At 75.2% G+C, this 54,502-nt stretch carries 57 protein-coding genes, 1 pseudogene and 1 riboswitch (2 of these 59 running past the window's edge); of the genes and pseudogenes, 28 read left to right on the forward strand and 30 right to left on the reverse strand.

Annotated features, from left to right (window positions below; all coding sequences use genetic code 11):
• Both E1O70_RS02465 and E1O70_RS02470 read left to right on the forward strand, forming a co-directional pair.
• Positions 1-1,340 carry the 3' portion of an FGGY family carbohydrate kinase gene (locus E1O70_RS02465; RefSeq protein WP_167496894.1) on the forward strand. 184 nt of this gene lie to the left of the window's left edge, so only the last 1,340 of its 1,524 coding nucleotides appear in the window; its start codon lies beyond the left edge, outside the window; the stop codon is at positions 1,338-1,340.
• Between the two features lie 33 nt (positions 1,341-1,373).
• Positions 1,374-2,114 (forward strand): MOSC domain-containing protein, encoded by a 741-nt coding sequence (locus E1O70_RS02470; protein ID WP_082774479.1) that lies wholly within the window; start codon positions 1,374-1,376, stop codon positions 2,112-2,114.
• A 3-nt stretch (positions 2,115-2,117) separates the two neighbouring features.
• Here E1O70_RS02470 and E1O70_RS02475 read toward each other — a convergent pair whose 3' ends face one another.
• Positions 2,118-2,675, reverse strand: coding sequence for a PH domain-containing protein (locus tag E1O70_RS02475; protein ID WP_043659328.1), 558 nt, complete (start codon positions 2,673-2,675; stop codon positions 2,118-2,120).
• Between the two features lie 22 nt (positions 2,676-2,697).
• Positions 2,698-3,345: a histidine phosphatase family protein gene (locus tag E1O70_RS02480; protein WP_061267834.1), complete on the reverse strand. Its 648-nt coding sequence runs from the start codon at positions 3,343-3,345 to the stop codon at positions 2,698-2,700.
• Between the two features lie 435 nt (positions 3,346-3,780).
• On the opposite strand from E1O70_RS02480, the gene E1O70_RS02485 reads away from it, so the two are divergent.
• From E1O70_RS02485 to E1O70_RS02495, 3 genes are all read left to right on the forward strand, one after another.
• Positions 3,781-4,407, forward strand: a complete 627-nt coding sequence (locus tag E1O70_RS02485; protein WP_061267833.1) for a DinB family protein — start codon at positions 3,781-3,783, stop codon at positions 4,405-4,407.
• Between the two features lie 48 nt (positions 4,408-4,455).
• Positions 4,456-5,154 (forward strand): DsbA family oxidoreductase, encoded by a 699-nt coding sequence (locus E1O70_RS02490; protein ID WP_021483014.1) that lies wholly within the window; start codon positions 4,456-4,458, stop codon positions 5,152-5,154.
• 162 nt (positions 5,155-5,316) lie between these two features.
• A complete protein-coding gene (locus tag E1O70_RS02495) occupies positions 5,317-5,496 on the forward strand; it encodes a hypothetical protein (RefSeq protein WP_021483013.1) in 180 nt (59 codons plus the stop codon).
• A 78-nt stretch (positions 5,497-5,574) separates the two neighbouring features.
• Here E1O70_RS02495 and E1O70_RS02500 read toward each other — a convergent pair whose 3' ends face one another.
• Positions 5,575-6,585, reverse strand: coding sequence for a DNA-3-methyladenine glycosylase family protein (locus E1O70_RS02500; RefSeq protein ID WP_240696570.1), 1,011 nt, complete (start codon positions 6,583-6,585; stop codon positions 5,575-5,577).
• 156 nt (positions 6,586-6,741) lie between these two features.
• Complete coding sequence (locus tag E1O70_RS02505) at positions 6,742-7,329, reverse strand: ribonuclease H family protein (protein WP_061267832.1); 588 nt, start codon at positions 7,327-7,329, stop codon at positions 6,742-6,744.
• Between the two features lie 204 nt (positions 7,330-7,533).
• Between E1O70_RS02505 and E1O70_RS02510 the strand changes: the two genes are divergently transcribed.
• Complete coding sequence (locus tag E1O70_RS02510; protein WP_061267831.1) at positions 7,534-8,274, forward strand: DedA family protein; 741 nt, start codon at positions 7,534-7,536, stop codon at positions 8,272-8,274.
• A gap of 92 nt (positions 8,275-8,366) precedes the next feature.
• On the opposite strand, the gene E1O70_RS02515 is transcribed toward E1O70_RS02510, so the two are convergent.
• Complete coding sequence (locus E1O70_RS02515) at positions 8,367-8,747, reverse strand: FKBP-type peptidyl-prolyl cis-trans isomerase (RefSeq protein WP_043659735.1); 381 nt, start codon at positions 8,745-8,747, stop codon at positions 8,367-8,369.
• 166 nt (positions 8,748-8,913) lie between these two features.
• Between E1O70_RS02515 and E1O70_RS02520 the strand changes: the two genes are divergently transcribed.
• The 3 genes from E1O70_RS02520 to E1O70_RS02530 all read left to right on the forward strand — a co-directional run bounded on the left by E1O70_RS02520 (position 8,914) and on the right by E1O70_RS02530 (position 13,096).
• Positions 8,914-10,080 (forward strand): VIT1/CCC1 transporter family protein, encoded by a 1,167-nt coding sequence (locus tag E1O70_RS02520; protein ID WP_082774478.1) that lies wholly within the window; start codon positions 8,914-8,916, stop codon positions 10,078-10,080.
• Positions 10,081-10,186: 106 nt separating this feature from the next.
• Entirely contained in the window at positions 10,187-11,341 is a 1,155-nt protein-coding gene (locus tag E1O70_RS02525; RefSeq protein WP_061267830.1) for a hypothetical protein, read from the forward strand.
• A gap of 87 nt (positions 11,342-11,428) precedes the next feature.
• Positions 11,429-13,096 carry a hypothetical protein gene (locus E1O70_RS02530; RefSeq protein WP_061267829.1) on the forward strand — a complete coding sequence of 556 codons (1,668 nt, stop codon included), beginning with the start codon at positions 11,429-11,431 and terminating at the stop codon, positions 13,094-13,096.
• Between the two features lie 64 nt (positions 13,097-13,160).
• On the opposite strand, the gene E1O70_RS02535 is transcribed toward E1O70_RS02530, so the two are convergent.
• Positions 13,161-14,543, reverse strand: a complete 1,383-nt coding sequence (locus E1O70_RS02535; protein WP_061267828.1) for a GntP family permease — start codon at positions 14,541-14,543, stop codon at positions 13,161-13,163.
• A gap of 136 nt (positions 14,544-14,679) precedes the next feature.
• Positions 14,680-15,255, reverse strand: coding sequence for a gluconokinase (locus E1O70_RS02540; protein ID WP_082774477.1), 576 nt, complete (start codon positions 15,253-15,255; stop codon positions 14,680-14,682).
• Positions 15,256-15,421: 166 nt separating this feature from the next.
• Here E1O70_RS02540 and E1O70_RS02545 point away from each other — a divergent pair, with 166 nt between their 5' ends.
• A complete protein-coding gene (locus E1O70_RS02545) occupies positions 15,422-16,126 on the forward strand; it encodes a FadR/GntR family transcriptional regulator (protein WP_128957716.1) in 705 nt (234 codons plus the stop codon).
• A gap of 68 nt (positions 16,127-16,194) precedes the next feature.
• Here E1O70_RS02545 and E1O70_RS02550 read toward each other — a convergent pair whose 3' ends face one another.
• The 5 genes and pseudogenes from E1O70_RS02550 to E1O70_RS20645 form a co-directional block, all read right to left on the reverse strand.
• Positions 16,195-17,427, reverse strand: a complete 1,233-nt coding sequence (locus E1O70_RS02550; protein WP_420808500.1) for a sulfate/molybdate ABC transporter ATP-binding protein — start codon at positions 17,425-17,427, stop codon at positions 16,195-16,197.
• Between the two features lie 102 nt (positions 17,428-17,529).
• A pseudogene (locus E1O70_RS20290) lies at positions 17,530-18,390 on the reverse strand (ABC transporter permease); the annotation flags it as partial.
• A 25-nt stretch (positions 18,391-18,415) separates the two neighbouring features.
• On the reverse strand, positions 18,416-19,267 hold the full coding sequence (modA, locus tag E1O70_RS02555; protein ID WP_240696571.1) for a molybdate ABC transporter substrate-binding protein: 852 nt from the start codon (positions 19,265-19,267) through the stop codon (positions 18,416-18,418).
• On the reverse strand, positions 19,264-19,668 hold the full coding sequence (locus E1O70_RS02560; RefSeq protein WP_061267811.1) for a TOBE domain-containing protein: 405 nt from the start codon (positions 19,666-19,668) through the stop codon (positions 19,264-19,266). The genes modA and E1O70_RS02560 overlap by 4 nt, the downstream gene beginning before the upstream one ends.
• A gap of 513 nt (positions 19,669-20,181) precedes the next feature.
• Positions 20,182-20,802: a DUF6221 family protein gene (locus E1O70_RS20645; RefSeq protein WP_318280491.1), complete on the reverse strand. Its 621-nt coding sequence runs from the start codon at positions 20,800-20,802 to the stop codon at positions 20,182-20,184.
• On the opposite strand from E1O70_RS20645, the gene E1O70_RS02570 reads away from it, so the two are divergent.
• From E1O70_RS02570 to E1O70_RS02585, 4 genes are all read left to right on the forward strand, one after another.
• Positions 20,801-21,253: a hypothetical protein gene (locus E1O70_RS02570; protein ID WP_051027704.1), complete on the forward strand. Its 453-nt coding sequence runs from the start codon at positions 20,801-20,803 to the stop codon at positions 21,251-21,253. The genes E1O70_RS20645 and E1O70_RS02570 overlap by 2 nt on opposite strands.
• Positions 21,237-22,334 carry a fatty acid desaturase family protein gene (locus tag E1O70_RS02575; RefSeq protein ID WP_205688597.1) on the forward strand — a complete coding sequence of 366 codons (1,098 nt, stop codon included), beginning with the start codon at positions 21,237-21,239 and terminating at the stop codon, positions 22,332-22,334. The genes E1O70_RS02570 and E1O70_RS02575 overlap by 17 nt, the downstream gene beginning before the upstream one ends.
• Positions 22,335-22,459: 125 nt before the next feature.
• Positions 22,460-22,813: a LapA family protein gene (locus tag E1O70_RS02580; RefSeq protein WP_082774471.1), complete on the forward strand. Its 354-nt coding sequence runs from the start codon at positions 22,460-22,462 to the stop codon at positions 22,811-22,813.
• 15 nt (positions 22,814-22,828) lie between these two features.
• The gene (locus E1O70_RS02585) at positions 22,829-23,041 is read left to right on the forward strand and encodes a hypothetical protein (RefSeq protein WP_061267809.1); all 213 of its coding nucleotides are present in this window, start codon (positions 22,829-22,831) and stop codon (positions 23,039-23,041) included.
• Positions 23,042-23,169: 128 nt separating this feature from the next.
• Here the strand turns inward: E1O70_RS02585 and E1O70_RS02590 are convergent, their stop codons facing one another.
• Positions 23,170-23,502, reverse strand: coding sequence for an STAS domain-containing protein (locus E1O70_RS02590; protein WP_043652484.1), 333 nt, complete (start codon positions 23,500-23,502; stop codon positions 23,170-23,172).
• A 346-nt stretch (positions 23,503-23,848) separates the two neighbouring features.
• Here E1O70_RS02590 and E1O70_RS02595 point away from each other — a divergent pair, with 346 nt between their 5' ends.
• Positions 23,849-24,337, forward strand: a complete 489-nt coding sequence (locus E1O70_RS02595) for a GNAT family N-acetyltransferase (protein WP_061267808.1) — start codon at positions 23,849-23,851, stop codon at positions 24,335-24,337.
• Positions 24,338-24,453: 116 nt separating this feature from the next.
• On the opposite strand, the gene E1O70_RS02600 is transcribed toward E1O70_RS02595, so the two are convergent.
• The 5 genes from E1O70_RS02600 to E1O70_RS02620 form a co-directional block, all read right to left on the reverse strand.
• Positions 24,454-25,029: a DoxX family protein gene (locus tag E1O70_RS02600; RefSeq protein ID WP_205688598.1), complete on the reverse strand. Its 576-nt coding sequence runs from the start codon at positions 25,027-25,029 to the stop codon at positions 24,454-24,456.
• Between the two features lie 152 nt (positions 25,030-25,181).
• Positions 25,182-25,940 carry a respiratory nitrate reductase subunit gamma gene (gene narI / locus E1O70_RS02605; RefSeq protein WP_205688599.1) on the reverse strand — a complete coding sequence of 253 codons (759 nt, stop codon included), beginning with the start codon at positions 25,938-25,940 and terminating at the stop codon, positions 25,182-25,184.
• On the reverse strand, positions 25,937-26,692 hold the full coding sequence (gene narJ, locus E1O70_RS02610) for a nitrate reductase molybdenum cofactor assembly chaperone (protein ID WP_082774470.1): 756 nt from the start codon (positions 26,690-26,692) through the stop codon (positions 25,937-25,939). Before narJ ends, narI begins: the two co-directional genes overlap by 4 nt.
• On the reverse strand, positions 26,689-28,590 hold the full coding sequence (gene narH, locus E1O70_RS02615) for a nitrate reductase subunit beta (protein ID WP_240696572.1): 1,902 nt from the start codon (positions 28,588-28,590) through the stop codon (positions 26,689-26,691). The genes narJ and narH overlap by 4 nt, the downstream gene beginning before the upstream one ends.
• A 55-nt stretch (positions 28,591-28,645) precedes the next feature.
• Positions 28,646-32,575 (reverse strand): nitrate reductase subunit alpha, encoded by a 3,930-nt coding sequence (locus E1O70_RS02620; protein WP_061267807.1) that lies wholly within the window; start codon positions 32,573-32,575, stop codon positions 28,646-28,648.
• 225 nt (positions 32,576-32,800) lie between these two features.
• Between E1O70_RS02620 and E1O70_RS02625 the strand changes: the two genes are divergently transcribed.
• Entirely contained in the window at positions 32,801-33,310 is a 510-nt protein-coding gene (locus E1O70_RS02625; protein ID WP_061267806.1) for a MogA/MoaB family molybdenum cofactor biosynthesis protein, read from the forward strand.
• A 104-nt stretch (positions 33,311-33,414) separates the two neighbouring features.
• On the opposite strand, the gene E1O70_RS02630 is transcribed toward E1O70_RS02625, so the two are convergent.
• From E1O70_RS02630 to moaC, 4 genes are read right to left on the reverse strand one after another with little or no spacing between them, the layout of a single operon-like run.
• The gene (locus tag E1O70_RS02630; RefSeq protein ID WP_034655471.1) at positions 33,415-33,651 is read right to left on the reverse strand and encodes a MoaD/ThiS family protein; all 237 of its coding nucleotides are present in this window, start codon (positions 33,649-33,651) and stop codon (positions 33,415-33,417) included.
• Between the two features lie 3 nt (positions 33,652-33,654).
• Entirely contained in the window at positions 33,655-33,948 is a 294-nt protein-coding gene (locus tag E1O70_RS02635; protein WP_061267805.1) for a DUF6457 domain-containing protein, read from the reverse strand.
• Positions 33,945-34,676 carry a molybdenum cofactor guanylyltransferase gene (mobA, locus tag E1O70_RS02640; protein ID WP_240696573.1) on the reverse strand — a complete coding sequence of 244 codons (732 nt, stop codon included), beginning with the start codon at positions 34,674-34,676 and terminating at the stop codon, positions 33,945-33,947. Before mobA ends, E1O70_RS02635 begins: the two co-directional genes overlap by 4 nt.
• Positions 34,673-35,143 (reverse strand): cyclic pyranopterin monophosphate synthase MoaC, encoded by a 471-nt coding sequence (gene moaC, locus E1O70_RS02645; RefSeq protein ID WP_061267820.1) that lies wholly within the window; start codon positions 35,141-35,143, stop codon positions 34,673-34,675. The genes mobA and moaC overlap by 4 nt, the downstream gene beginning before the upstream one ends.
• 97 nt (positions 35,144-35,240) lie before the next feature.
• On the opposite strand from moaC, the gene E1O70_RS02650 reads away from it, so the two are divergent.
• Positions 35,241-35,912 carry an AIM24 family protein gene (locus E1O70_RS02650; protein ID WP_061267804.1) on the forward strand — a complete coding sequence of 224 codons (672 nt, stop codon included), beginning with the start codon at positions 35,241-35,243 and terminating at the stop codon, positions 35,910-35,912.
• 18 nt (positions 35,913-35,930) lie between these two features.
• On the opposite strand, the gene E1O70_RS02655 is transcribed toward E1O70_RS02650, so the two are convergent.
• Entirely contained in the window at positions 35,931-37,259 is a 1,329-nt protein-coding gene (locus tag E1O70_RS02655) for a molybdopterin molybdotransferase MoeA (RefSeq protein WP_061267803.1), read from the reverse strand.
• A gap of 105 nt (positions 37,260-37,364) precedes the next feature.
• Between E1O70_RS02655 and E1O70_RS02660 the strand changes: the two genes are divergently transcribed.
• From E1O70_RS02660 to E1O70_RS02670, 3 genes are all read left to right on the forward strand, one after another.
• Positions 37,365-38,114, forward strand: coding sequence for a PAS and ANTAR domain-containing protein (locus tag E1O70_RS02660; protein WP_061267802.1), 750 nt, complete (start codon positions 37,365-37,367; stop codon positions 38,112-38,114).
• 51 nt (positions 38,115-38,165) lie between these two features.
• Positions 38,166-39,026, forward strand: a complete 861-nt coding sequence (locus E1O70_RS02665; RefSeq protein WP_061267801.1) for an SDR family oxidoreductase — start codon at positions 38,166-38,168, stop codon at positions 39,024-39,026.
• Between the two features lie 273 nt (positions 39,027-39,299).
• Complete coding sequence (locus tag E1O70_RS02670) at positions 39,300-40,091, forward strand: GAF and ANTAR domain-containing protein (RefSeq protein ID WP_240696574.1); 792 nt, start codon at positions 39,300-39,302, stop codon at positions 40,089-40,091.
• 14 nt (positions 40,092-40,105) lie between these two features.
• Here E1O70_RS02670 and E1O70_RS02675 read toward each other — a convergent pair whose 3' ends face one another.
• Positions 40,106-40,837 (reverse strand): PAS and ANTAR domain-containing protein, encoded by a 732-nt coding sequence (locus E1O70_RS02675; protein WP_061267800.1) that lies wholly within the window; start codon positions 40,835-40,837, stop codon positions 40,106-40,108.
• A gap of 93 nt (positions 40,838-40,930) precedes the next feature.
• Here E1O70_RS02675 and E1O70_RS02680 point away from each other — a divergent pair, with 93 nt between their 5' ends.
• Positions 40,931-41,416: a DUF6328 family protein gene (locus E1O70_RS02680; protein ID WP_061267799.1), complete on the forward strand. Its 486-nt coding sequence runs from the start codon at positions 40,931-40,933 to the stop codon at positions 41,414-41,416.
• Between the two features lie 664 nt (positions 41,417-42,080).
• Here E1O70_RS02680 and E1O70_RS02685 read toward each other — a convergent pair.
• On the reverse strand, positions 42,081-43,319 hold the full coding sequence (locus E1O70_RS02685) for an MFS transporter (RefSeq protein WP_061267798.1): 1,239 nt from the start codon (positions 43,317-43,319) through the stop codon (positions 42,081-42,083).
• A 119-nt stretch (positions 43,320-43,438) separates the two neighbouring features.
• Here E1O70_RS02685 and E1O70_RS02690 point away from each other — a divergent pair, with 119 nt between their 5' ends.
• From E1O70_RS02690 to E1O70_RS02715, 6 genes are all read left to right on the forward strand, one after another.
• Complete coding sequence (locus E1O70_RS02690; RefSeq protein WP_061267797.1) at positions 43,439-44,143, forward strand: DUF1361 domain-containing protein; 705 nt, start codon at positions 43,439-43,441, stop codon at positions 44,141-44,143.
• 52 nt (positions 44,144-44,195) lie between these two features.
• Positions 44,196-44,894 carry a hypothetical protein gene (locus E1O70_RS02695; RefSeq protein ID WP_128957718.1) on the forward strand — a complete coding sequence of 233 codons (699 nt, stop codon included), beginning with the start codon at positions 44,196-44,198 and terminating at the stop codon, positions 44,892-44,894.
• Positions 44,891-45,553, forward strand: a complete 663-nt coding sequence (locus E1O70_RS02700) for a DUF4352 domain-containing protein (RefSeq protein WP_061267795.1) — start codon at positions 44,891-44,893, stop codon at positions 45,551-45,553. The genes E1O70_RS02695 and E1O70_RS02700 overlap by 4 nt, the downstream gene beginning before the upstream one ends.
• Positions 45,550-46,107, forward strand: a complete 558-nt coding sequence (locus E1O70_RS02705) for a hypothetical protein (protein WP_128957719.1) — start codon at positions 45,550-45,552, stop codon at positions 46,105-46,107. The genes E1O70_RS02700 and E1O70_RS02705 overlap by 4 nt, the downstream gene beginning before the upstream one ends.
• 84 nt (positions 46,108-46,191) lie before the next feature.
• Positions 46,192-47,151, forward strand: a complete 960-nt coding sequence (locus E1O70_RS02710; protein ID WP_134724191.1) for a hypothetical protein — start codon at positions 46,192-46,194, stop codon at positions 47,149-47,151.
• On the forward strand, positions 47,148-47,585 hold the full coding sequence (locus E1O70_RS02715) for a GntR family transcriptional regulator (protein ID WP_082774473.1): 438 nt from the start codon (positions 47,148-47,150) through the stop codon (positions 47,583-47,585). The genes E1O70_RS02710 and E1O70_RS02715 overlap by 4 nt, the downstream gene beginning before the upstream one ends.
• Here the strand turns inward: E1O70_RS02715 and E1O70_RS02720 are convergent.
• From E1O70_RS02720 to E1O70_RS02740, 5 genes are all read right to left on the reverse strand, one after another.
• Positions 47,574-48,989, reverse strand: coding sequence for a hypothetical protein (locus E1O70_RS02720; protein WP_061267792.1), 1,416 nt, complete (start codon positions 48,987-48,989; stop codon positions 47,574-47,576). The genes E1O70_RS02715 and E1O70_RS02720 overlap by 12 nt on opposite strands.
• A 57-nt stretch (positions 48,990-49,046) precedes the next feature.
• Positions 49,047-49,322: a DUF4235 domain-containing protein gene (locus E1O70_RS02725; RefSeq protein ID WP_009861813.1), complete on the reverse strand. Its 276-nt coding sequence runs from the start codon at positions 49,320-49,322 to the stop codon at positions 49,047-49,049.
• A gap of 106 nt (positions 49,323-49,428) precedes the next feature.
• Positions 49,429-51,966 carry an ABC transporter permease gene (locus E1O70_RS02730; RefSeq protein ID WP_306303311.1) on the reverse strand — a complete coding sequence of 846 codons (2,538 nt, stop codon included), beginning with the start codon at positions 51,964-51,966 and terminating at the stop codon, positions 49,429-49,431.
• Positions 51,963-52,814 carry an ABC transporter ATP-binding protein gene (locus E1O70_RS02735; RefSeq protein ID WP_082774469.1) on the reverse strand — a complete coding sequence of 284 codons (852 nt, stop codon included), beginning with the start codon at positions 52,812-52,814 and terminating at the stop codon, positions 51,963-51,965. Before E1O70_RS02735 ends, E1O70_RS02730 begins: the two co-directional genes overlap by 4 nt.
• A gap of 324 nt (positions 52,815-53,138) precedes the next feature.
• The gene (locus E1O70_RS02740; RefSeq protein WP_128957720.1) at positions 53,139-53,549 is read right to left on the reverse strand and encodes a hypothetical protein; all 411 of its coding nucleotides are present in this window, start codon (positions 53,547-53,549) and stop codon (positions 53,139-53,141) included.
• A 144-nt stretch (positions 53,550-53,693) separates the two neighbouring features.
• A riboswitch (TPP riboswitch) is annotated at positions 53,694-53,798 on the forward strand.
• Positions 53,799-53,880: 82 nt separating this feature from the next.
• On the opposite strand from E1O70_RS02740, the gene E1O70_RS02745 reads away from it, so the two are divergent.
• Positions 53,881-54,502, forward strand: partial view of a thiamine ABC transporter substrate-binding protein gene (locus E1O70_RS02745; RefSeq protein ID WP_061267790.1) — the 5' portion only. The gene runs 470 nt beyond the window's last position; only the first 622 of its 1,092 coding nucleotides appear in the window; it begins with the start codon at positions 53,881-53,883; its stop codon lies off the right edge, out of view.

The following is a 54,502-nucleotide window of genomic DNA, read 5'->3' on the forward strand; positions in this document are numbered from 1 at the left end:
GCACCGCCCTCGACGACCTCGCCGCCCGCGCGGCCGGGCTCGGCGAGGTCGCGGTGCGCGCGGTCGGCGTCGCGGGCCAGATGCACGCCGCGGTGCTCGTGGACGCGGCGGGGGGCGCCGTCGTGCCTGCCGTCCTGTGGACGGACGCGCGCGCCGCAGACCGGCTCGACCGCTGGCGAGCGCTGCCCGACGCCGTGCGCGCCCCGCTCGCCAACCCCCTCGTGCCCGGGATGACCGGGCCCGTGCTCGACTGGTTCGCCGTGCACGACCCCGCGACGCTCGACCGCGCGGCGCACGTGCTGCTGCCCAAGGACGTCGTGCGCGCGTGGCTCGTCGACGACCTCGCGCTCCCCGTCGCCACGACCGACCGGTCCGACGCCGCGGGCACGCTCCTGTGGGACGTGCCCCGCGACGCCTGGGCGGCCGACGTCGTCGCGCACCTCGACCTGCCGGCCCGGCTCCGGCCGGGCGTCGCGCCGTCGGACGCCGTGGCCGGGACGACCGCCCGGCTCGCGCGGTGGTTCCCGGCGAGCGGGACCGCGGTGCCCGTCGTGGTGGGCGGCGGGGACACCCCGGCCGCCCGGCTCGCCGTCGGGGCGCCCGGGCTGCACGTCAACCTCGGCACGGGGGCGCAGGTCATGGCCGCGCTCGACCGGCCCCAGCCCGCGCTCGACCCCCTCGTGCACACCTTCGCGGACACCGGCGCCGGCCCCGCCGCGCGGTGGTACCGCCTCGCGGCGGTGCAGAACGCGGGCCTGGCGCTCGGCTGGGCGCTGCGCGTCCTCGGGCTGGGCTGGTCCGACGGCCTCGCGCTCGCGGGGACCGTGCCCGACGGCGCGGGCGGCGTGACGTTCCTGCCGTTCCTCACCGGGGAGCGTGGCGGGGTCGCCGGTCCCGGCGCACGCGGGGCGTGGACCGGGCTGCGCGAGGACACGGGGCGGCCCGAGCTCGTGCGCGCCGCCGTCGAGGGCATGGTGTTCGCGGTCGCGGCGGCGGTCGACCTGCTCGACCCGGCGCCGGCGGCCTCGGCCGTGGCGCCCGTAGCGGGACCGCCCGTGAGCCGTCCGGAGGGCGAGCCGGGTGCGGTGGTCGTGACGGGCGGCGGGTCGCGCGACCCGCTCGTGCGCCGGCTCCTCGCCGACGCGCTCGGCCGGCCCGTCCACCGCGTCGGGCTCCGCAGCGCGACCGCGGTCGGCGCGGCGCTGCTCGCCGCGCGCGGCACGGGCGACCCGGTCGAGCCGGTCGTCGCCACGGACGAGCCGGAGCTCCCGGGCCCGGGCCGGGCGGACGTCGTCGAGCACCTCGCGCGCTGGCGGGAGGCCGCCGCGGCCCTCGCGTGACGCACCCGGGGCCGACCCTGCGAGAATCGAGGGATGTCCACCGCAGCCGCCGTGACCACCGGGACCGCACCCGTCACGGACCTCGCCTCCAGCGCCCCCACGGGCGAGATCCTCGCGGTGTGCCGCGTGCACGCCCTCCTGCCGGACGCGGGGCCCGTCGGCGTCACGGCGATCGACAAGCGGCCCGTCGCCGGGCCGGTCAAGGTGCGCCGGCTCGGGCTGTACGCCGACCTGCAGGCCGACCGCGCGAACCACGGCGGCGAGGAGCAGGCGGTGTACGCGTGCGGGCAGGACGACGCGGACTGGTGGGCCGGCGAGCTCGGTCGCGACGTCCCGCCGGGCCTGTTCGGCGAGAACCTGCGCGTGGAGGGCATCCCGGTCACGGAGGCCGTCGTCGGCGAGCGGTGGGCCGTGGGCACCGCGCTCCTCGAGGTCACCCAGCCGCGCACGCCCTGCTCGACGTTCGCGCGCCGCCTCGGCGAGGACCGGTGGGTCAAGCGGTTCACCGTCGCGAACCGCACCGGCGCGTACCTGCGCGTCGTGCAGCACGGCGAGTTGCGCGCGGGCGACGCGGTGACGGTCTGCTACCGGCCCGAGCACGGGGTGACGCTCGCCGACTGGTTCGGCGCCTGGAACGGTCGCGGCGCGGACCCCGAGCGCGCGGCCGGGCTCGCGCGCCGCCTCCTCGCCGCCCACCTCGAGGGCGACGTCGCGCTCACGGACGAGCTGCGCGCCCGCGCCGAGATCGCGGCCGGACGCCGGATCGAGGACTGAGCGTCAGCGCTCCGCGCGCGGGATGCGGGGGCCGCGACGGCCGCGGGGCGGCTCGTTCGGCGGCCACTCGCCGTCGTCGGAGCCGTCGTCGGCGGTGAAGAGCAGGTCGTGCAGGCGCACCTGGACGTTCTCGACGTCCGGCACGTCGTGGAGGTTCAGGCCGGGCTTGTCGGTCGCGTCCGAGATGACGAGGGTGCCGCAGCCGAAGATCCGGTCGATCGGACCCTTCTCGTAGTTGACGTCGTTGATCCGGTAGAGCGGGATGTCGCGGCCGGTGCGCGTGATGATCCCCGAGCGCATGGCGATGCGCTTGTTCGTCACCGTGTACTCCGTGGTGCGCCAGCGCAGCCACGGCACGAACACCCAGACCACCGCCGCGACCAGCGCGAGACCCGCCACGACCCACCGGACGACGTCGTTCGGGACGAGCAGGACCGTGACCACGACGGCGGCGACCAGCACGAGCAGCAGCACGAACGGCCAGAACAGCGCCTTGGCGTGCTCCTTGAGCTCCATGACGACGTGCTCACCCTCGGTGAGGTGCTTCTCGCTCAGTCCCATGGGCAGCATCGTGCCACCCGCGCTACCCCTGCGCGGCCAGGTTCCAGCCCTCGACCGTGCGCAGCCCGTGCCCGTAGCCGAGGAGGCAGATCGCCGCGGTGCCGAGCTCGAACCGCGCGCCCAGGGCCGGGTCGAGCCCCAGCCAGACCGTCGCGAGGACGCGCAGCAGGTGGCCGTGCGCGAACAGGACGACGTCGCCGCCGTCCTGGAGCGTCGGCTCGACGCGCCCGAGCACCCGGGCGGCCCGCGCGGCGACCTGGTCGAGCTCCTCGCCGCGGTGCCCGTCGGGCGCCGCGAGGACGTTCACGCCGTCGCGGAACAGCAGCCACTCGCGCCCGAGGTGCTCGCCGACCGCGCCCGAGGTGCGGCCCTCGACGGGCCCGTAGTCCCACTCGGCGAGGTCGTCGTCGGCCTCGGCCGCCGGGAAGCCTGCCAGGTCGGCGGTCCGGCGCGCCCGCTCCCGCGGGCTCGTGAGCACGACGGCGGGCCGCCGTCCCCGCCGGTCGGCCCACCCCTGGAGCCACACGCCGGCCGCGACGGCCTGCTGCTCGCCGGCGACGGTGAGCGGGACGTCCGAGCGGCCCGTGTGGCGCCCGCTCGCGCTCCACTCCGTCTCGCCGTGGCGGACGAGGACGAGCTGCGGGTCGGGGGAGGGGGCGGTCGGGGTCACGGGGCGGCCTTCCTGCGCGGGGGTTCCTCAGCAGGATCACCCCGGCGCGCGGACGGCGCGCGGCGACGGCCCTGCTGGGCGGTGCCGGGGCCTCGACCGGCGGGGGCGGTCGGGTCAGCCGGGGATGCCGTCGAGACCGTTGACCGCGAGAAAGACGACGAGCGCGCCGAGCAGGACGACGGCGAACCCGGTCGCGACGAGCAGGACGGTACGGGGGCGGACGCGCACGAGGACTCCGGGCCTGGGGGACGGGCGGGCCTCCCCATTCTCGCGCAGCGCCGCGGCGGTGCGGTCCGTGGGTGCGGCACCCGTTGACACGTCTGGCGGGGCCCGGCAGGGTGGCCGGACGCGCGGTCGGGACGACCGCGCGGACGAGGACGTCGGCGACCGCGCCGCGGCGGGACGCCGACGCGCCGGTCCGGGGGAGGAACCGCGATGGTGCACGAGACGGCGGACGGGCAGACCGCGTACGGCAGCCCGGAGTTCGACTGGTCGATCCTCACGGTGCCGACGGCGCTCGCCGTCGTGCGGGGACAGCTCGGCTTCTCGTGGCTCGAGCTGAGCGACCGGCTCGCGACGCTGACGCAGGCGGAGCTCGAGTGGGAGCCGGGCCCGGACGCGCTGCAGGTCGTGCGGCGGGGGTCGGAGCGCACGCCGCGCACGCTCGGTGCGGGCGAGTGGGTGATGGAGTGGCCGGAGGGTCCGGACTCGCCGCAGCCGCGCACGGTGGCGTGGCTCGTCGCGCACCTCACCGAGGCGTTCTTCGAGCGCTGGGAGTGGACGTTCGGGCCGCACGAGCGGCGCCGGGACGCGGTGACCTTCTCGGGGGAGGTCGGGCCCGCCGTCGACGGGCTGCGGCACGAGGTCGAGCGGTGGCGCGCGGGCGTCGACGGCCTGCCCGAGGACGGAGCGTTCACGGTCGGGCTCGGCCAGGCGACGGAGATCGACGCGCAGGCACCGTTCGCCCACCTCGTCGCGCACATGAACCGCGAGCTCGTGCACCACGGGGCCGAGATCATGGTGCTCCAGGACCTGTACCGCGCGACGCACGGCACGGACTGATCGCCCGCCGCGGGAATCGCGCGGCCGCCCAGATGGTTGAAGCGTCACATGACCACGAACAGCCCGGCGCCGACGGACGCCGCCGCCCCCACGGTGAAGATCGACATCTGGTCCGACGTCGCGTGCCCCTGGTGCTACGTCGGCAAGCGACGCCTCGAGACGGCGCTCGGCCGCCTCGCGGAGTCCGGTGACGGGCCGCAGGTCGACATCGAGTACCACTCGTTCGAGCTCGCGCCCGACACGCCCGTCGACTTCGACGGCACCGAGGTGGACTTCCTCGCCGGGCACAAGGGCATGCCGCGCGCCCAGGTCGAGCAGATGCTCGGGCAGATGACGCAGCTCGCCGCGGCCGAGGGGCTGCGCTACGACTTCGACGCGCTCCAGCACACCAAGACGCTCACGGCCCACGAGCTGCTCCACCACGCGAAGGCGCACGGCAAGCAGGTCGAGATGAAGGAGCGGCTGCTCAAGGCGTACTTCGAGGAGGGTCGTCACGTCGGCCGGGTCGAGGAGCTCGCGGACCTCGCGGCCGAGGTCGGGCTCGACCGCGCCGAGGTCGTCGCGGCGCTCGAGGACGGGCGCTGGGCCGACGACGTCCAGGCCGACATCGACCAGGCGCGCGCCTACGGGATCAACGGCGTGCCGTTTTTCGTGGTCGACGGACGGTACGGCGTCTCGGGTGCGCAGGACCCGGCGGTGTTCGTCCAGGTGCTGCAGCAGGCGGTCGCGGAGCGTGACGCGGCCTGAGCCGCGTCGTCTCGGACCACATCGGGATGCGGCGTGGAAGCGACGCATCTCACACCCGGTGCGGTGGAACTGCGACTCGGTATCACCCAGACTTGACGCAGCCCGCACCGACGCCGGCCCACACGTGCACCGGCGCCCGTGAATCCCACGAGGAGGCCTCAGATGACGGACACGACCACGAACCTCTACCACTCCATCGCGAACCCGCGCCGCACGACGCTCATGACCGTGAGCGCCGCGGATGCCGCCGCCCCGCACCGTGAGCCCGCACCCGGCCTCACGCTCGTGGGCGCCGACGACGCCGCGGTGTGCGTCGACGGGTCGTGCGCGCTCCCCGAGTAACCGTGAGTGCGTGAAAGAGTCGCCGGAACGGAACGTTCCGGCGACTTTTTCCTGCACCCAGCGTGGGGCGGGGACCGGTCAGTTGCGGCGGTGGTCCTGGATCGAGAGGCGTGGGCCGCGCCGCGGGGCCTGCGCCCGGCCGGAGACCTCGAGGAGCCGCACGACGCGGTAGCGGTGCGGCGCGTACGGCGCGAGCAGCTCGAGCATGCGCTCGTCGTCGACGCGCTCGCCCACGAGCGCCCACCCCACCGCCTTGGCCAGGTGGTAGTCGCCCACGGACACGGCGTCCGCGTCGCCCAGCGCCCGCTGCGCGACCTCGGCCGCCGTCCACACGCCCACGCCGGGAACGACCTGCAGCCGCGCGTGCGCGGCCGGAGCGCCCTGGACGTCGCGCAGGCGGTCGCACTCCTCGAGGCGTCGGGCGACGCGCGCCGCCGCGACGACCGTCCGGGCTCGGCCCGGGTCGACGTTCGCGCGGTGCCAGTCCCACGTGGGGACGCGCGCCCAGGTGGCCGCGTCCGGCACGACGAGCATCCCGGCGTCGCCCGCGGGCCCCGGCGCGCGCTCGCCGTGCCGACGCAGGAGCCAGCTCCACGAGCGCCACGCCGCGACGGACTGCACGCGCTGCTCGAGGATCGCCGGCACGAGCGCCTCCAGCACGCGCCCGGTGCGCGGGATCCGCAGGCCCGGGCTGCGGCGGTGGGCGTCGCGCAGCACGGCGGGCGGGGCGAAGCCCGTGTCGTCGTCGTCCTCGCCGAGCAGGCGGGGCAGGCCGTCGAGCACCTCCGCGGCGCCCGGCCCCCACGCGTGCCCGACGACGTCGCACGGTCCGGTCTGCACCAGCCGGTACGCCGCGGGCCCGCTCTCCGCGCGGGTCGTGCGCCACACGTCGCCGGACGGCGTGCGGCGGAACGTCGGGTCGTACGGACCGCGCGCGAGCCGGTCGAGCGTGAGGTGCAGGTCGAGCGACCGCCCCGACCGGAAGCGACGCGCGAGCGGCGCGCCGGGCGGCGCCGTCGGCCCGGGCTGCGCGAGGTCGCCGACCGTGCGCTCGGCGGGCGCGCGGCCCGTGCTCGGCAGGACGGTCACCTGTCCATGGTCGCACCCGCCGCCGACGCCCGACCCCGCCGCCCTCACCGCTCCTCACCGCCCGGCCGTCGAGCACGACGTTGCTGGCGGTATCAGCCCGATCGCGACAGCAAGGTCGTGCTCGACCCGGAGCAGGGTCGTGCTCGGCGGGAGGGGTCAGTCGAAGAGGGTGTCCATGTCCCACGCCGGCTCGGGCGCGGCCTGACGGGGCGCGGGTGCCCCCTGGTCGGCCGCAGCCGGTGCGGGCACGCGGCCCGGCGACCGGGTCGGGTCCCCGAGCTCGGGTACGAGCGTGCCGTCGAGGTCACCGCGGCCCGCGGCCCAGTCCTGGGCGGCGAGGCCCGCGAGCTGGTCCGCGCGCTCGTTGAACGGGTCGCCTACGTGGCCGCGCACCCAGCGGAAGCGGACGGGCCCCGCGCGCTCGGCGATGACCCGGTCGATCGCCTGGACGAGCTCGAGGTTCTTCACGGGCTGGCCGCCCGCCGCCCGCCACCCCTTGCGCTTCCAGGCGACCACCCACTCGGACGCGCACTTGATCGCGTACTGCGAGTCGGACTCGATGAGCAGCGGCTCCGCGCCCGGGTGGGCGCGCACCGCCTGGAGCAGCGCGGTGAGCTCGGCGACCTGGTTGGTCCCGCTCACGGCGCCGCCGGAGTCGAACGTGCCGTCGTGGTTGATCCACGCCCACCCGATGGCTCCGCCCGGGTTGCTCAGGCACGAGCCGTCGGTGCTGACAGTGATCACAGCGCTCCTCGATCACGGACGACCCCGCCCGCCGGCTGCGGCGCGGGGAGGCGAATGCGTCGGCGCCATTGTCCCCCGCCCGGGAGGGTCGTGGTGCACGTGTCCGACGCCGCCCCTCCAGGATGCGGGCTCGGGGTCGCCTCAGGGGAGAACCGGGGGGATACCCCATGGTGCGGCGGGGCGGCGCCGTCGAGGCTGGGACGCATGGTCGCGTGGGTCGTGGAGCTGTGGGGACAGGTCGAGTCGTGGCTGCTCGCGCTCGTGGACTCTGCGTGGGCGCTCCCCGTGCTCTTCGCGACGACCGCCGGCGACGGGTTCTTCCCGCCGATCCCGGGCGAGACGGTGATCGTCATGCTCGCCGTCGCGGCCCAGTCGGGCGGCGGGGTCGCATGGGGGATCGTGCTCGCGGTCGCCGCGCTCGGCGCCTGGTGCGGCGACCAGCTCGCCTACGCCCTGGGGCGCGCGCTCGGCACCCGTGCCCTGCCCGCCCTGCGGGGCGCGCGCGGGCGGCGCGCGGTCGAGTGGGCCACGCGGTCGCTCGACCGGCGCGGCGCGTCCGTCGTGCTCGGGGCGCGGTTCGTCCCCGTCGGGCGCACGGCCGTCAACGTGACCGCCGGCGCGGTCGGGTTCTCGCGGCGCCGGTTCATGGCGCTGTCCGCCGTCGCCTCCGTGACGTGGGCGACGTACTCCGTGGTCATCGGGACGCTCGCCGCCGCGTGGGTCGGCGACAGCCCGCTGCTCGCGGTCGTGGTAGGCGTCGTCGGGGGCATCCTGCTGGGCGTCCTCGTCGACACCGTCGTCCGGCTCCGCGCGGCGCGGCGCGAGCGGGCCCTCGCCCCGGCGACCGGACCGGTCCCGGCATCCGTCGCGGCGCTCGCCGTGCCGGGCAGCGCGCCCGAGGAGACGGACCCTGACCTCGTCCCGTGCCCCGGCGCCGCGAGCTAGGACTGCCGGCCCGCAACGCGACGGCTCGGCCAGGAACACAGGAGGGCCCCGGTCGACGACCGGGGCCCTCCGCTGCTCTCGGGACGCGCCGGTCAGGACACGCCGAGCAGGTCGATGACGAAGATCAGCGTCTTGCCGGACAGGCGGTGCCCGCCGCCCGCCGGGCCGTACGCGAGCTCCGGCGGCACGACGAGCTTGCGGCGCCCGCCGACCTTCATGCCCGGGATGCCCTGCTGCCAGCCCGCGATGAGGCTGCGCAGCGGGAAGTTGATCGACTCGCCGCGGTTCCACGACGCGTCGAACTCCTCGCCCGTCTCGTACTCGACGCCGAGGTAGTGCACGTTCACGGTCGCGCCGGGCGTGGCCTCGGGGCCGTCGCCCACGGTGATGTCCTCGACGACGAGCTCGGTGGGCGCGGGACCCTCCGGGGCGTCGACCTCGGGACGGGACAGTCCGTTCTCTCCAGTGGTCATGCTCCGATCCAACCACGGCGCCGGGCGCCCGGTCCGGCGTGCGGAGCCGACGGCGCTCCGGCGCGGGTCGAGGTTGGGGTCGTCCGCAACCCCGGTCGGGGGCGCCCCGCACGGGCCGTTCGGCGACGCGCAACATCGCGAGCCCGAAAATCGCCATCATGGAGGCATGCCCACCACACCTGAGCCGCACTCCGGCGTGCCCGCCGACCCCGCGCGCCCGGGCGCACCCGAGGTGCCGTCGACCCCGGTGCCGCCGACCGCCGTCGGGCACCGGCCCTCCCCGCAGGAGGTGCGGCGGTGGCGCCGCTTCCTCGCCGACGAGCGCGCCGAGGCCGCGGTGTACCGGGACCTCGCGAGCCGCCGGACGGGCGAGGAGCGGGACATCCTGCTGGCGCTCGCGGAGGCGGAGCGCCGCCACGAGCAGCACTGGCTCGACCTGCTCGGCGAGGACGCAGGACGGCCGCTGCGCGGTGACTGGCGCACCCGCACGCTCGGGTGGCTCGCGCGGCGCTTCGGCGGCGTGTTCGTGCTCGCGCTCGCGCAGCGGGCCGAGGCGCGCTCGACGTACGCGACCGATGCCGACGCGACGCCCCGGATGGCCGCCGACGAGCGGATCCACGAGGAGGTCGTGCGCGGCCTCGCGACGCGCGGGCGCAACCGCATGTCCGGGACGTTCCGCGCGGCGGTGTTCGGCGCGAACGACGGCCTCGTGTCGAACCTCGCGCTGATCCTCGGCATCGGGGCGTCCGGCGCGTCGAACAGCACGGTCCTCCTCTCGGGCCTCGCGGGCCTGCTCGCGGGGGCCCTCTCGATGGGCGCGGGGGAGTACGTGTCCGTGCGCTCGCAGCGCGAGCTGCTCGACGCGTCGACGCCGAGCCCGCAGGCGTCGGCGGCGCTGCCCGACCTCGACGTGGACGCGAACGAGCTCGCGCTCGTCTACCGGGCGCGCGGCATGGCGCCCGCCGAGGCCGAGGAGCACGCGGCCGACGTCCTCGCCACGTACACCCAGCAGACGGTGATCGCGCCGCCGCCCGGCATCGACGAGCACGAGACGCACGGGACCGCGATGGGGGCGGCGGTCTCGTCGTTCCTCTTCTTCGCGTCGGGTGCGCTCATCCCGGTCGTGCCGTACCTCCTCGGGATGACGGGGTTCCTCGCGGTCGGGGTCGCGGCGCTCCTCGTCGGGATCGCGCTGCTCGCGACGGGCGCGACCGTGGGCCTCCTCTCGGGGACGTCCCCGCTCACGCGGGCCCTGCGCCAGATCGCCATCGGGTTCGGCGCGGCCGCGGCCACGTACGCGCTCGGCCTGGTGTTCGGGGCAACCGTCGGGTGAAATCCGGCGCGTCGAGTGGTGAGCGTCACACTCCCGTGCCTACCGTGACCTCGGACGGGCCCCACGGCCCGCCCCTTCGCTGCACCGACGACCCACGGGGCACACGATGGACGCGACTCACGACGCGCAGGGCAGGCGCGCACCGGCCGCCCGTCGCTGGATCGTGCGCGCGCTCGTCGCCGGTGGCGGTCTCGGTGCCGGCCTCGCGTTCGCCGTCGCGACCGCAGGCAGCGCGTCCGCCGCGGACGACCCGCTCGGGCTCGGCAAGCCACTCTCGCCCGTCACGTCGACGGTGCAGACCGTCGTCGACCCGGTCGTCCAGGACGTGGTCCAGCCCGTCGTGCGCGACGTCGTCGCCCCCGTGGTCCAGCCCGTCGCCCCGGTCGTGGAGAAGGTCGTCACCCCTGCCGCCCCGGTGGTCGAGGAGGTCGCGCGGCCCGTCGCCCCGGTGGTCGAGCAGGTCGTCCAGCCGGTCGCTCCCGTGGTTGAGCAGGTCGTGGAGCCGGTGGCGCCCGTCGTGCAGCCGGTGACCGACGCCGTCGCGCCCGTGACGACGCCGGTGCTCGACGTCGTCGTGCCGGCCGCGACGCCCGTCGTCGAGGCGGTCGCCCCCGTGGTGAACCCTGTGCTCGAGACGGTCTCGCCCGCGCTCGACCCGGTGACCCCGGTCCTGGAGGCGCTGACGCCGGTCCTCGACGTCCTGGCCCCCGTGACCGACCCGGTGCTCGGGCCGATCACCGGCCCGCTCGCTCCGCTGGAGCCGCTGACGCCGCTGCTCCCCGGGACGCCCGGCACGGGCACCCCGGGCACGGACGACTCGTCGGTCGGCGTCCCGTCGACGCCGGGCGCGGTCGACCTGGGCGGCGTCGTGGCCGCGCCGTCGGTGACCGCCGTCCCCTCGCTCTTGCCCGCCGCACCGGCGGCCGCCGCACCCAGCGCCACCACGACGGGCCGCGACGGCCCCGAGGATGTCGCCGCGAGGGACGCGCGCGCCCGGACGGCGGCGGCCGACGTCGCACCGACCGGCGCGCCGCTGCCCTCTGACGGGCCGACCGGCCCTGGGGGCGTCCCCTCCGACGGCGGCCCCGGCACCACTCCCTCGCCCTCCGGCAGCGCGCAGCGTGCCGGGGCGGGCGGCGAGCTCGCGGCGGTCGGCAGCGGTGCCGACGCCCCCGCGCTCTCCACCTGGACCGCCGTCGTGGACGACGCGCGGTCGAAGCACCCCTCGACCTTCTTCGAGGTCCCCGTCTCTCCTGCCTGACGTGGCTCGCGTCGCGCCCCGAGCGCGGCAGACGCGACCCGGCGCCGTCGTGCGCCAGCCACTTCTGAGCAGGAAAGAGAAACGATCATGCACACCTTCGTCCGGCGCGCGCTGCGCACAGCGCTCGTCACAGGCGGCCTCGTGGTCGTCGGGGCCGGAGCGGCCCACGCAGCCGAGGGCGACCTCCTCGGCGATCTCGGACTGGACGTGTCGGTCGAGGCTCCGCTGAGCCAGGTGACCGAGGTCCTGCCCGACGTCGCGGTCGACGTGCCCGTGCACGTCCCCGTGACCGTGTCCGACGTCGCGGTGGGCGCCCTGGGCGACGCCGCCGTCACGTCCGCGCCGGAGCCCGCTCCGGCTCCCGCACCCGCGCCCGCACCCGAGCCCGCGCCTGCACCGGCGGCTCCCGCGGACGTGGACGTCGACGTGCCGGTGACCATTCCGGTGGACGTGTCCGGGGTCGCTGCCGGTGTCCTGGGTGACGCCGCGGTGACCCAGGCACCGGCCGAGCCGGCGCCCGCGCCTGCTCCTGCGCCGGAGCCTGCTCCCGCCACGGGGGCGGACCCGGTGGACGTCGACCTCGACGTGCCGGTGACGGTCCCGGTGGACGTGTCGGGCGTCGCTGCGGGCGTCCTGGGTGACGCCACGGTGGCCCCGGCCCCGGCGGCGCAGCCGTCGGCCCCGGCGACCGGTGGTGGGGCCGGGGGCTCGACCGGCGAGGAGGCGTCCGGGGTGGACGTCGACGTGCCGGTGACGGTCCCGGTGAACGTGTCGGGAGTCGCTGCCGGTGTCCTGGGCGACGCGGCGGTGACGCCGGCTCCGGCGCAGCCGTCGGCTCCCGCGGCCGGTGGTGGCGCCGACGGCTCGACCGGCGAGGAGGCGTCCGGGGTGGACGTCGACGTGCCGGTGACCGTCCCGGTGGACGTGTCGGGTGTCGCCGTCGGCGTGGGCGGTGACGCCACGGTCGGTGGCGGGACGGCCGGCGAGGGCTCGGGCGACGGGACCGGCTCGACCGGCACCGACGGCTCGGGTCTGCTCGACGGCGTCCTCGGCGAGGACGGCCTCGTCGACGACCTGCTGGGCGACGGCCTCCTCGGGGGCGGTCTGCTCGGTGAGGGCGACGGCCTGCTGGACGGCGTGCTCGGCGAGGACGGCCTCGTGGACGACCTGCTCGGCGGCTCGTCGGGTGACGGTCTGCTCGACGGCGTGCTGGGCGAGGACGGGCTGCTGGGCGACGGCGGCGTGCTGGACGGCGTGCTCGGCGAGGACGGCGTCCTCGGGGCGCTGCCCGACCTGGACGTCGACCTGCCGGTGACCGTGCCCGTCACGGTCTGCGGCGTGGGTGTGGGCCTCCTGGGCGACGCCTCGGCGGGGTGCCCGACGTCCGCCGTCGTGCCGACGGACCCGACCGACCCGACGGACCCGACCGGCCCCACGGACCCGACCGACCCGACGGGCCCGACCGGTCCTGCGGACCCGGGGACGACCGGCGGCTCGGTGACCCGGGTGCTCAACCCGGTGAGCACGGGGACGGGCTCCACGAACGGCGCCGCGACCGGCACCGCGAACGCCGCGTCCGCCGTCACGGCGTCGGGCCCGACCGCCCTCGCCACGACGGGCGCGGGCGGTGACCTCGGTCTGCTCGTGATGGCCGGGCTGCTGACGCTGCTCGGTCTGTCGCTCCAGCGCTTCCGCCGGAAGTCCTGGGTCGCGGACCCGGACGCCTACACCCCGGTCTTCACCGACCGGAGCTGACGTCCAGAGACGCCAGGACCGCCCGGGCAGCTGCCCGGGCGGTCCTGGCCGCGCTCGTCGCGCGCTACGCGACGGCGAAGACGAGGGCCGCGATGGCGAAGCCCATGACGCCGATGGCCGTCTCCATGACCGTCCACGTGCGGAGGGTCGTCTTGACGTCCATGTCGAAGAACCGGCCTACGAGCCAGAACCCGGAGTCGTTCACATGACTGAGCACCACCGAGCCCGCTGCCACGGCGACGACGACCGCGGCGAGCTCGATCGCGTTGAACCCGCCGGCCTCCACGGCCGGGGCGATGAGCCCAGCCGCGGTGGTCAGCGCGACGGTCGCGGAACCCTGCGCCACGCGGAGGATCGCCGCGATGAGGAACCCGGCCACGATGACGGGCAGGCCGAGGTCGCCGAGCACGTCGGCGAGCGCGTCGCCGATCCCCGTCGCGCGCAGGACTCCACCGAACATGCCGCCCGCGCCGGTGATGAGGATGACCGAGCACACCGGGCCGAGCGCCGAGTCGAGGGTCTTCTCCAGCGCCGTCCCGGAGACGCCGCGACGGCGGCCCAGGACCCAGGCGGCGACGAGCACGGTGATGAGCAGCGCGATCGGCGTCGCACCGATGGCGCGCAGCGTCTGCACGGCGGGGTTGTCCCCGTCGACGGTCCCGGCGGCGCGGAGCGCGTCGAGGCCCGTGTTGGCGAAGATGAGCACGAGCGGGAGCAGGAGGATCGCGACGACGGTGCCGAACTTCGGCGGGTTCTCGAGCTGGTCCTCGTCGGCCTCGCCGAGGATCGCGGGGATGGGTAGCTCGATGCGGCGTCCGGCGAAGCGGCCGAACAGGTAGCTCGTGACGTACCACGTCGGGATGGCGACGACGAGGCCGAGCAGGATGACGATGCCGATGTTCGCGCCGAGGAACTCGGTCGCGGCGACGGGGCCGGGGTGCGGCGGCACGTAGATGTGCATGACGGAGAACGCACCCGCCACGGGCAGGCCGTAGAGGAGGAGCGAGCCGCCCAGCCGACGCCCGACGGAGAAGACGATCGGCAGCATGACGACGAGACCGGCGTCGAAGAAGATCGGGAAGCCGAAGATGAGGGAGGCGAGGCCGAGCGCGAACGGCGCCCGCTTCTCCCCGAACTTCTCGATGAGGAAGTCCGCCATGACCTTGGCGCCGCCGCTCGTCTCGACGAGCCTGCCGAGCATGGCGCCCAGCCCCACGAGGAGCGCGACGGTCGCGAGCGTCGAGCCGAACCCGGCGGTGAGCACCTCGACGATCGATCCCGTCGGGATGCCGGCGACCACCGCGGTGAGCAGGCTGACGAGGATGAGCGCCACGAAGGCGTGCAGCTTGAGCTTGATGATGAGGAACAGCAGGATCGCGATCGCGCCGGCGGCGATGGCGAGCAGCGGTCCGGCGGTCAGGGTCTGTGTCCAGTCCTCGGGGGGCATGGTGTCTCCGTCGACGGTCGGGTGCGTGGTGCGTGGTGCGTGGTGCGTGGTGCGTGGTGCAGGGGTGAGGGTCAGGGAGGGCGGCGCGGCTCAGCGCTCGCCCGAGGCGTCGTTCAGCGCTCGCCCGAGGCGTCGCTCAGTGCGTGCCCGAGGTGTCGCTCAGCCGGGTCCGGGCGAGGATCTCGTCCACGACCTGCTCGGGCGTGGCGGAGACGTCGAGCGTGAAGCCGGGCTCGTCGTCGGCCAGGGGCTCGAGCGTGGCGAGCTGCGACGGCAGGAGCGACGTGGGCATGAAGTGCCCGCTGCGGTGCTGCATGCGCTCGGCGAGGAGCTCGGGGGTGCCGTCGAGGTGGACGAAGCACACCTCGCCCCGGGCGGTGCGCAGCAGGTCGCGATAGGTGCGCTTGAGCGCGGAGCACGTGACGACGCCGGACCGGCCGGCCTCCGCCTCGCTGCTCAGCCAGTCGCGGATCGCCTCGAGCCAGGGCCACCGGTCGTCGTCGGTGAGCGGCGTCCCGGCGCTCATCTTGTCGATGTTGGCCTGCGGGTGGAAGCGGTCGGCCTCCGCGTACTCGGTGCCGAGGCGCTCCGCGAGCAGCGTCGCGACGGTGGTCTTGCCCGAGCCGGCGACGCCCATCACGACGAGGTGCTGCGGCAGGGGGTGGTTCCCGGTGTCGTCGGGCCGGTCGGTGGAGCTGACGTCCGTGTCCATGTGTCGACTTCCGTGTCGGGTGGGGGCGTCCGGTCGGGGCGGTGCCTGGGGCCCCGGCCGTCCCGGTGACGACCGTCGTGGTCGTCCTCGGCCTCCACTGTGGGGCATTGGTAGCACCTTTGGCAAGTGATTGATAGCACCATTGGCCGCCACTAGGCTGCGAGACATGGCGACGACGGTCCTGCACACCACCGTGCTCGACTCGCTCGGACGTCGCATCACCAGCGGCGACGTCCCCGCGGGCACGCCGTTGACCCTGGAGTCGATCGGCTCCGAGTTCGGGGTGTCGCGCACCGTCGCGCGCGAGGTCATGCGGCTCCTCGAAGGGCTCGGGCTCGTGCGGTCGAGGCGCCGCGTGGGGATCGTCGTGCTCGGCATCGAGGACTGGAACGTGCTCGACCCGCGCGTCATCCGCTGGCGGCTCGAGGGCCCCGGCCGCGACCCGCAGCTCCGCACGCTCACCGAGCTGCGGCACGCCGTCGAGCCGCTCGCCGCCGCCGGGGCCGCGCTCCACGCCACGCCCGCCGAGCGCGCCGAGCTCGTCGCCGCCGCCGGGCGCATGCGCCTGCTCGGGGAGGCGGGCGACCTCGAGGAGTTCCTCGCGCTCGACGTCCGGTTCCACGAGATCCTGCTCCGCGCGAGCGGCAACGAGATGTTCGGCGCGCTCGCGGGGGTCGTCGCGGCCGTCCTCAGCGGCCGGACGCACCTGGGCCTCATGCCCGCCTCGCCCGTCCCCGAGGCCCTCGACCAGCACGAGGCCGTCGCGCGCGCGGTCGCGGACGGCGACCCGGAGGCCGCCGAGGCCGCGATGGCCGCGATCGTCGGCGAGGTGCGCACCGCGCTCGACGGCGTCCCGCCCGCCCCCGCCTGAGCGGCACGCCCCGGCCCCGCCTGAGCGGCACGCCCCGGTCCCGTCGGGGGCTGGCGGGTCCCGCGGGCTCAGCGCGCGTGCACGCGGACCTCGGCCGCCTTGACGACGAACCAGACGCGCTCGCCCGGCACCAGACCGAGCTCGGCGACCGCGCGCGGCGTGAGGTCCGCGGCGAGGCGCGGCGCGTCGTGCCCGACGGCGGTCGTCGCCGCCGCGGCCCGGTCGCCGGGGCTCTCGCCGACCGCGCGGCCCCACACGCGCAGGAGCGGCCCGTGCGGCTCGACGCTCGTCACGACGACCCGGTACGCGTTGCGCGGGCTGCCCTCGGGCGTCGTGCGGTGCACGGCGACCGCGCGCGGCGCGAACACCGCGACGGCGCCGTCCCCGACCGCGAGCGGCTCGTCCGCCGTCCCGCGCACGCGGACCTCGGTGCCGTCGACGGCGACGGTCAGCTCGCGCCCGAGTGCTTCCCCGTCCGGGCCGACGCCCGCCGCGCCCCCGACCAGGTCCGTCGTCCCGTCCGTCGTCCCGCCCGCTGCCCCCGGCGCACCACCGCTCGCCGTCCGCACCGGCTCCAGGACGGCGACGTGCGCGACGCTCCCCGCGAGCAGGTTGACGCCCGCGAGGCGGGCGGCGAACCGGGACCGCGGCCGCGTGAGCACCGCGTCGACCGGCCCGTCCTCGACGACGCGGCCGCCCTCCAGCACGACGACGCGGTCCGCGAGGAGCAGCACGTCGAGCAGGTCGTGCGTCACGAGCAGGGTCGTGCGCGGGTGCTCGCGCTGCGCGTGGTGCAGCACGGTCCGGACGTGCTGCGCGACGCCGACGTCGAGCGACGCGAGCGGCTCGTCGAGCAGGAGCACGCGCGGGTCGGTCACGAGCGCCCGGGCGATCGCGACGCGCTGCGCCTGCCCGCCCGACAGGTCGGTCGAGCGGCGTCGCGCGAGGTCCGCCGCGCCGATGCGGGCGAGCGCGTCCCGGGCCTCCCCCCGGGCACGAGCGCGGGGCACGCCCCGGGACCGGAGGCCGAACGCGACGTCGTCCTCGACCGACAGGTGCTCGAACAGCAGTGGGCGCTGGCTCAGCCACGCGAGGTGACGACGGCGCGGCGGGAGGCGCGAGACGTCGTCGTGCCCGACGGTGACGCGCGCACCGGGGGCCTCGCCGGGTGTGAGCAGGCCCGCGACGACCTGCACGAGCGTGGACTTGCCCGCCCCGTTCTCGCCGAGCACCGCCACGACCTCGCCCGCCGCGACGGTGAGGTCCACGTCGAGCCCCCGCTCCGGCACGACCGCGCGCACGGTCAGCGCGGCGGGGGGCGTCCCGGTGCGCGAGGTCGGAGCCGCGACGGCTGCCGCGGCTCGGTCGACCGGCGGGTCGGCCTGCCGGCGAGCGGAGACGACGGCGCGGGGGCGCGGGCCGCCGTCGGGCGACGAGCCCCGGGTGCCTCGCCGCGGGCGGGTGCTGGGGCCCCCGAGCACGCCGGGCCCGTGGACGACGGCGGTGATGAGGACCGCGACCACGACGAGCACGAACGACAGCGCGACCGCGCTGTCCGGGTCCGCGCTGCGCTGGAGGTAGATCTCGAGCGGCAGGGTCTGCGTGACACCCTGGAGCGCGCCCGCGAACGTCAGGGTCGCCCCGAACTCGCCGAGGGCGCGCGCGAACGCGAGCACGGCGCCCGACAGCAGCCCCGGCAGGACGCGGGGGAGCGTGACCCGGCGCAGGACGGTCGTGGGCCGCGCGCCGAGCGTCGCGGCGACGTCCTCGAGGCGCGTGTCCTGGCTGCGCAGCGCGCCCTCCAGGCTGAGCACGAGGAATGGCAGCGCGACGAAGGTCTGCGCCAGCACGACGGCCGTCGTCGTGAACGCGACCTCGATCCCCAGCACCTCGAGGTGCCGGCCGATCAGGCCCCGCCGCCCGAACGTGTGCAGCAGCGCGATGCCGCCGACGACGGGCGGCAGCACGAGCGGCAGGAGCACGAGGGCGCGTGCGACGCGCTGCCCCGGGAACGTGGTGCGCGCGAGGACGAGAGCCATGGGCGCGCCGAGCACCACGCAGCACGCCGTCGCGGCGAGCGCCGTGCGCAGCGACAGGCCGAGCGCGTCGAGAGCCGCCGGAGAGGTCACGAGCGCCCAGAAGCCGCCGGTCCCGTCCGGCCCCGGCGTGAGCTCCACGCGCCCGACCATCGCCACCACGGGCACGACGACGAACAGCGCGCCCAGCAGCGCGGGGACGAGGACCCAGCGGGGCAGGCCGCGCATCAGGAGCCGCCGGGAGGCACGGGGGTCACGGTGCGTCGGGCGTGCCGAAGCCCGCGGCGGCGAGCGCGGCCTGCCCGGCGTCGCCGGTCACGAGGTCCACCCACGCCTGCGCGAGCGCGACCTGCTCCGGGCCGGCGTCCTCGGCCGCCGCGACGAGCGCGATCGGGTAGACGTTGAGCGCGGCGCTCGTCTCGGGCACGTCCACGACCTCGACGTCGTCGCCCGCGAGCGTCGCGTCGGTGACGTAGACGAGCCCCGCGTCGGCCTCGCCCGCCGTCACCTTGCCGAGCACGTCGGTGACGCTGGCCTCCTCGCTCACGCGGTGGAGGGTCACGCCCGCGGCCTCGGCGACGGTGTCGGTCGCGCTGCCGCACGGCACCTGCGGCGCGCACACGACGACCTTGACGTCGTCCCGCGCGAGGTCGGCGAAGGTCTCGACGCCCGCGGGGTTGCCGGGCGGCGTGACGATCGTCAGCGTGTTCGTCGCGAACGCGACGGGGTCGGCCGCGTCCCCGGCGTCGACGACCCGCGCCATGGAGCGCTCGTCCGCGGACGCGAAGACGTCGGCCGGCGCGCCGGCGAGGATCTGGTCGCCCAGGTCGGACGACCCGGCGAAGGACAGCGCGACGGTCACGCCGTCGTGGTCGTCCTCGAAGTCCGCCGCGAGGTCGGTGAACACGTCGCGCAGCGAGGCCGCGGCGAGCACGGTGAGGGTGCGGTCCGCGGCCGTCGTGCGTGCGGGGTCGGGGGTAGCGCCGTCGTCGGTCCCCGCGCCCGTGGCGCACGCGGCGAGGCCGGCGACCAGGGCCGCCGCCCCGAGCGCCACGAGAGGGCCCCGGGCGGGGCGGCGGGTCGTCGTGCGGGCGGCCGCGCTCACGCGGCTCCTCCGGGGGTCTCGACGATGACGGTCGTCGCCTTGACCACCGCGACGGCGAGGCTGCCGGGCTCGAGCCGCAGCTCGCGCACGGCCTCCGTGCTCATGAGCGACACGACGCGCTGGCCGCCGCAGAGCATCTCGACCTGGGACATGACGGTGTCGCTCACGACGTCCGTCACGATCCCCACGAACCGGTTGCGCGCCGAGCGGGCGACGCCCGAGGGGTCGGGCGTCGGGTGCGACTGCGCGTCGGCGAAGCGCGCGAGCTCCGCGCCGTCGACCACCTTGCGCCCGGCGTCGTCGGCGCTCGCGGCGAGGTCCCCGGCGTCGACCCAGCGGCGGACGGTGTCGTCGCTGACCCCGAGCAGACTCGCGGCCTCGCGGATCCGAAAGTGCGGCATGAAGGCGACCCTAGACCCGCATCTGCGGAGTGTCACCCGACGAGGTATGGTGCTGGGCTCCGCGGCCCGGCTGGGGAGGTGCAGTCTTCCCGCTTCCCCGAGCACGCCCCTGGAGCGGGTCTAGGCGACGTGCACCTGGCACTCGGGGCACACGGGTACGGCCGATGCCGCTTCGTCGCGAGTGATCGGACAGTGAAGCGGGCACAGGATGCTGACTCGGTGCGGGACGCGGGAGCCGGGGATCGAGCCCCAGGCGATGATGTGCAGGACGCGGGCACGGGCTGGGCCACCGCAGCCCGGACAGTCCACGGCGATCCACTTCTCGATGACGCTCATGGCGGCTCACGTTCTCGGCGCAGTCTTCGCGACCCTGATGGTTGCAGTACGCCGTCGTGGCCCGGGAGGTCCGCCGGCAGCGGGCTGCTTCACGACCGGCATTCCCCGCGACACGTGGACGCGTCTCTCACGATGCGCCCTCCGTGGCCCGCTCGCCACACCTGGTGAGGCGAGTCATCAGGTGCGCCAGGTGGGGTCGAAGTCCGGGTGCTCGGCGTAGGGCGTGGCGAGTGCTCGCAGGATGCGGTCACCGACGAAGGCGATGCCGCTCTGGGCGCGCTCGTCGGTGTCGCGCTCCAGGTCGGCGGTCATGTCGTACCCCGTGGCCTCGTAGGCGAGGGTGATGATGCGTCGTTTCATCGCGCACTCCGTCAGGATGCGTGAGCATGACCACGGCGCTGGAGGTCCTGGCCCGTCCTCGAGGGTCGCGCACGCTGCTTCGTCCTCGTCGATCCGAGCGAGGAGGAACTCCGTCAAGGCCATCTGCTCATCCTCCCACCGACGGCTGGACAGTCTCTCGTGGACACAGCGAGCAACCCGTCCAGGTGTAGTGTCGAAGTGTGGTTGATCGCCGGATCGGCCCACGCGACGCCGATCGAGAAGGCTCTCGGACGCCGGGCGAGATGGATGCCCCGGACGAGGACACCTCGGGCGCGCGGTGGGACGACGACGGGGGTTATGAACCCGACCTGGAGGACGCACCGATCTCCTTGAGTGGGGCGTCTGACGCCTCACCGACTGACGCGACGGCAGCGGATGCGAGCCGGCCCGCCGGTTCCGAGCATCGGACGTCACCATGAGCACCACCACTCCTCCTGCCACGTCCTTCGGCCGGGTGCAGGACACCGCACTGCAGCTGCGGGGCGTCCTGGACACTGCGCTGCCGCGCGAGCTCGGCACCGACGCGGAGCCCCCCCTCTACACCGTGACCGCCGTGTTCTCCCGCCGCGTGTCGGGCCCGGAGCAAGCGTTGCTCGAGCTGCCCGCCGTCACGACGTTGCTCGCCGATCACGGCTATGCGGGGGTCAGGCTGCGGGTGGAGGACCGGCGCCTGCTCATCGAGAACACGAACCTCGCCATGCTCTCCGGCGGGCTCGCCCACGAGATCGCGACGGTGATCCGGGACACCCAGGAGGCGATCGCGACGGAACGGACCAGGCGGGCGGACGAGCTCGAGGCCTGGCGCGAGGCCGAGGCGGTGCGTGCCGCGAGCGTGAAGGCCGAGGCCGACCGTGTCCGCTTCGAGTGAGGCGCCGACGCCCCAGATCCTGACGGTCCGCGCGCTGCCTGCGGCGCGGGCGACGGCTCGCGACTACTCGGTGCTGGCGAAGATCGTGCGCGAGTCCGGGCTGCTGCGTCGGCGGTACGGCTACTACTGGACCCGGCTGGTCCTGACGGTCGCCGCGTTCGGTGCCGTCTGGGCGGGGATCGTCCTGGTGGGTGACTCCTGGTGGCAGCTCCTGCTGGCCGTGGTGCTCGCTCTCGTGCTCGCCCAGCTCGCGTTCCTGGGCCACGACAGCTCCCACCGGCAGGTGTTCCGGTCGCGGGCCTGGAACGACTGGACCGCTCGCATCCTCGCGAACGCGCTCGTCGGGCTCAGCCACGCCTGGTGGACGATGAAGCACGACGCCCACCACGCAGCCCCGAACCAGGAGGGCCACGACCCTGACATCTCACCGGGCGTGATCGCGTTCACGCCCGCCGTCATCGCGAGCCGTCACGGCTGGCGAGGGTGGCTGGCACGTCGCCAGGGCTGGTACTTCTTCCCCCTGCTCGCCCTGGAGGGCCTCAACCTGCACGTCGCGAGCGTGCGCCGGGTGCTCGGCCGTCGGCCCGTGCCGCACCGTGGCGTGGAGGTCCCGGTCCTGCTCGGGCGGCTCGTCCTCTACCTGGTGGTGCTCGGCTTCCTGCTCCCCCCGACCCTCGCGGCGGCGTTCCTCGCCGTGCAGCTCGCGGTCTTCGGCATCCTGCTCGGCGGCGCGTTCGCCCCGAACCACAAGGGCATGCCGATCGTCCCGGCGACCGCGGACGTCGACTTCCTGCGCCGCCAGGTCCTCATGTCCCGCAACATCCGCGGCGGCCCGGTCGTCGACTTCTTCATGGGCGGCCTCAACCGCCAGGTCGAGCACCACCTGTTCCCGAGCATGCCCCGACCGAACCTCAAGCGCGTCCAGCCCCTCGTGCGCGAGTACTGCTCCCAGCTCGGCGTGACCTACACCGAGGTCGGGTTCTTCACCTCCTACCGGATCGTCGTCCAGTACCTCAACGACGTCCCCGGACGCGCCCGCGAACCGTTCTCCTGCCCCCTGGCCGCCAGCCTCGGCCGCTAGGGACACCGGGCCGCGCGTACAGCCGCTCCCAGGTTCGTTCCCAGGTCGAGGGCGTAGGGTCGAGTCATCCGCGGCGAACGTGCCCCGTCTGAGGTGCGCGGGCCCGGAACCGCAAGGAGGCCACCATGGCCACCACCCCGCTCAGCTCCGCCACGAACGGACAGCCCACCGCCGGCGTGTCAGGCAGCCGTCCCGACTCACGCGTGTCCCGCACGTCGGGCAACCCGACAAGAACTCCCCGCACCCGTACGGGGGCCACGTGGGTCGGCCTGTGCGTCGCCGCCCTCGTCCTGGTCGCACTCATCGTGTTCATGCTCCAGAACACGCAGCTCGTGGTCGTCTCGTTCCTCGGCTGGCAAGGCTCCGTCCCGCTCGCCCTGGCACTGCTCATCGCAGGCATCGGCGTCGGGATCGTCGCCCTCGTCGTCGGCACCCTGCGCATCCACCAGCTCCGCCGACGCCTCGCACACCAGGTCTAGCACCGCGGCGCACCGATGACCGACGACCGGGAGATCTCGACCCACCGACCCGCCGACCTCGTCGGCGAGATCGACGCCTCCCAACGCGAGATGGAAGACGTCGTCTCGGTCGTCGACCAGGGGGCGCCCGTCGATCTCGTCCTCTACGTCGCCGCACGCGCGCGCCTCGACACGGCCGTCGCCGCATGGAACCAGCGTGGGGGAGCCACCCGGCCACCACCTCGGTGACCGCGAGCTCGACGCACCGCCTGGTACCTGAACTCCCGATGGAGGACGTCGGTCGTCAGTCGGAGCAGGATCGCGGGACGTGCCGTTGTCACGACTGACCGTTGGTCGGGCGTGGCATGGTCGATCGGCTACGCGGAGGGTCGTGTGGTGCTCCACACGAAGAGGTCCGACGCTCCTGCGAGCTCGAGCACGTCTCGGGCGTAGTCGCTGCAGCCCAGGATGATCGGCCGCAGAGGGGCGCTGGCGGCGAGCAGGAGGAGGCTGACACCGGCGGAGTCCAGGAACGTGACGCGCGAGGCATCGATGTGCAGCGCCCCGTGGGCCGGGCTCGGGCGAGGTTGCGCGGACTCGACGACGGCGTAGTCGATCTCGCCCCACAGCTCCCACGAGTCGGGGCTGGATCGCAGGCCTCCGTGCAACGGGACGGGGGGATAGGTGGCCGGGTCGCTCTCGTGAGCCATGCGGGTGCCTTTTTCCGTTGAGGCCGGCCGACGCGGGAACACTGTCGGCTTCCAACCTCTCACACTCGCCGCTTCGGCGGTGGTCGGTCACCAGGTCCAGCAGCCGTCGTCACTGCGCGCCTCGGTTGCCCGATCGTGTTCCGACTCGAGGCACGGTGGCGGTGCGGGTACGCCCGACCCCATCGACGACGGCGAGCCTTCGAACGCCCGCGCCGCCGCCTCTCCCGCTCCGACGCCGCCCACGGCGCCCCGACCCGGACGCGCAGAACGGGTTCGTGGTGGCTGGCGAGCCGTCTGCGATCAGGGGCCGCGTCGTCTCCTGCGCCGGGTGTGGCACGCTCGGCGCGTGAGCGAGACGACCACCCGGGACGACGTCCGCGTCGTCGTGGAGGACCCGACGACCCCCGACGTGCTGGCGCTGCTGCAGGAGCACCTGGACGACATGCACGCGACGTCGCCGCCCGAGAGCGTGCACGCGCTCGACGTCGAGCGCCTGCGCGCGCCGGACATCACGTTCGTCACCGCGCGGTCCGCGGACGGCGGGCTCCTCGGGTGCGGCGCCCTCAAGCAGCACGACGCGACGCTGGGCGAGCTCAAGTCCATGCGCACGACGGCGGCCGCACGGGGCCGGGGCGTCGCCGCCACGGTCCTCGCGCACCTGCTCGACGTCGCGCGCGACCGCGGTCTGGACCGCGTGAGCCTGGAGACGGGCACCGAGGACTACTTCGCGGCGGCGCGACGGCTCTACGCGCGCCACGGGTTCGTGCCGTGCGCCCCGTTCGCCGACTACACCGACGACCCGAACAGCACGTACCTGACGCTCTCGCTCGCCTGACGGGGCCACCCTGCACCGGGGTAGAACCTCCGGTCGCGAGGTAGAGCCCGCCGCGCTCTACGTCACGACCGGGGGCTCTACCTCGCGACCGTGCGGTGGCGGGGGAGCGCCACGCCTCATGCGTCGAGGCGCAGGCGCGCCCCGAGCGCGACGGCGGCGACGACGGCCGCGCCGGCCACGAGGACGAGGTCCTTGAGCACGTACTGGCCCATGAGGGTCATGCCGTGGCCGAACAGCTCGCCCGCGAACAGCACGATCGGCGAGAGGATCCCGGCCATCGCGACGGCGAGCGCGAGCAGCCCCGCGCGGAGCAGCCGGCCGGTGAGGAGCGTCAGGCCGATGAACGTCTCCAGGACCGCGGTGAGGACCACGGCCGCGGTCCCGCCGACGAGGCCGAGCGTGAGCGTCTCGACGGTGCGTGCCGCGATCGCGGCCGCCGGGCTCGCGCCGGGGACGAGCTTGAGGACGCCGAACCCGAGGAACACGAGACCGAGGGCGACGCGCAGGGCGGGCACGGACCAGCGGGTGAGGACGCGCGCGGTCGCGGCGAGGGCGGCGTCCACCCGGCCCGCGAGGCGTGCGGGCACGAGGGCGGCGCGACGGCGGCGGGCGGGCGTGGCGTCCGCCGCCGACGGCGCGGACGGGCGGGTGGCGCGGGGACGACCGGCGGTCGTCGGGGCGGTGGTGGACATGCGGGAACCTCTTCCGGAGACGGTCGCGGTCGGGGTGACCGCCCCGGGAGGGAGGGCGTCGCAGGGGGTCCTGGGGACGGCGTCGGGCCGAATTCACCCGCCGACGGGCGCCGACCCGGGCCACCCGGACCGGCCGGACGGGACCCCGGAGGTCAGCGCGAGCGCGGGCGCTCCGAGGGGTCCCAGCCCGGCCGCGGGGCGCGCGCGGCGACCGACGCGTCGCGCGAGCGGTACACGACGTACGGGCGGAACAGGTACGGCACCGGGGCGGAGAACGCGTGCACGAGCCGCGTGAACGGCCACAGGATGAACAGCAGGTTCGCCGCGACGACGTGGAGCTGGAACGCCGCGGGCACGCCCGCCATGAGCTCCGGCTGCGGCTGGAGGTACCAGAGCGAGCGGAACCACGGCGAGATGGTCTGGCGGTAGTCGTACCCGAGCCCGTCGGCGAGGAGCTGCGTCTGCACCGTGGCCCACGACCCGAGCAGGATCGACGCCGCGAGGAACACGTACATCGTCTTGTCCATGCGCGTCGTCGCGCGGAAGACGGGCCCGGACGTGCGGCGGCGGTAGATGAGGATGAGCAGGCCCGCGACGAGCACGACGGCCGCGACCGACCCCATGTACGTCGCGACGAAGTGGTACGCGACCTCCTGGATCCCCACCGCCTCCGTCCACGACTCCGGGATCACGAGCCCCATCAGGTGCCCGAGGATCACGAACAGCAGGCCGAAGTGGAAGAGCGGCGAGCCGAGCCGCAGCAGCCGCTTCTCGTAGAGCTCGCTGGACCGCGTCGTCCACCCGAACTTGTCGTACCGGTACCGCCAGACCGAGCCCACGACGAACACCGCGAACGTCACGTACGGGAACACGACCCACAGCAGGACCTCTCCGGTGCTCACCCCGCTCATCGCACCGCACCTCCCGTCCGGTCGGGCGCGCCCGTGCCGTACGGCTCGAGCGCGAAGGGCTCCATGCCCACGAGCTCGGCGGGCGGCCCCGCCGTCACGAGCTCGACGTACCGCTGCTGCGTGCGCTCGTCGAGCGGCGGCAGCGTGAGGCACACGGCCTCGACGACCCCGGTCCAAGGGCTGCGCGCGCTCTCGAGCGCCGTGCGCAGCACCTCGATGCCGTCGCGGTGGGACGCGAGCAGACCGGCCGCGATCGTCGCGTCGTCGCCCGTGGTCCGGGCCGAGAACTCGAGCACCGTCGGCAGGTAGTCGGGGAGCTCCGATCCCGTGACCTCCCACCCGGCCGCGCGGTACGCCTCGACGAACGCGACGAGCGCCGTCCCGCGCCGGCGGGTGTCGCCCGCCGCGTAGTACGAGAGGTACATCGAGCACTTCCGCTTGAGGTCGAACGTCGCGACGTACCGCGCCTGGAGCTCGCGCAGGCCCGGCCCGCCCGGCGTCGTGAGCACCTCGCAGAAGTCCTCCAGGCGCTCGCGGACGGGGCTGGGCAGGCTCGGGGCGGACGCGCGGACGGCGTCGACCGCGGCGAGCACGTCCTCGTCCGGGTAGGCCAGCAGCAGCGACGCGGCCATGTGGGCGGTGCGGCGCTGGGCGGCCGACGTCGCGACCGGGGCCAGGTGGTCGGGCTGCGGACCCCGAGGCCGTGCCCCGGGCCGCAGGGCCGGGGTCGGGAGCAGGGAGCGCGCCCTCATCGGGTGCCTCCGTCGGGCTCGACGCGGGGACCGCTCCCGGGCGCGGGACCGCGCGCCGGACCACCCGCCGGCCCGCCGGGTGCGGGTCCATCGGGCGCGGGTCTACCGGGCGGCGGGGGACCGGGGATCGTGTCGTGCCGCGCGTCCTGGCGCCCGCCCGGCAACGACCCCGGGCCGCCCGGCGTGACGCCGCCGGGTGCGCCCGCCACGTCGCCCGGCTCCGGCCCCTCGCCCGGCGGGAAGAGGCCGGGCGGTCGCCCGTTGCCGTCCCAGTTGAGGAGGTTGACGCGACCGGGGGTCGACGGCCCGTAGGGCGAGTCCGCCGTCTGCCGCGCCTGGAGCACGTGGAAGTTCTCGACCGCGACCGGCACCGGGCTGCCCGACGTCTCGCCGAACGGTCCGCCGCCCGTGAGGCCCATGCCACCCATGCCGGGGCCGCCGTCGTAGTCGAGGGAACATGACATTTCGTCACGGCTGCCGAGCTCGTCGAGCTCGCGCGCGATCTCGGTGTGCGCGGTCGGGATGACGTACCGGTCCTCGTACTTCGCGACGGCGAGCAGGCGGTACATCTCCTCGACCTGGGCACCGGTCATGCCGACCGCGGCCGCGGTCCGCTCGTCGGCCTCGCGGCCGAGGTTGATGTCGCGCATGTACGACCGCATGGCGGCCAGACGGCGCAGCACGCGCTCCACCGGGGCGGTGTCGCCCGCCGTGAACAGTCCGGCGAGGTACTCGAGCGGGATGCGCATCTTCGAGATCGCGGCGAACAGCGTGCGCCCGTCCTCGCCGTCGTTCCCGGAGGCGGCGACGACGTCGACGACGGGGGACAGCGGCGGGATGTACCAGACCATCGGCAGCGTGCGGTACTCGGGGTGCAGGGGCAGCGCGACCTCGTAGCGCGAGATGAGGTCCCAGATCGGCGAGCGCTGGGCGGCCGTGATCCAGTCGTCGGGGATGCCCTCGGCACGCGCGGCGGCCACGACCTCGGGGTCGTTCGGGTCGAGGAAGACGGCGCGCTGCGAGGCGAGGAGCTCGTGCTCGTCCTCGACGCTCGCGGCCTCGGTGACCTTGTCGGCGTCGTAGAGGACGAGGCCGAGGTAGCGCAGGCGTCCGACGCAGGTCTCGGAGCACACGGTCGGCAGGCCGACCTCGATGCGCGGGTAGCAGAGCGTGCACTTCTCGGCCTTGCCGGTCTTGTGGTTGAAGTAGACCTTCTTGTACGGGCACCCGGTGACGCACATGCGCCAGCCCCGGCACTGGTCCTGGTCGACCAGCACGATGCCGTCCTCGGCCCGCTTGTACATGGCGCCCGAGGGGCACGAGGCGACGCACGCCGGGTTGAGGCAGTGCTCGCAGATGCGCGGCAGGTAGAACATGAACGTCTTGTCGAGCTCGGTGGCGACGTGCTCCGACATGTGCTGGAGCACGGGGTCGTCCTGCATGGTCGCGGTCGAGCCGCCGAGGTCGTCGTCCCAGTTCGCGGACCACGAGATGTTGATGTCCCCGCCCGTGAGCAGCGACTTCGGCCGGGCGACGGGCGTGTGCTGCCCCTGCGGCGACGAGAGCAGCATGTCGTACTCGTAGGTCCACGGCTCGTAGTAGTCGTGGATCGAGGGGAGCTTCGGGTTGGAGAAGATCGTCGCGAGCTTCTTCAGGCGGCCCCCGGCGCGGAGCTTGAGCCGGCCCTTCTTCGTCCGCACCCAGCCGCCCTGCCAGCGCTCCTGGTCCTGGTAGGTGCGCGGGTACCCGAGCCCGGGACGCGTCTCGACGTTGTTGAACCACACGTACTCCACGCCCGTGCGGTTCGTCCACGCCTGCTTGCACGTCACCGAGCACGTGTGGCACCCGATGCACTTGTCGAGGTTCATGACCATCGACATCTGCGCCATCACGCGCACGACCCCACCCCCTCCCGGCCGGCCGGCCCGAGGCCGCCTGCTGCGCCCGTCCGCGTCACGAGTACCGCACCTCCTGGCTCCGGCGCCGGACGACCGTCATCTCGTCCCGCTGGTTCCCCGTGGGCCCGAGGTAGTTGAACGCGTACGAGAGCTGGGCGTACCCGCCCGCGAGGTGCGTCGGCTTGAGCAGGATGCGCGTGAGCGAGTTGTGGATGCCGCCGCGCAGGCCCGACGTCTCGGCGAGCGGGACGTCGATCGTGCGGTCGGTCGCGTGGAACATGTAGACCGTGCCCTCGGGCATCCGGTGGCTGACGATCGCGCGCGCCACCACGACGCCGTTGCGGTTGTACGCCTCGATCCACTCGTTGTCCGCGACGCCGATCTTGGCCGCGTCGGCCGGGCTCATCCAGATGCCGGGGCCGCCGCGCGACAGCGACAGCATGAAGAGGTTGTCCTGGTACTCCGAGTGGATCGCCCACTTGTTGTGCGGGGTCAGGTACCGCACCGCGACCTCCGCGTGCCCGGCAGACCCCGGGTAGCCCGACGGCGAGGTGTCGCCCACGACGGGCGAGTCGCCGAACAGCCGGTGCATGTCGAGCGGCGGCCGGAAGACCGGCAGGTGCTCGCCGAGCTCGATCATCCAGTCGTGGTCGAGGTAGAAGTGCTGCCGACCCGTGAGGGTGTGCCACGGCTTGAGCCGCTCCACGTTGACGACGAACGCCGAGTACCGGCGCCCGCCGTGCTCCGAGCCCGACCACTCGGGCGAGGTGATGACCGGGGTCGGGCGGGACTGGACGTCCGGGAACGTCACGCGCTTGCCCTGCTCGTCGCGGGCGAGGTCCGCCAGGGGCGTGCCCGTGCGGCGCTCGACGTGCTCGAACCCCTGCACGGCGAGGCGACCGTTCGTCGTCCCCGAGAGGGCGAGGATCATCTCGCACACGTGCGTGTCGCGGTCGAGGCGCGGACGACCGGCGGCGGGGCCGTCGGGCACGAGCCCGTTGCGCCGGCCGAGGTCCGCGACCTCCGGCCCGGGCGAGAACTGCACGCCCTTGGTCGCCATGCCCGCCTTCTCGGTGAGGGGGCCGAGCGCGGCCATGCGCGCGGCGAACGCCGGGTAGTCGCGCTCGACGACCACGAGCTTCGGCATCGTCACGCCCGGCACGAGCTCGCGCTCGGTCACGGGCTGCCCCGAGTCGGTGAGCGCGCCGTGCGGGACGGCCATCTCGTCCGGGGTGTCGTGCGCGAGCGGGGCGGCGACGAGGTCCTCCCGCACCCCGAGGTGCGTCACCGCGAGCTCGGAGACCTTCGCCGCGACGGTGTGGAAGATGTCGAAGTCCGTGCGCGTCTGCCACGGCGGGTCGATCGCCGGGTTGAACGAGTGCACGAACGGGTGCATGTCCGTCGAGGACAGGTCGTGCTTCTCGTACCAGGTCGCGGCGGGGAGCACGACGTCCGAGAACAGCGTCGTCGACGTCATCCGGAAGTCGAGCGTGACGAGCAGGTCGAGCTTGCCCCGCGGCGCCTCCTCGCGCCACGTCATCGACCGCGGGCGCCGCTCGGGACCGGACTCCGCGGCGTTGACCGCGGCGTCCGTCCCCAGGAGGTGCTGGAGGAAGTACTCGTTGCCCTTGCCCGACGACCCGAGGATGTTCGCGCGCCACACCGTGACGACGCGCGGGAAGTTCGCCGGGTCGTCGGGGTCCTCGCACGCGAACCGGAGGGTCCCGGCCTTGAGCTCGTCGACGACGTGCTGCGCCGGCTCCTTGCCCGCCGCGCGGGCCTCGTCCACCAGGTCGAGCGGGTTGCGGTCGAACGTCGGGTAGCTCGGCATCCAGCCGCGCTGCGCGGACTCGACCAGCGTGTCCGCCGTCGTGCGCCCGGAGAACTGGCCCCGGGCGAGCGGCGACGCGAGCGCGTCCGCGGGCAGGCCGTCGTAGCGCCACTGGTCGGTCGCGAGGTACCAGAACGCGGTGCCGATCATCTGGCGCGGGGGGCGCGACCAGTCGAGGCCGCCCGCGTACTGTGCCCACCCCGTGACGGGACGGCACTTCTCCTGCCCCACGTAGTGCGCCCACCCGCCGCCGTTCACGCCCTGGCAGCCCGTGAGGGTGGTCAGCGCGAGCATCGCGCGGTAGATCGTGTCCGAGTGGAACCAGTGGTTCGTGCCCGCGCCCATGATGATCATCGAGCGCCCGCCCGAGTCGAGCGCGTTCTGCGCGAACTCGCGCCCGATGCGTGCGGCTGCCGCGGCCGGGACGCCCGTGAACCGCTCCTGCCACGCCGGGGTCGCGGGCGTCGCGTCGTCGTCGTAGCCCGCGGGCCACTCGCCCGGCAGGCCGAGCTCCGGCCGGTTCACGCCGTACTGCGCGAGCAGCAGGTCGAGCACCGTCGTGACGAGCCGCCCGCCGACGCGACGCGCCGGCACGCCACGCACGACGACGCCCGCACCGCCCAGGTGCGCGCCCGCGTCGTCGCCCGGGGCCGGGTCGAGGTCGAACCGCGGCAGCCCGACGGCGACCGTCTCGTACGAGTGGTCGGCCGAGGGAGAGCCCGGGTCCGCCGGGGTAGAGCCCTGGTCGGCCGGGGTAGAGCCCTGGTCGGGCGACAGCGGGCGCTCGGGGACGGTGTCGCGGCTGGGAGGCGTCTGGGGGGAGCCCCAGAAGACGCCGTGCGGGTCGGCGACCGAGAGCAGCGGGTCGATGTCGCCGAGGTCGAGGTTCCACCGCCCGGCGTCGGCCTCGCCGTAGCGGTGGCCGAGGCTCCCGTGCGGGACGCGCGGGGTGCCGTCCGCGTCGAGCACGACGGTCTTGAAGCGCGCGTTCGCCGAGCCGGCGCCGTCGTCGCCGGGGCGCCCGACGCCGTCGGGCAGGTCCGCCGCGGTGAGGAACTTCCCGGGCACGTACGTCGTGCCCGAGCCGTCGTCGTGCTCCTCGAGCACGACGAGGTGGGGGAGGTCCGTGAAGCGGGCCGCGTACTCCGCGAACTGCGGGGTGCGGCGCTGCGCGTAGTGCTCCGTGAGGATCACGTGGCCCATGGCCTGGGCGAGCGCGCCGTCCGTGCCCGGGTGCGGGGCGAGCCACTCGTCGGCGAACTTCGTGTTGTCCGCGTAGTCGGGCGACACAACGATCACCTTCTGGCCGCGGTAGCGCGCCTCGGTCATGAAGTGGGCGTCGGGCGTGCGGGTCACGGGGACGTTCGAGCCCCACATGATGCAGTACGTCGAGTTCCACCAGTCCGCGGACTCCGGGACGTCGGTCTGGTCGCCGAAGACCTGCGGGGACGCGACGGGCAGGTCGGCGTACCAGTCGTAGAACGACAGCATGGTGCCGCCGAGCATCTGGACGAACCGCGCGCCCACCCCGTGGGAGACCATCGACATGGCGGGGATCGGGGAGAACCCCGCGATGCGGTCGGGCCCGTACGCCGCGATCGTGTGCACGTGCGCCGCGGCGACGATCTCCGCCGCCTCGTCCCACGTGGCGCGCACGAGGCCGCCCTTGCCGCGCGCCGCCTTGTAGGCGCGGGCGGTGGTGGGGTCCGTCGTGACCTTGCGCCACGCGAGCACCGGGTCGCCCGTGGCGGCGCGGGCCGCGCGGTAGGCGTCGAGCAGCGCGCCGCGCACGTAGGGGTAGCGCACGCGCGTGGGGGAGTAGGTGTACCAGGAGAACGCGGCGCCGCGGGGGCAGCCGCGCGGCTCGTACTCGGGCGAGTCCGGCCCCACGGAGGGGTAGTCGGTCTGCTGGGTCTCCCACGTGATGATGCCGTCCTTGACGTACACCTTCCACGAGCACGACCCGGTGCAGTTCACGCCGTGGGTCGAGCGCACGACCTTGTCGTGGGACCAGCGGTCACGGTAGAACACGTCGCCCTGGCGGCCGCCCGTGAGGAACACCTGCCGCAGGTCGTCGGACACCGTCCCGCGTTTGAGGTGCTTGCCGAGCCGCAGCAGCGCGTCCTCGACCGGGCCCTCCGACGTCGTCGTCATGCGGCGCTCCCGCCCCCCGGGGCGGCGGGGACCACCGGGCACCACCAGGGGCGGCGCGCCGGCGGCGACGACGGCACGGACAGGTACGACATACGAGCCTCCTGGGCGAGCAGGTGCGGCGGTCGGTCCACAGCCACTATGCCCAGGTCGCCCGGATCGCGCGCGGTGAGCGCGCGCCGTGGTCCCGTCCCTGCCGGGCCGGGCCGGGCTCGCTACCGTGGCGTCATGACCGCACCCACCGGACGGCCCGCGGACGCGACCGTCGCCGTCGTCACCGTGTCCGACCGCTGCTCGCGCGGCGAGGCGGAGGACTGCTCGGGACCTCTCCTCGCGGGGCTGCTCGCGGCGTCGGGCTGGGCGGTCGTCACCGACCTCGTGCCCGACGGCGTCGCCCCCGTCCGCGACGCGGTCACCCGGGCGGTGGCCGGGGGAGCGCGCGTCGTGCTCACGACCGGGGGGACGGGCGTCGGGCCGCGTGACCTCACGCCCGAGGGCACCCGCGAGGTGCTGGCGCAGGAGGTCCCGGGCATCGCGGAGGAGCTGCGCCGCCGGGGCGCGGAGCACGTCCCCGCGGCGGTGCTGTCGCGCGGCGTCGCGGGGGTCGCGCCCGGCCCGCACGGGCGCGCGCTCGTGGTCAACCTCCCTGGCTCCACCGGCGGGGTGCGCGACGGCTGGGCCGTCCTGGAGCCGCTCCTGCCGCACGTCCTCGCGCAGCTCGACGGCGGCGACCACTGACGACCAGCCCGTCGGGGCGCGTCGACCAGGCGGTCGCGGCGGGTCCGGGACCGTGACGAGCCAGGACCGCCTGCTCGGCACGGGGCGGGGTCAGCCGGGCGGGGTCAGCCGCCGGCGAACGGGGGGAGGACGTCCACCGTCTCGTCCGCGGCGACCGGGGTGTCGTCGCTCGCCGCGCGGACGCCTCCCACGAGGAGCGAGCAGCGCGGGAGCACGCCGGCGAGCGCCGCGTGCCGGGCGACGACGGCGGCGTGCAGCTCGCCGACCGTCGTCGCGTCGACGGTCTCGGTCTCGGTGCCGGCGGCGTCGCGCGCGCCGGCGAAGTAGCGGACGGTCGCCATCTCTCAGTCCTGCGCCCCGGCCGGGGCCGCCGTGCCGGGCAGCTCGGGCTCGGGCGTCCACGCGAGCGCGAGCTCGGTCGCCCGGTCGAGCACGTCCTGCACGCTGCGGCCCGACCCGTCGTGCACGGCGAGCCCGGCGACGTAGCCCGCGACGAACGTCGTGAGAGGCGCGGCGGGGCGCTCGATGCCGTGCGCGGCGTCGCGCGCGAGGTCGAGGACCGCGCCGATGTCGACGACCTCCGGGTCGAGGTCGAGGTCCTGCGCGAGCGCGTCGACCCAGCGTTCGAGGTTCGTCATCGTGGCCTCCTGCCGTCGTCGGGGGTGCCGGCGGGCGGGGCGCCGGGCACCGCGGGCGCGCCTGCTGCCAGGCGGCGCTCCTGCTCGCGGGCATCCTCCCACGTGTCCACGTCGTCGGTGGCGCCCGTGTCGTCGGGGACGCCGATCGCGGGGAGACCGGCGAGGAGCCGCCGCACCGACGCGCCCTGCACGGTCGGCAGCGCGTCGAGCGCGGCGTCGAGCGCCGCGCGCTCGTACAGCCCGACGAGCCACTGAGCGCGTCCGTCGCGCACCGCGTGGACGGCGACCTCGCCGCTCCGGCGGCGGGCGGCGGCGAGCAGCGCGGGTACCGCCTCGGCGGCGCGGGGGACGTCGCAGGCGAGCACGAGCACCCAGGGCGCGCGGCCGTCGTCGGGCAGGGCGGCGAGCCCGGCCGCGATCCCGGCGACGGGCCCTCCGAACGGCGGGTCCTCGCGCGTGCGGACGTAGCGCCCCGGGGCGGCGAGCTCGTCCGGCCCGACGACGACCGTCCGCGCTGCCCCCACGGCCGCCGCGAGCGCGTGCTCCAGCAGGGGCCGACCCCCGACGACGAGCCCCGGCTTGGGCGTCCCCAGCCGCTGCGCCCGCCCTCCGGCCAGCACGACGGCGTCGAACCGGAGGGACGGTTCGGCACCCCGTGCGCGGATCGGCAGCCCGAGGTGCCGACCCGGCCCGTCGGGTGTCGAGCCGTCGGCGGGGTGGGCGGTCACGGCTCGCGGTACCAGTCGCCGGACTTGCCCCCGGTCTTCGCGACCAGCCGCACGTCCGTGAGCTCGACGGACTTGTCGAGGCCCTTGACCATGTCGACGACCGCGAGGCCCGCGACCGCGACGGCGGTGAGCGCCTCCATCTCGACGCCCGTGCGGTCCGCCGTCCGGACGGTGGCGGTGACGTCGACGCCGTGGTCGCCCACGACGAGGTCGACGACCGCCCCGTGGACGCCGATGACGTGCGCGAGCGGCAGGAGCTCGGACGTCCGCTTGGCGCCCGCGATCCCGGCGATGCGCGCGACGGCGAGCACGTCGCCCTTGGGGACGGTCCCGTCGCGCAGCGCGGCGACGATCTCCGGCGAGCACCGCACGGTCCCGGTCGCTGTCGCGGAGCGGACGGTGGGCTGCTTGGCGGTGACGTCGACCATGCGCGCGTGCCCGCGCTCGTCGAGGTGCGTGAAGCTCATGCCGCCACTCTCGCACGCGGCGCCGCGCGTGGTGCCGTACGCGCGGACGGTCGGGGGATCGGGTGCGCTCGCGGCCCGCAGCCGCGAGGATCGGCCCATGCGCAGCTCACTCCTCGACCACGCCGAGCGCTCCGTCGAGCCCGGCAGCTTCCAGCTCCAGAACGACCGCATGCTCAAGGTCGACCTCCGCGGCACCGGCGGGTTCTTCTTCGCGAAGCAGGGCTCGATGGTCGCCTACCAGGGCGACGTCGACTTCGCGTACGAGGGAAGCGGCGGTCTCGGCAAGATGTTCAAGAAGGCGTTCACGGGCGAGGGCATGTCGCTCATGAAGGTCTCGGGCAGCGGGGACGTCTTCCTCGCGCAGGACGCGGACCAGGTCTTCGTGCTCCACCTGGAGGACGAGGGCGTGACGGTCAACGGCGCGAACGTGCTCGCGTTCGAGAGCTCGCTCGCGTGGGACATCAACCGGGTCGAGGGCGCGTCGATGCTCAGCGGCGGCCTGTTCAACACGACGTTCACGGGGACCGGGTCGCTGGCCGTCACGGCGTTCGGCACGCCCGTCGTGCTCGACGTCGACGTCCCCACCTTCGTCGACATGCAGGCCGCGGTGCTGTGGTCGACGTCGCTGCAGTCCTCGATCCGCAAGACGGCGAAGCTCGGTGCCGCGATCGGGCGCGGGTCCGGCGAGGCGTACCAGCTCGCGCTCTCGGGGCGCGGGATCGTCGTCGTGCAGGCGTCGGAGGGGCACCCGCCGCCCGCGGCGAAGTGATCGAGGCCGACCTCGGGCTCAGAGCAGCAGCACCTGCACGGGGTCGCCCGGTGCCACGGCCGTGACGTCGGCGCCGACGACGGCGAGCGCGTCGGCGTGCGCGAGCGCGCTCACGCGGTGCGAGCCGGAGCCGCGCGCCGTCGTGCGCTCGTCGGGGTGACGGCCCGCGGGGACGACGTGCGCGCCGTCGGGCTCGGTGTGGCGCACGAGGACGAGCTGCTCGCGCCCAGGCGGCGAGGACCACCCCGCGGCGGCGACGCGCCGGACGAGCGGGCGGCCCGTGCCGGGCACGCCGCGCAGCCGGTCCACGACGGGCCGCACGAACAGCTCGAACGACACGTACGCGCTCACGGGGTTGCCCGGCAGCGCGAGCCACGGCACACCCCGCCAGCGTCCGAGACCCTGCGGGCGGCCGGGCTGCATGCCGACCGCGACGAGCCGGGCGTCGGTGACCGCGTCCTGCCACGGCGTGCCCGCGCGGGTCGCGGGGTCGAGCACCTCGCGCACGACGTCGAACGCCCCCGCGCTCACCCCGCCGGTGCTGACGAGCAGGTCGGGCGGGGCGCCGTCGAACGCGTCGAGCAGCCCGTCCAGCGTCGCGACGAGCGCCGCCGCGGAGTCGCCCACGGCCCCGCGCCGGACCACGTGCGCGCCCGCCGTGCGGGCCGCCGCGGCGAGCAGGACGGAGTTGGAGTCCGGGAGGTGCCCCGGTCCCGGCGTGGTCCCCGGCGCCACGAGCTCGCTGCCGGTGGAGAGCACCGCGACGCGCGGCGCGCGGTGCACGCGCACGGTCGCGTGCCCGGCGGACGCCGCGACCGAGACGTGCCGCGCCGTGAGCACGGCGCCTGCCGCGACGACGACGTCCCCCCGGCGCACGTCCTCCCCGCAGGTCCGCACGTGGGTGCGCGAGGCGTCGTGGATCGCGACCGTCGTCGGCCCGCTCCCGGCCGCGCCCGGCGTGAAGCGACCGGTCGACGTGCGCTCGACGGGCACGACGGCGTCCGCCCCGGGCGGCACGGGCGCGCCCGTCATGATCCGGACCGCCTCGCCCGGCCCCAGACCGCCGTCGAGCCCGGGCGGGCCCGCGTCCCCGGCCGCGACGTCGCCCACGACGCGCAGCACCACGGGCGCCGACGGCGTCGCCCCCGCCACGTCCTGCGCGCGCACTGCGTACCCGTCCATCGCGGACGCGTCGAACGCGGGGGCGTCCAGCGCGGACACGACGTCGGCGGCCAGGACGGCCCCCACGGCGTCCTCCAGCGGGGTGTCCGCGGGCGCCGTCGGGCGGACGAGCGCGAGCGCGTCCGCGGTGTGCTGGACGATCGTCCGACTCGGGTCGCGCGTCATGCCCGCACCGTAGCCGAGCCCGGGTGCCGACCTCGGGAGGGTGGGCTACGTTGGGCACCGGAGTCATGAAGCGGCCCGAAGCCCCCCGAACCTTGGGAGGACGACATGGCCTCGATCCCCGTGACCACCCTCAGCCCCGACCAGACGGCGCCCGTGCGCCCCGCAGCGCTCGCGGAGGTGCTTGCCGTGGGCACGCACCTCCTCGTGGGGCAGTACCGCGTCGAGCTCGGCACCGGGACGTGGTGGTGGTCGGACGAGGTGTACACCATGCACGGCTGGGCGCCGGGGGACGTCCAGCCCAGCCTCGACGCGCTGCGCTCGCGCAAGCACCCGGACGACCGCGCCCGCGTGGTGCGCGCCGCCACGGAGGCGATCCGTTCCGGTCGCCCGTTCTCGTGCGCCCACCGGATCGTCGACGGGCACGGCAAGGCCCGGTCCGTCGTCGTGACGGGACAGGGCCGACGGGACGCGCGCGGTCGCGTCGTCGAGATCGCGGGGTACGTCGTCGACGTCACCCCGACGCACAAGGAGGCGCTGGAGCGTGAGTCGCAGCGCGCCGTCACGCGCGCGTTCGTCGCGCAGGCCGCCGTCGAGCAGGTCAAGGGCGTGCTCATGGCCGTGCACGGCGTCGACGACGTCGCAGCGGGCCAGCTCCTCGCGGAGGCGGCCGGCGAGGCCGGCGTCCCCGTCCAGGAGACGGCCGCGCAGGTCATGCGCGCGCTGAGCAAGGCCGGCGGGGTCGGCCCGACGGCCGAGGCGACGGTCGCGGGCGCGTTCGCCGCCGTCCGTCCGGTCGCGCGGCCCCGCGCCCACGAGGCGCAGCTCGCGCGTCGTCGGGAGCCGGCCCGCTCCTGAGCCGGACGGCCCCGCGCACGACGAGAACCCCACACGAGAAGGAGGAACGACATGACCGACGAGACCACCTTCCCGGCCCAGCAGCAGGAACCCCCGGGCCTCGCCGGACGCATGGATCCGGTGCCCGACCACGGCGAGCAGTCCTACCGCGGCACCGGGCGGCTCGAGGGCCGTCGGGCGCTGATCACGGGCGGCGACTCGGGCATCGGCCGCGCCGTCGCCATCGCGTTCGCGCGCGAGGGCGCCGACGTCGCCATCGGCTACCTGCCGGAAGAGCAGGAGGACGCCGAGGAGACGGCCCGCTGGGTCCGCGAGGCGGGCCGCACGTGCGCCCTCCTGCCCGGCGACGTCACCGACGAGGCGACGGCACGGGCCCTGCCCGGACGCGCCGCGGCCGAGCTCGGCGGGCTCGACGTGCTCGTCAACAACGCCGGCTTCCAGATGGCGCGGCGCGAGTCGATCGAGGACGTCACCACCGACGAGATCGACCGGGTGCTCAAGACGAACCTCTACGCGCTGCTGTGGATCACGCAGTCGGCGCTCGAGCACCTGGGCGAGGGCGCGGCGATCGTCAACAACTCGTCGATCCAGGCGTTCCAGCCGTCGACGTCCCTGCTCGACTACGCGTCGACGAAGGCGGCGATCAACAACCTCACGGTGAACCTCGCGGCCGAGCTCGGCCCGCGCGGCATCCGCGTGAACGCCGTCGCGCCGGGTCCGATCTGGACGCCGCTCCAGCCGGCCACCCAGCCCGAGGAGAAGATCGAGCAGTTCGGGAAGGACACCCCGCTGGGGCGCGCGGGCCAGCCCGCGGAGGTCGCTCCGGCGTTCGTCTTCCTCGCCTCCCCGACGGACGCGAGCTACGTGTCCGGCACCGTGCTCGGTGTCACGGGAGGCAAGCCCGTGTTCTGACGGGCACTTCCTCGCCGGAGGAGCCGCGGACGGTTCGGCCGAGGGCCGCGTCTCGCTCGGGAAGGGTCGGAGGGTGGGCGTCCGCGCCCGCCCGGGGGCGGGTCCGTCGCGAGAGCGACGGCGCCCGTGAGAGGGTCACCAGCCGCCACGCCTTGTGCGGGCGAGACGGCCGCCGCCCCCGCCCCGCCCCGGTGACGCCCGGGCGGGGCCTCCGACACGACGTGCCCCGGTTCTCCGCGACGTAGGCTTGCCGCGGAGACAAGGAGAGCACCCATGAGCACCGATCGCGGAACGAGCGCCGAGCCGACCCCGGGAGGATCCGGAGCGCCGCTGACCGACGTCCCCGTCGTCGACCTGATGGCGGAGGAGGCGACGGTGGCAGGCCTCGTGGCGGACGCCGCCCGCGCGCTCGCCGACGAGCCCACCCTCCAGCAGACCCTCGACCGCGTCGTCGAGCTCGCGGTGGCGATGGTCGACGGCTGCGACGAGGCCGGAATCTCGCTCGTGACCCGCCGCCGCATCGAGAGCGCAGCCGTGTCGGACCCGGTCGTGGCGCGCGGGGACGCGCTCCAGTACGAGCTCGACGAGGGCCCGTGCCTCGACGCGATCCGCGAGCACGCGCTCGTGGAGTCCGGGGACGTCGCGACGGACCCGCGCTGGCCGCGGTGGGCGCCGCGCGTCTCGAGCGAGCTCGGCGTCCGCTCCATGCTGTGCGTCCAGCTCTACACCTCGGAGAACGCGCACGGCGCGCTCAACATGTACTCGGGGTCGCGCGCCGCGTTCGGCCCGGACTCCCACCACCTCGCGTCGACGTTCGCCGCCGTCGCGGCCGCGGCGATCTCGGCCGCGCGGACCGAGGAGCAGCTCCAGTCCGCCGTCCAGACCCGCACGCTCATCGGGCAGGCCCAGGGCATCATCATGGAGCGGTACTCCCTGACTCCCGGCCGCGCGTTCGCCGTGATGAGCCGCGTGTCGCAGGACGCGAACATCAAGCTCGTCGACGTCGCCCGGGAGATCGTCGAGACGCGGCGCATCCCCGGCGTCGGCGCGCCCCAGGAGGGCTGAGCGCCCCCGACGGCTCAGCCGCCCGCGCCGGGCTCATCGGCGCACGACGCCTCGAGCAGCGTGTCGACCCGGAGTCGGACCGACTCGTCGAGCAGCGGCCCGGCCGTCCCGGCGCCGTCGACCACGCCCTCCACGAGGCGACGGGCGAGCTCGCGGACGGGGACGTTCACGTCGTTCGAGCGCCGGCGCAGCACCTCGAACGCGTCGTCGGGCCCCGTGCGCAGCGCCGCCATGAGCACGCCCTTGGCCTGCTCGATCACCGATCGCGACGCGTCGGCGGCCCGGATCGACGCGGTCGCCTCCCGCCGCGCGGCCTCGGCGTGCGCCGTCGTCAGGTCGACGAAGTAGCCCACCACGTGCGCCCAGGGCAGCTCCGCGCCCGGGTTCTTCCCCTGCGCCGCGACGGCGAGCGTGCGAGTCGCGCCCGTCGCGTCCACGATGCGGTGCATGGACCCGAACGGCTCCCCGGTCCGCGCGGCCTGCGCGAGCTCGCTCGCGACGCGCTCCCGGTCCTCGGGGTGCTTGTGCGACAGGACGAGGGCGGTCGTCGGCACGACCTCGCCCGGCGCGAAACCGTGCATCTCGTACACCTCGTCCGACCACCACCACGAGTCGGTCGCGATGTCCACGCGGAAGCGGCCGACCGGCTGGGGGTCACCCGGACCGAGGGCGGCGAGGAGGTCGGCGAGAGCGGGCGGGACGACGTCGTCGGGTTCGGTGGCGTCGGCGGGCAGGGCAGCGTCCATCGATGGGGGTCCCCGGAGATCGAGCAGGACGGAGCCGATTCCTGACCCCAGCAGACTGAAGATTATCCCAGCGTCGGCGCGAGGGAGGAAACCGTGACCACCCAGGTCAGCGACGGGCGGGACGAGTCGGCCGAGGAACGGTCCGACCGGAACTGGGCGGAGCTCCTCCAGGAGCTGCGCGTCATGCAGATGGGCGTGCAGATCCTCACGGGGTTCCTCCTCACGCTGCCGTTCCAGCAGCGCTTCGGGGACCTCGACACCTTCCAGACCGGCGTCTACCTCGCGCTCGTCGCGCTGGCCGTGCTGTCCACCGGCCTGTTCGTGACGCCCGTGAGCCTGCACCGCACGCTCTTCCGCCGGCACCGCAAGACGACGCTCGTGACCCTGAGCGACCGGATCGCGCGGTTCGGCGTGCTCGTGCTCGCGTTCGTCGTGACCGGGACCGTGCTGCTCGTCGTCGACGTCGTCGTGGACCGGACGGCGGCCCTGTGGTCGAGCGGCTGCGCGCTCGTGCTGCTCGTCGGCCTCTGGTTCGTCCTCCCGCGCCTCGTCGCCCGCGGCACCGCGGCGTCGGACTGACCTCGCGATCAAGACCTCTCGCCACACGAGGTAGCGAGGTAGAGCCGTGGTCACGCGAGGTAGAGCCGTGGTCGCCCGAGGTAGACCCGTGGTCACGCGAGGTAGAGCCGATGCTCGCCGAGGTAGGGCCGTGGTCACGCGAAGTAGAGCCGTGGTCAACGGCGAAGACCGTGGTGGAACCGGGCACCACCCCCCCCGGCCGCCCCGCGCCGGCCCGGAGGGTCGAGAGACACCCACTGTCCACCATGGGCCGCGGCCTCCGGCGAGCGGGTGATTGTGGCCCGTCAGTCGACCAGGACGAGCCCAGATCACCTGCTCGCCACCGAGTTCCGGCGCGACCGCGGTGACCCGGTGGGCCGTGCGGTGCGAGCGCACCTGACCCCGCGGGCAGTCGCTCGGGCAGGGGAGACCCAGAGGTGAGACGACGCCGGGCGGGGTGGGCGGTGGTGCCGCGTCGTGGCGGGCCTGGCGGGAGCCGCGAGGAACGAGCGGCGGATGGTAGACGCGGCACCACCGCCCACCCCGCCCACCCGGGGCGACCACGCGCCGTCGGGCATGACCACGGCTCTACCTCGCGTGACCCCGGCTCTACCTCGCATGACCACGGCTCTACCTCGCGTGACCACGGCTCTACCTCGCGAGCGCGGGGCTTCTCCCGGGAGGCTCAGGAGGACGCGGCGGCGCGGGCCTGGACACCGCGGCGGACGGGACCGAGGGTGAACAGCAGGGTCAGCAGGGCGGTGAGGGCGAGCAGGCCGAAGCCGAGGCCGTACGTGCCCTCGAGCTGGTAGACGGCGCCCATGAGCAGCGGCGGGATGAACCCGCCGAGGCCGCCCGCCGCGCCGACGAGGCCCGTGACCGCCCCGACCTTCTCGACCGGCGCGACCTTCGAGACGAGGGCGAACGTCGCGCCCGACGACGCACCGAGCGCGGCGGCGAGGCCGAGGAACGCGATCGTCCCGACCGGCACGAGCGACGGCTGGAACGCGACGACCGCGGCGAGCGCCGTGACGACGGCGAAGCACACGACGGACACGGGCACGCCGCCGAACCGGTCGGACAGCGCGCCCCCGACGGGCCGCATGACGACGGCGAGCACGACGAACCCGGCAGTGCGGGCTGCGGCGTCGGACGCGGTGAGGTCGTACGCGTTGACGAGGAACGTCGGCAGGTAGACGGAGAACGCGACGAACCCGCCGAACCCGACGGCGTACAGCCAGGAGAGCTGCAGCGTGGCGGGGAGGCGGAACGTCGCCCAGGTGCGGGACCAGAACCCGCCGGCGGGGGCGGTCGCCCGGCCGGGCGGGACGCGCAGCAGCAGCCACGACACGACGGCGAACACCGCGAGGACGGCGGCGACGAGGAGGAACGGGGCGGCGTCGCCCCACGCGTCGCGGATGCGGACGGTGGTGAACGCGGAGATCGCGGTGCCGCCCATGCCCATGCCGAAGATCCCGACGGCGGTGCCGCGCCGCGCGGGCGGGTACCACGCGTTGACGAACGGCACCCCGACGGCGAACGCGGTGCCGCCGAGACCGAGGAAGAACCCGCCGACGATCAGCCAGGCGAAGCTGTCCGCGACGAGCCCGACGAACAGCACGGGCAGGATCGTCAGCGCGCTGACCAGGGGGAACATGATGCGGGCGCCGTACCGGTCCGTGAGTGCCCCTACCGGGATGCGGCCGAGCGACCCGACGACGACCGGGACGGCCACCAGCACGGACACCTGCACGTCGGAGAGGTCGTACTGCTGCCCGTACGCCGCGCCGAGCGGGCTGATGAGCGCCCAGGCCCAGAAGTTCACCGCGAACCCGACGGTCGCGAGGACGAGCATGAGGGTCGGGGAGGTGGACGTCGTCGTCGCGGCGGGTCCGGTGGCCCTGCCCGCGTCCTGCTGCGCCATGGCGACTCCTGGGGGGAGGTGCCCGTCGTCGGGCACGGGGGGAGATCGTTGCGTCGAGCACCTCCACGCTAACGACGCTCCCCGCGCCGCGCGCGGGGAACCCCCCGTACCGTGGGGTCGTGCTCGACTGGCTCTTCGGGGGCGTGGCCCTGCTCAACGTGTACGCGCTCGCCCTCGTGGTGCTGCGCGCGCCGCTGTACCGCACGCGCGTGTACCGGCCGATGCTCCTCAACATCGGGCTCTCGATCGCGCCGGTGATCGTGCTCGGGCTCGTCGTCCTCGTCGACGCCGTGCTCATCGCGGGCGGCGCCCCGTCGTGGGCGGTCGTGACGTGCGCCGTCGTCGGGTTCGGCGTCTGGCTGCTGCTCCTGCCGAACGCGGGCTACCTCGTCACCGAGCTGAACTACAGCCACCGGCAGGAGGGCGAGGAGGTCCCGCTCTGGTACGACATCGTGGCCGTGCTCACGCTCGCCCTGTCCGGCGTGATGAACACGCTCGTCAACGTGTTCCTCGCGCAGGCGCTGCTCGCGATCGTGCTCTACCCGGACGACGACGCCCCGTTCCGCCGTCCCGTGTCGTGGGTCGTGGTGCTCGTCGTGCTGGCGCTCGTCTCCGTCGGGATCTACCTCGGCCGGTACGTGCGGTTCAACAGCTGGGACCTCGCCCACCCGGTCCAGTTCGTGCGCAAGCTCGTGCGCCACTTCCGGGCGCGCGGCGCCGTGCGGGACGCGCTGCTCTTCGTGCTCCTGCACACGCTGTTCTTCGCGGTCATGTACGCGATCGTCATGGGCCCGGTCACGACGCTCCTCGTGCGCGGGGCCTGACGGCCCGTGGCGGTCCAGCGACGGTCCCGTGGCGGCCCGTAGGATGCGCGCCGTGACGTCGACCGCGCCGAAGGCCGCCCGGGGCGTGCCGCTGCTCCGCGCCGTCGTGGGCACGTGGCCGCGCCGCGTGGCGCTCGCCGTCGTCCTGGGGGCCGTCGTCGGCACGACGGCGGCCGGCGGCCTCGCCCGGCACGACGCCGCCGACGCGGGGCCGGCCCGGGCCGCCGCGGGGGAGCCGGTCGCCACGGGACCCTTCGACCTCACCGTGCGCTCGTGGTCCGTGACGGACGCCGTGCAGGTCTCGGCGCTCGAGGACTCCGGGGCGGACGCGTGGCTCGTCGTGGTCGTCGGCGCGCTCGACACGGACCGCGAGTCGCGCCGGCTCGACCGCACCGCGGTGACGCTCCCCGACGAGCTGCCCGGCGGCCTGGCGCTCGCGGGCGACGCGGAGCCGGACCGCCCGGACCCCACGCTCCTCGTGCGCGACGCGTCGTCGTACCCCGTGCTCTCGCCGGGCCTCGCCGACGACGTCGCGCTCCTGTGGCCCGTGTCGGTGCCGGGGGAGAGCGGCGCGGTGAGCACGCCCGACGCGCCGCTGACCGTGACCGTCCCGACGTTCCGGTACCGCGACATGACGGTCGGCGGCGGCCGGCGGTGGGCCGAGACGGGCGCGGTCACGCTCGTGGACGTCCCGGTCGGGGCCGTCCCGCCCGAGATCGTGGACCCGCCCGAGACGGAGGACGGCTGGTGACCGAGGAAGCGACCGGCGTGGCGCCGGACGGGCCCGAGGCGTCGGACGGGCCGGACGCATCGGACGGGCGCCCGCGGCGGACCGGCCGGACCGTGACCGTGGTCCTGCTCGTCCTCGCCGTGGGGGCGGGGGCCGCGGTGTCGCGCGTCGACACGTGGTGGCCCACGCTCACGCCGACGACGTCGCGCGGCACCGTGGGCGAGGTCGTGACCGCCGGACCGGTGCGCGTGCGGGTCGACGACGTCCGCACCGGCACGACGCTCGACGACGACGGGTCCGGCCCGCTGACGACCGACGGCGTCTGGGTCGTCGTGGACCTCGCGGTGTCCGGGACGACGGGCGAGGCGAGCGTCGAGGTGGTCGAGCTGCGCGACGCCGCCGGGCGGGACCACGAGGCGTCGCGCCGCGTGGGCAACCAGGTCCTCAGCACGTTCGCGGACCCGGACGTCCCGGAGGCGGGGACCGTCGCCGTCGAGGTGCCCGCGCGGGCGCTGGAGGGCGACCTCGTGCTGCGCGTGCTCACGGAGCACCAGGACGCGGACCTCGACCGTCCCCAGGCGATCGCCGAGGTCGACCTCGGCCGTGTCGCGCCGCCCGCCGCGGGGGACTCCGTGGAGACGGTGCGGCCCGCGCTCGTCCCGGGCGGGTGGGACGCGTGAGCGCCGGCTGGTGGCGGACCAACCGCTGGTGGCTGCCCGTGCTGGTCGTGGCGCTCGGCGCCCTGGGCTGGCTGACCTGGCGGTCGGACGACGTGCAGGCCTGGTGGTCGGGCGAACCGCGCGTCGCGCACGCGCCGGACGCCGACGGCTGGGCGCAGGTCGGCGACGTGCGGGCCCGGCTGGTGGGCATCGCGGCGGTCGACGGGCTCGACGACGGGTACGGCGGCCGGATCGAGGTGCCCGACGGCTACACGCTCTGGGCGGCCGACGTGTCGTTCCGCTCCGACATGCCGCCCGCCCCGGAGGGCGCGGACGAGACCTTCTCGTCGTGCGCGGTGCTGCTCCGGGACACGGCCGGACGGGAGTACGCGGCGGGCGCCTCGGCGCTCCCGGGCATGCCGTACCCCGAGGCGCCGGTCTGCACGGGCGCCGTCTCCAGCCGGAGCACGCAGCACTTCCTGATCCCGGATGACGCCGAGCCCGCCGAGGTGCGTCTCGTCGAGCCGAGCCTCCTGCCGGCGTACTGGTCGCTCCCTGTCGCGGACGTCGGCTGACCGCCGCCGTCTGCCTGCCGGTTGACATCTCGTCGTTTAATGAACATAGTTCATGATCAATAAACTTCGACGGAGGTGGTCGCCGTGGGCGTGGTGTCGTGGATGCTGGGGAACCCGTTGCCGTTGCCGGTCGCGCTCGGGGTGGACCTCGCCCTGCTCGCTCTCGTCGTCGCGGTGGGGCTGGTGTGGTCCGACGGCCGTCGGGCGGTGGTCACCGGCTCGGCGGGGCGTCGTGCCGTGCGGCACGCCGCCCTCACGAGCGCCGGCGCGGGTCTGGTCGTCGCCGCGGGGCTCCTGCTGCCCCCGGCCTACCTCGTGCTGGGCGTCGCGACGCTCGGCGCGCGCGGGACGGCGGTGCTGCCCCTCGTCGCGCTCCTCGGCGCCCTGGCCGTCCACGCGGTGGGCGAGCTGACGTGGCCTCGTCCACGGCACCGGCAGCGCGAGGCGCGCCTCGCCGTCCGGTCGGTCGCGGACGTCGCTCCCACCGTCACGCGCCGCCTCGCCTGGGCGTGGACGGCGCTGCTCGTGGTCGCCGCGGTCGCGTTCGGGCTCGTGGCGTCGGGGCCGCGCGCGGTCTCGCGCGTCGTCGGGCCGGCCGAGGCGTACACCGTCACCCCGTTCCCCGGCTGGCTGTGGACGGGGCCCGTGCTCGTCGTGGCCGCGGTGGCCCTGGTCGCCTCCGAAGCGGTGCTGCGCCTCGTCCGCTCGCGTCCCGCGGTGGAGGACGTCGGCGAGGAGTGGGACATGTGGCTGCGGCGGCGGGTCGCCCGCCGTGTCGAGCGTGCGACCCAGCTCGTGCTGGGGCTGACGCTGGGAGGGCTCGTCGCGTTCGCCGGCCTCTCGCTGCGCTGGCTCGGCCTGGGGAACGGGGACGGCGCCGTGCTCGGGCCCGGGCCGAGCGCGGGAGAGATCGTCGCCGGGAACGTCCTCCTCGCCCTCGCGGCAGGACTCGTCCTCGTCGTCCTCGTGGCGGCGGTGTGGCCCGCGCGCGACCCGGCACCCGCCGCGCAGGCGCCGTTCGCTCCCGAGGCGGTCGCCGCGTGAGCCTCGCCGTCCGGATCGACCTCGACTCCACGACCCCGCACTACGAACAGCTCCGCGCGCAGCTCGCCGCGCTCGTCACGGCGGGCGACCTCGTGGACGGGCAGCGGCTCCCGACCGTCCGCGCGCTCGCCAACGACCTCGGCATCGCGCCGGGCACGGTCGCGCGCACCTACCGCGACCTCGAGGCCGCGGGCCTGGTCACCACCCGCCGCCGCGTCGGGACGCTCGTCACGGCGCCGCCTGCGACGCTCGACCGGGCCGCCGTCACGGAGGCGGCCGCGCGCTTCGTCCGGCTGGCGCGGGACCACGCGCTCACGGACGGGGAGATCCGCGACGTCGTCGCGGCAGCGCTGCTGGGGGACCGGCGCGCCGAGAAGGCGGGCGCCGCCACCGCTCGGACCGAGGTCGAGCACCCCGCCACGTCAGGGAGCTGAGGCCGCGCCGACCGCGGTCGGCGTGCTCGGCGTCCCGGTGCCGGCGCCGGTGTCCGGCTCGCCGGCCCGCCGCGCCGCCCGTCGCGTGCGCAGCGCGGACGGCAGGCCCAGGCTCGCGAGGAGCGCGTCGGCCGCGGCGGCGAGCAGGACGGTCGTGAGCACCTGCACGACGACGGTCGCGACCGTCTCCAGCGGGCCGACGAGCGCGCGCCACGCGACGATCCCCGGCTGGCCGACGACCGCCTGCGCGGCGGTGAGCACGACCTGCTCGGCGAGCGTGAGGAGCGCGAACGCGACGCAGAAGAGCAGCACCGCGCCCCAGCGGCTGCGCCACAGCATCCCGAGGGCCCCGACGAGGCCGCCGAACCGCCGGCCCGGGTCGAGCATCAGCGCCCACGCCCGCTGGGCGCCGCTCTCGCCGAGCGTCCGGTTGAACCGGTCGACGGCGCGGGCTGTCCGGCCGGTCGCGCCGCCGTCGCCCGGCACCGCGTGGGCGGGGTCGACGACGTCGATCGCCTCCACGCCGTACACGATCGTCCCGAGCGTGAGCCACGCGAGCGGGACCACGAGCCCGGTGACGACGCCCGCGACGAGGAGGGACGTCGTCGGGCCCACGGCGTCGACGAGCGGCTTGAGCGCGTCCACGCGCGCGACCACGCCGTCCCACCAGGTCGTCACCTCGACGACGACCACGCGGGTCGACCACCACTCGCGGACGCGCCCGACGAGGGCCGTGACGGTGAACGCGCCGACGACGATCCAGACGACCTCGCAGTAGCCCGCGGCGATGCGCACCGCGGCGGAGCGGGCGCTGTGCCGGGCGTCGCCGTCGCGCGCGGGGACGCCGCGGTCGAGGCGCCGCGCGAGCCGTTCCAGCAGGGTGCGGGCGAGCAGCGCGCCCGCGACGACGAGCACGACGGTGAGCCCGAAGCCCTCGGGGACGGGGCTCGCGGTCTCGATCCCCGCGCCCGCGGCGAACGCGTGGTCGAGCGCGGCGGAGTCGATGTACGCCTGCCAGTCGGACGACAGCCCGCCGTAGAACTCGTAGATGACGAGGTAGGGCACGAGGACCGAGGCGATCGAGCCGAGCAGCGCCCGGACCTCGAGCCGGTCGCGCTCGGTGCGCGGCTCCCGGCGCAGGACGTGCAGCATGACGACGATCCCGACGACCGTCGCGAGCGGCGAGAAGCACAGCACGAGCAGGCCGAGCACCCCGGACGACGGCGCGACGGCGAGCGCGGCCCGCAGCGCAAGCTCGTGCAGCACCTGCGCGAGGACGGCGACCGCGACGAGCGCGGGCCAGTGCCGGACCAGGAGCCGGCCGGCGTCGGCGAGGACGCGCAGGCCGGCGCGCAGGATCGAGTCCTGAGAGGGCGTCGTCGGGCTCGCCGGCGGGGCGGTCACGCGCGCCAGGCTACCCGGCGGCCCGTCCTCCCTCGCGCGGACGGAGCGGGCCGAGCGTCAGGCGCGCGACGCGAGGCGGGCGACGACGCGCTTCGCCTCCTTGCCCGCGAAGCGGCGGGCGAGGACTCCGACGCCCGCGGCGACGGCGGCGAAGGTCACGGCCTGGACGACGCCGACCTCCTCGTCGTCGAGGTCCTTCGGGGCGTCGTGCCCGGTGACCTTGGCCCAGACGAACGTGACGAGCTTCTGCGCGGCCCAGCCCGCGGCGAAGGTCAGGGCGACGGTCCCGACCTTGAGGGCCAGGGTCTGCTCGTTCTCGTTCGTGTCGGCCACGAGGGGTTCCTCCGTCGGTCGGGGCGCCGGGCGGCGCCGGGCGTGCTCGCACGACCACCGTAGTGCGAAGTCGCCGCCCGCGCGTCGCCCGGCGCGCGCACCCGGCTCAGTCGTGGCTCACCGCGTCCAGGACGGGCAGGCGCGCGGCGCGCACCGCGGGCCACACCGCGGCGACGACGCCTACGACGCCGGCGAGCACGAGCATGGCGCCGAGCTGGGCCCACGGCACGGCGAGGGTCGTGAAACCCTGGTCCGCGAGCACCGACGGGAGCGCGGCGGCGAGGCCGGTCCCCACGGCGAGCCCGACGGCCGTGCCGAACACCGCGACGAGCACGGACTCGATGACGATCGTCGTCGCGAGCTGGGCCCGCCCGAGCCCGACGGCCCGCAGCAGCCCGATCTCGCGCGTCCGCTCCGCGACGGACAGCGCGAGCGTGTTGACGATCCCCAGCACGGCGACGAGGACGGAGAGCCCCAGCAGGGCGTAGACGATCGCGAGGACCGACTCGACCTGGCCGGCGACGTCCGCGGCGAACTCGTCGGCGTCGAGCACGGACGCCACGACGTACGGCGCGACGGCGTCGGTCACGCCCGCGCGGACGGCCGCGAGGTCCGCGCCGGGCTCGGCGTCGAGGAACAGCATCTCCGTCGTCGTCGCGCCGACCGCGGCGGCCACGTCGGGCGGCAGGAGCAGGTCGACGGAGAACGCGTGCGAGTCGACCACCGCGCCGATGCGCACCTCCCGGGCGGGGAGGTCGGGCCGTGCCGGGTCGGCGAGCGTCAGGACGTCGCCCAGGGCCCAGCCGTGCTCGTCGAGCGCGTCCGCCATGACGGCGGCCTCGCCCCGCGCGTACGCGGCGAGGTCGCCCTCGGTCGCGGTCGTGCGCACGGAGCGCCCGAAGCCCTCGGCGGGGAACCCGACGACGAGCTGCGGCTCGCCGTCGACGACGACCTGCCCGTACGTCGTGACGTCGACGGCCGCGACGCCGGGCACGGCGCGGACGTCGCCCGCGACCCCGTCGGGGAGGTACGGCATCGCCGAGCGGACGACGAGGTCGGCCGCGGTCTCCTGGTCGACGATGTCCTGCACGGAGACGCGGGTGGACAGCGCGAGGACGGACGTCGTCGAGACGAGCGCCATCCCGACGACGAGCGCGCCCGCGGTCGCCGCGGTCCGCCGCGGCTGGCGCGTGACGTTGCCGCGCGCGAGGCCGCCGAGCGGGCGGACCAGCGCGACGAACGGTGCGGCGAGGACGGTCAGCACCGGGCCGACCGCGAGCGGCGCGAGGAGGAGCACGCCCGCGACGACGCCGGCCGCGCCGAGGCCGAGGAGGGGCGCGCCCCCGCTGCCGACCACGGCCGCCGCGACGACGAGCCCTACGCCCGCGAGCAGCGCGACGGTCCCGGCGACGGCACGGGCCCGCCCGGCTCCGGTGGGCCGGACGACGTCGGCGCGCATCGCCTCCACCGGGCGCACGAGCGCGGCGTGCCGCGCGGGCAGGGCGGCGGCGAGCACGGACACGACGACGCCGACCACGAGCGGGACGACGACCCCCGTGGTCGTGACGGGCAGCGTGCCGGAGAGCTCCATGCCGACGGCGCCGAGCCCGCTGCGGGCGAGCTCCGCGAGGCCGAACCCGGCCCCGACGCCGAGCAGCGCGCCGACCGCCCCGACGACCGCCGCCTGCCCCACCACGGAGCCGAACACCTGCGCGGGCGACGCGCCCACCGCGCGCAGGAGCGCGAGCTCGCGCGTGCGGCGTCGGACGTGCATCGAGAACGTGGTGGTGATGATGAACGTGCCGACGAACAGCGCGAGCGCGGCGAACACCAGCAGGAACGTCGAGACGAACCCGAGCTGGTCGGTGATCGCCTCGCTCGTCTCGGCGCGCAGCTCCGCCCCCGTCAGCGCCTCGGCGCCCGCGGGGAGCGCGGTCGCGACGGCGTCCCGCAGCGCCTCCGGGGAGACGCCGTCGGCCGCGTACAGCGCGACCGACGGGACGAGGTCGTCGGGCGCGTACGTCGCGGCGGCGGTCCCGGCGTCGAGCAGGACGATCGTCGCGCCCGCCATCGGCGCGGACAGCGAGACCTCGCCGACCACGCGCACGGGCCGCACGGCGTCGCCCAGCACGACGTCGGTCGTGCCGCCCACCGCGAGGCCCGACGCCGCGAGCGTCGCCGACTCGAGCGCGACCTCGCCGCCGTCGCGGGGTGCGCGGCCGTCGACCACCTGGGGGCCGGGGTCGCGGGGGTCGTAGGCGACGCCGATGCTCGGCGCCTGGCTGCCGAGGACCGCGGTCCCGTCCGCGCCCACGAGCACCGCGGGACCGCTCACCTCGGGGAGCGCGAGCGCGACGTCGTCGCGCGCGCCGAGGTCGTGCGCCAGGTCCGCCGGGACGAGGCTGCGCGCCCCGCCGACCTGGGCCGACGCCGACATCAGCGCGTCCCCGGCCGACGACGCGCCGCGCACGTACGCGTCCGCCTGGACCGACGAGGCGACGATGCCGTCGAACGTGGTCGCGAGCATCGCACGCAGCGCGAACGTGCCGGTCACGAACGCGACGCCGATCGTCACGGCGAGCACCGAGAGGACGAGCTGCGCGCCGTGGGCGCGCACGCCGCGCAGCGCGATCCGGCCCATCATCGGGCGGCCGCCGTCGTCGCTGCCGGGGTGGCGTGCGCCGGGGACGGCCCGGCGGGCGTGAGGGAGCCCAGCGTGTCGAGGACCGCCTGCGGCGTGGGGTCGTGGAGCTCGGTCACGAGGCGGCCGTCCGCGAGGAAGAGCACCCGGTGGGCGTACGACGCGGCGGTCGGGTCGTGCGTGACCATCGCGACGGACTGGCCGAGGTCGTCCACGGACGCGCGCAGGAAGCCCAGGACCTCCGCGGCGGCGCGCGAGTCGAGGTTCCCCGTCGGCTCGTCCGCGAGCACGATCGCGGGTCGCGACACCAGCGCCCTCGCGCACGCGACCCGCTGCTGCTGCCCGCCCGAGAGCTCGGCGGGCCGGTGCCCCAGCCGGGGGCGCAGGCCCACGGCGTCGACCACGCGGTCGAACCACTCCCGGTCGACGGGCCGCCGGGCGATCGCGAGCGGCAGCACGATGTTCTCCTCCGCCGTGAGCGTCGGCACGAGGTTGAACGACTGGAAGACGAACCCCAGGCGCGTGCGCCGCAGGCGCGTCAGGCGCCGCTCGCTCATCGCGGAGACCGTCTCGCCGTCGACGACGACGGTCCCCGCCGTGGGGGAGTCGAGCCCCGCGAGGCAGTGCATGAGTGTCGACTTGCCCGAGCCGGACGGGCCCATGATCGCGGTCAGCCGGCCCTTCTCGACGTCCACGTCCACGCCGTCGAGCGCACGCACCGCGGCCTCGCCGCGACCGTAGGTCCTCACCAGTCCTCGGGCCGTGGCGATCGCGCCCGCCGTCGTGCCACGCTCCGTGCTGCCCGCCCTCTTGCCTCCGGTGGCGACTGCAGCGATCGGTGAGCTGCTCATGGTCCTTCCCCTCTTGCGTCGTGGTGACCGGGCCAGGGCAGCCCGGTCACCACCGACCCTCGCGCGGGCACCGGCGCGCGGGCATCGGGGAACCGCCCGGACCTCCCCCTGGTCCCGTGGGAGGCACTCTCAGGGATCTCTCAGGGTGGCGCTCAGGGAAGGCGGTCGAGGGATGAGCGCCGCCGGAGTGACGGGGTGGACTAGCGGAGCCCGTGCTCGTGACGATCCCGAGGAACGCGGGCTCGCCGTGCCTCGCGACGTCGACGTTCGACGCGCACCGCAGCAGCGACGCGGCGGCTGCGTTCGACAACGCGAGATTCTCGATCAGTCGCCGATGAACCAGAGATAGCGATGGACGCGACGGGCGTCCCGGCAGAGGTCGGCTACGGCCTCGAGCGACGCGCGCTCCGCGACGCCGAGCGGGCCCGAGAGGAGCCGGTCGACCTCGACGAGGAGCTGGTGCATCTGACGAGCGTTGAAGATGGTGTTGGCGTACGGGTCGACTCCGCTCAGGAGCGGATACTCGGCAGGATCTCGAGAAGCATCTGCGGGAAGGTACGTCTGCTCGGCACGCCGGATGTCCTCGCCGCGCTCCCTGCGCAGGACCAGTGATATGGGCATGTCGTGGCCTCCCCGGAACATCGTGACGAGCCCGCCGTCGTACCTGTCTCGAACGATGGTGCAGACGTTCGTCGAGTAACCGGCAGGGTTCCTGGCTGTGCGCCCTCTGACCACGGTCGAGGTGAGCAGCTCGAAGACGTACTCGATGTCCCGTGCTTCGCGAGCCTACAGCCGATGCTGGGGTGGTCCTTCTGCACCGACGGTAAGCACGGCGCGCTCCCTCCGAGAACCACTCGGAGCCGGTCGGTGTAGGCTCGCGGTGAACGACAGGGGAGCTCCTGGAGGAGCTGAGAGTGCGGACCACCGCAGACCCTCGAACCTGATCCGGTTAGCACCGGTGGAGGAAGTCGGGAATCTCGATCACCTGCTCGCGCGGTCCGTCGCGCCCACCCGGCGCGCGGCCCGTCGGGCCGGTGGACCCCTCCTGAACGTCCAGGGAGGACACATGCAGCACACGACCACCGTCGCCCGCCGCGGCCGGGCCCTCGCGACCGGCGTGGGCGCGACGCTCGCGCTCCTCGCCCTCGCGGCCTGCTCGGGGGGCGACGGCGCCGGGGGCGACGACGCGTCGTCGGGCAGCGGGGGCACGGTCACCCTGGTGACCCACGACTCCTTCGCGGTGAGCGACGACGTGCTCGCCGCGTTCGAGGAGGAGAGCGGGCTCACCGTCGAGCAGGTCGCGCCCGGCGACGGCGGCGCGCTGGTCAACCAGCTGATCCTCACGAAGGACTCGCCGCTCGGCGACGTCGTGTTCGGGATCGACAACACCTTCGCGTCGCGCGCGATCGACGAGGGCGTCCTCGAGCCGTACACGCCCGCGGACCTCTCGGAGTCCGCCGCGTCGTACGCGGTCGGCGACGGCGGCGAGCTCACCGCCGTCGACCTCGGTGACGTGTGCGTCAACGTGGACCACGCGTGGTTCGCCGACGCGGGGATGCCCGAGCCCGTGACGCTCGAGGACCTGGCGAAGCCGGAGTACCGGGACCTCCTCGTCGTGACCAACCCCGCGACGTCGTCGCCGGGCCTCGCGTTCCTCCTCGCGACCGTCGGGGCGTTCGGCGAGGACG

Source organism: Cellulosimicrobium funkei (assembly GCF_004519295.1).
Lineage (GTDB): Bacteria > Actinomycetota > Actinomycetes > Actinomycetales > Cellulomonadaceae > Cellulosimicrobium > Cellulosimicrobium funkei.

Coding starts and splice junctions, on each gene's coding strand:
- E1O70_RS02470 (WP_082774479.1), top strand. CDS start 1,374: ATGTCCACCGCAGCCGCCGTGACCACCGGGACCGCACCCGTCACGGAC.
- E1O70_RS02475 (WP_043659328.1), bottom strand. CDS start 2,675: ATGGGACTGAGCGAGAAGCACCTCACCGAGGGTGAGCACGTCGTCATG.
- E1O70_RS02485 (WP_061267833.1), top strand. CDS start 3,781: ATGGTGCACGAGACGGCGGACGGGCAGACCGCGTACGGCAGCCCGGAG.
- E1O70_RS02490 (WP_021483014.1), top strand. CDS start 4,456: ATGACCACGAACAGCCCGGCGCCGACGGACGCCGCCGCCCCCACGGTG.
- E1O70_RS02495 (WP_021483013.1), top strand. CDS start 5,317: ATGACGGACACGACCACGAACCTCTACCACTCCATCGCGAACCCGCGC.
- E1O70_RS02510 (WP_061267831.1), top strand. CDS start 7,534: ATGGTCGCGTGGGTCGTGGAGCTGTGGGGACAGGTCGAGTCGTGGCTG.
- E1O70_RS02515 (WP_043659735.1), bottom strand. CDS start 8,747: ATGACCACTGGAGAGAACGGACTGTCCCGTCCCGAGGTCGACGCCCCG.
- E1O70_RS02520 (WP_082774478.1), top strand. CDS start 8,914: ATGCCCACCACACCTGAGCCGCACTCCGGCGTGCCCGCCGACCCCGCG.
- E1O70_RS02525 (WP_061267830.1), top strand. CDS start 10,187: ATGGACGCGACTCACGACGCGCAGGGCAGGCGCGCACCGGCCGCCCGT.
- E1O70_RS02530 (WP_061267829.1), top strand. CDS start 11,429: ATGCACACCTTCGTCCGGCGCGCGCTGCGCACAGCGCTCGTCACAGGC.
- E1O70_RS02535 (WP_061267828.1), bottom strand. CDS start 14,543: ATGCCCCCCGAGGACTGGACACAGACCCTGACCGCCGGACCGCTGCTC.
- E1O70_RS02540 (WP_082774477.1), bottom strand. CDS start 15,255: ATGGACACGGACGTCAGCTCCACCGACCGGCCCGACGACACCGGGAAC.
- E1O70_RS02545 (WP_128957716.1), top strand. CDS start 15,422: ATGGCGACGACGGTCCTGCACACCACCGTGCTCGACTCGCTCGGACGT.
- E1O70_RS02560 (WP_061267811.1), bottom strand. CDS start 19,668: ATGCCGCACTTTCGGATCCGCGAGGCCGCGAGTCTGCTCGGGGTCAGC.
- E1O70_RS02570 (WP_051027704.1), top strand. CDS start 20,801: ATGAGCACCACCACTCCTCCTGCCACGTCCTTCGGCCGGGTGCAGGAC.
- E1O70_RS20645 (WP_318280491.1), bottom strand. CDS start 20,802: ATGGTGACGTCCGATGCTCGGAACCGGCGGGCCGGCTCGCATCCGCTG.
- E1O70_RS02580 (WP_082774471.1), top strand. CDS start 22,460: ATGGCCACCACCCCGCTCAGCTCCGCCACGAACGGACAGCCCACCGCC.
- E1O70_RS02585 (WP_061267809.1), top strand. CDS start 22,829: ATGACCGACGACCGGGAGATCTCGACCCACCGACCCGCCGACCTCGTC.
- E1O70_RS02590 (WP_043652484.1), bottom strand. CDS start 23,502: ATGGCTCACGAGAGCGACCCGGCCACCTATCCCCCCGTCCCGTTGCAC.
- E1O70_RS02600 (WP_205688598.1), bottom strand. CDS start 25,029: ATGTCCACCACCGCCCCGACGACCGCCGGTCGTCCCCGCGCCACCCGC.
- narI (WP_205688599.1), bottom strand. CDS start 25,940: ATGAGCGGGGTGAGCACCGGAGAGGTCCTGCTGTGGGTCGTGTTCCCG.
- narJ (WP_082774470.1), bottom strand. CDS start 26,692: ATGAGGGCGCGCTCCCTGCTCCCGACCCCGGCCCTGCGGCCCGGGGCA.
- E1O70_RS02620 (WP_061267807.1), bottom strand. CDS start 32,575: ATGACGACGACGTCGGAGGGCCCGGTCGAGGACGCGCTGCTGCGGCTC.
- E1O70_RS02625 (WP_061267806.1), top strand. CDS start 32,801: ATGACCGCACCCACCGGACGGCCCGCGGACGCGACCGTCGCCGTCGTC.
- E1O70_RS02630 (WP_034655471.1), bottom strand. CDS start 33,651: ATGGCGACCGTCCGCTACTTCGCCGGCGCGCGCGACGCCGCCGGCACC.
- E1O70_RS02635 (WP_061267805.1), bottom strand. CDS start 33,948: ATGACGAACCTCGAACGCTGGGTCGACGCGCTCGCGCAGGACCTCGAC.
- moaC (WP_061267820.1), bottom strand. CDS start 35,143: ATGAGCTTCACGCACCTCGACGAGCGCGGGCACGCGCGCATGGTCGAC.
- E1O70_RS02650 (WP_061267804.1), top strand. CDS start 35,241: ATGCGCAGCTCACTCCTCGACCACGCCGAGCGCTCCGTCGAGCCCGGC.
- E1O70_RS02655 (WP_061267803.1), bottom strand. CDS start 37,259: ATGACGCGCGACCCGAGTCGGACGATCGTCCAGCACACCGCGGACGCG.
- E1O70_RS02660 (WP_061267802.1), top strand. CDS start 37,365: ATGGCCTCGATCCCCGTGACCACCCTCAGCCCCGACCAGACGGCGCCC.
- E1O70_RS02665 (WP_061267801.1), top strand. CDS start 38,166: ATGACCGACGAGACCACCTTCCCGGCCCAGCAGCAGGAACCCCCGGGC.
- E1O70_RS02670 (WP_240696574.1), top strand. CDS start 39,300: ATGAGCACCGATCGCGGAACGAGCGCCGAGCCGACCCCGGGAGGATCC.
- E1O70_RS02675 (WP_061267800.1), bottom strand. CDS start 40,837: ATGGACGCTGCCCTGCCCGCCGACGCCACCGAACCCGACGACGTCGTC.
- E1O70_RS02685 (WP_061267798.1), bottom strand. CDS start 43,319: ATGGCGCAGCAGGACGCGGGCAGGGCCACCGGACCCGCCGCGACGACG.
- E1O70_RS02730 (WP_306303311.1), bottom strand. CDS start 51,966: ATGATGGGCCGGATCGCGCTGCGCGGCGTGCGCGCCCACGGCGCGCAG.
- E1O70_RS02735 (WP_082774469.1), bottom strand. CDS start 52,814: ATGAGCAGCTCACCGATCGCTGCAGTCGCCACCGGAGGCAAGAGGGCG.